The organism is Gilvimarinus xylanilyticus, from assembly GCF_024195295.1.
In the GTDB taxonomy this organism is placed as follows: Bacteria; Pseudomonadota; Gammaproteobacteria; order Pseudomonadales; family Cellvibrionaceae; genus Gilvimarinus; species Gilvimarinus xylanilyticus.
Genome location: NZ_JAMFTH010000003.1, coordinates 238,186 through 292,719, shown reverse-complemented (window position 1 = coordinate 292,719; position 54,534 = coordinate 238,186). Strand labels below are relative to the sequence as shown.

The 54,534-nt window shown below is 55.6% G+C and carries 58 protein-coding genes, 1 other RNA gene and 1 riboswitch (2 of these 60 cut by a window edge); of the genes, 30 read left to right on the top strand and 29 right to left on the bottom strand.

Annotated features, from left to right (window positions below; translation table 11 throughout):
* Window positions 1-919: the 3' portion of an ammonium transporter gene (locus M6D89_RS11850; protein WP_253968285.1), read on the top strand. 350 nt of this gene lie to the left of the window's left edge; the window shows 919 of its 1,269 coding nt (coding positions 351-1,269); its start codon lies beyond the left edge, outside the window; it ends in the stop codon at window positions 917-919.
* 187 nt (window positions 920-1,106) lie between these two features.
* Complete coding sequence (locus M6D89_RS11845) at window positions 1,107-1,445, top strand: P-II family nitrogen regulator (RefSeq protein WP_253968284.1); 339 nt, start codon at window positions 1,107-1,109, stop codon at window positions 1,443-1,445.
* A 64-nt stretch (window positions 1,446-1,509) separates the two neighbouring features.
* Here the strand turns inward: M6D89_RS11845 and M6D89_RS11840 are convergent, their stop codons facing one another.
* Complete coding sequence (locus M6D89_RS11840; protein WP_253968283.1) at window positions 1,510-1,842, bottom strand: hypothetical protein; 333 nt, start codon at window positions 1,840-1,842, stop codon at window positions 1,510-1,512.
* A 267-nt stretch (window positions 1,843-2,109) separates the two neighbouring features.
* On the opposite strand from M6D89_RS11840, the gene M6D89_RS11835 reads away from it, so the two are divergent.
* Window positions 2,110-2,385, top strand: a complete 276-nt coding sequence (locus tag M6D89_RS11835) for a hypothetical protein (protein ID WP_253968282.1) — start codon at window positions 2,110-2,112, stop codon at window positions 2,383-2,385.
* Between the two features lie 5 nt (window positions 2,386-2,390).
* Here M6D89_RS11835 and M6D89_RS11830 read toward each other — a convergent pair whose 3' ends face one another.
* The 3 genes from M6D89_RS11830 to M6D89_RS11820 all read right to left on the bottom strand — a co-directional run bounded on the left by M6D89_RS11830 (window position 2,391) and on the right by M6D89_RS11820 (window position 4,457).
* Entirely contained in the window at window positions 2,391-2,951 is a 561-nt protein-coding gene (locus M6D89_RS11830; protein WP_253968281.1) for an exopolysaccharide biosynthesis protein, read from the bottom strand.
* 20 nt (window positions 2,952-2,971) lie between these two features.
* Window positions 2,972-3,175 (bottom strand): CsbD family protein, encoded by a 204-nt coding sequence (locus M6D89_RS11825; protein ID WP_253968280.1) that lies wholly within the window; start codon window positions 3,173-3,175, stop codon window positions 2,972-2,974.
* 184 nt (window positions 3,176-3,359) lie between these two features.
* On the bottom strand, window positions 3,360-4,457 hold the full coding sequence (locus M6D89_RS11820; protein ID WP_253968279.1) for a GNAT family N-acetyltransferase/peptidase C39 family protein: 1,098 nt from the start codon (window positions 4,455-4,457) through the stop codon (window positions 3,360-3,362).
* A 102-nt stretch (window positions 4,458-4,559) separates the two neighbouring features.
* Between M6D89_RS11820 and M6D89_RS11815 the strand changes: the two genes are divergently transcribed.
* The 5 genes from M6D89_RS11815 to M6D89_RS11795 all read left to right on the top strand — a co-directional run bounded on the left by M6D89_RS11815 (window position 4,560) and on the right by M6D89_RS11795 (window position 9,847).
* A complete protein-coding gene (locus M6D89_RS11815; RefSeq protein WP_253968278.1) occupies window positions 4,560-6,011 on the top strand; it encodes a RimK family protein in 1,452 nt (483 codons plus the stop codon).
* A 150-nt stretch (window positions 6,012-6,161) separates the two neighbouring features.
* Window positions 6,162-7,187, top strand: coding sequence for an outer membrane beta-barrel protein (locus tag M6D89_RS11810; protein ID WP_253968277.1), 1,026 nt, complete (start codon window positions 6,162-6,164; stop codon window positions 7,185-7,187).
* 163 nt (window positions 7,188-7,350) lie between these two features.
* The gene (locus M6D89_RS11805) at window positions 7,351-8,379 is read left to right on the top strand and encodes a LacI family DNA-binding transcriptional regulator (RefSeq protein ID WP_253968276.1); all 1,029 of its coding nucleotides are present in this window, start codon (window positions 7,351-7,353) and stop codon (window positions 8,377-8,379) included.
* Between the two features lie 53 nt (window positions 8,380-8,432).
* Window positions 8,433-9,233, top strand: coding sequence for a DUF1206 domain-containing protein (locus tag M6D89_RS11800; RefSeq protein ID WP_253968275.1), 801 nt, complete (start codon window positions 8,433-8,435; stop codon window positions 9,231-9,233).
* Between the two features lie 5 nt (window positions 9,234-9,238).
* Entirely contained in the window at window positions 9,239-9,847 is a 609-nt protein-coding gene (locus tag M6D89_RS11795; RefSeq protein ID WP_253968274.1) for a YqaA family protein, read from the top strand.
* Window positions 9,848-9,860: 13 nt separating this feature from the next.
* Here M6D89_RS11795 and M6D89_RS11790 read toward each other — a convergent pair whose 3' ends face one another.
* Window positions 9,861-10,727: a YicC/YloC family endoribonuclease gene (locus tag M6D89_RS11790; RefSeq protein WP_253968273.1), complete on the bottom strand. Its 867-nt coding sequence runs from the start codon at window positions 10,725-10,727 to the stop codon at window positions 9,861-9,863.
* Between the two features lie 109 nt (window positions 10,728-10,836).
* Here M6D89_RS11790 and rph point away from each other — a divergent pair, with 109 nt between their 5' ends.
* Entirely contained in the window at window positions 10,837-11,559 is a 723-nt protein-coding gene (gene rph, locus M6D89_RS11785; protein ID WP_253968272.1) for a ribonuclease PH, read from the top strand.
* A 43-nt stretch (window positions 11,560-11,602) separates the two neighbouring features.
* Here rph and M6D89_RS11780 read toward each other — a convergent pair whose 3' ends face one another.
* Window positions 11,603-12,373, bottom strand: a complete 771-nt coding sequence (locus tag M6D89_RS11780) for an exodeoxyribonuclease III (protein WP_253968271.1) — start codon at window positions 12,371-12,373, stop codon at window positions 11,603-11,605.
* Between the two features lie 207 nt (window positions 12,374-12,580).
* Here M6D89_RS11780 and pyrE point away from each other — a divergent pair, with 207 nt between their 5' ends.
* Complete coding sequence (gene pyrE, locus M6D89_RS11775; protein WP_253968270.1) at window positions 12,581-13,222, top strand: orotate phosphoribosyltransferase; 642 nt, start codon at window positions 12,581-12,583, stop codon at window positions 13,220-13,222.
* A 12-nt stretch (window positions 13,223-13,234) separates the two neighbouring features.
* Window positions 13,235-13,852 (top strand): hypothetical protein, encoded by a 618-nt coding sequence (locus tag M6D89_RS11770; protein ID WP_253968269.1) that lies wholly within the window; start codon window positions 13,235-13,237, stop codon window positions 13,850-13,852.
* 18 nt (window positions 13,853-13,870) lie between these two features.
* Here M6D89_RS11770 and slmA read toward each other — a convergent pair whose 3' ends face one another.
* The 4 genes from slmA to coaBC form a co-directional block, all read right to left on the bottom strand.
* Window positions 13,871-14,485, bottom strand: coding sequence for a nucleoid occlusion factor SlmA (slmA, locus tag M6D89_RS11765; protein ID WP_253968268.1), 615 nt, complete (start codon window positions 14,483-14,485; stop codon window positions 13,871-13,873).
* Window positions 14,486-14,560: 75 nt separating this feature from the next.
* The gene (gene argB, locus M6D89_RS11760) at window positions 14,561-15,463 is read right to left on the bottom strand and encodes an acetylglutamate kinase (RefSeq protein WP_253968267.1); all 903 of its coding nucleotides are present in this window, start codon (window positions 15,461-15,463) and stop codon (window positions 14,561-14,563) included.
* 2 nt (window positions 15,464-15,465) lie between these two features.
* Window positions 15,466-18,003, bottom strand: coding sequence for a phosphomannomutase/phosphoglucomutase (locus M6D89_RS11755; RefSeq protein WP_253968266.1), 2,538 nt, complete (start codon window positions 18,001-18,003; stop codon window positions 15,466-15,468).
* Window positions 18,000-19,220 (bottom strand): bifunctional phosphopantothenoylcysteine decarboxylase/phosphopantothenate--cysteine ligase CoaBC, encoded by a 1,221-nt coding sequence (coaBC, locus tag M6D89_RS11750; protein ID WP_253968265.1) that lies wholly within the window; start codon window positions 19,218-19,220, stop codon window positions 18,000-18,002. Before coaBC ends, M6D89_RS11755 begins: the two co-directional genes overlap by 4 nt.
* 207 nt (window positions 19,221-19,427) lie before the next feature.
* Here coaBC and radC point away from each other — a divergent pair, with 207 nt between their 5' ends.
* The 3 genes from radC (at window position 19,428) to rpmG (ending at window position 20,793) form a co-directional block, all read left to right on the top strand.
* Entirely contained in the window at window positions 19,428-20,102 is a 675-nt protein-coding gene (gene radC, locus M6D89_RS11745; RefSeq protein ID WP_253968264.1) for a RadC family protein, read from the top strand.
* 282 nt (window positions 20,103-20,384) lie between these two features.
* Window positions 20,385-20,621, top strand: a complete 237-nt coding sequence (gene rpmB, locus M6D89_RS11740; RefSeq protein WP_253968263.1) for a 50S ribosomal protein L28 — start codon at window positions 20,385-20,387, stop codon at window positions 20,619-20,621.
* Between the two features lie 16 nt (window positions 20,622-20,637).
* The gene (gene rpmG / locus M6D89_RS11735; protein WP_253968262.1) at window positions 20,638-20,793 is read left to right on the top strand and encodes a 50S ribosomal protein L33; all 156 of its coding nucleotides are present in this window, start codon (window positions 20,638-20,640) and stop codon (window positions 20,791-20,793) included.
* 124 nt (window positions 20,794-20,917) lie between these two features.
* On the opposite strand, the gene rpiA is transcribed toward rpmG, so the two are convergent.
* Entirely contained in the window at window positions 20,918-21,592 is a 675-nt protein-coding gene (rpiA, locus tag M6D89_RS11730; protein ID WP_253968261.1) for a ribose-5-phosphate isomerase RpiA, read from the bottom strand.
* Between the two features lie 131 nt (window positions 21,593-21,723).
* On the opposite strand from rpiA, the gene ilvA reads away from it, so the two are divergent.
* The gene (gene ilvA, locus M6D89_RS11725; RefSeq protein WP_253968260.1) at window positions 21,724-23,238 is read left to right on the top strand and encodes a threonine ammonia-lyase, biosynthetic; all 1,515 of its coding nucleotides are present in this window, start codon (window positions 21,724-21,726) and stop codon (window positions 23,236-23,238) included.
* A 123-nt stretch (window positions 23,239-23,361) separates the two neighbouring features.
* Here the strand turns inward: ilvA and M6D89_RS11720 are convergent, their stop codons facing one another.
* From M6D89_RS11720 to M6D89_RS11705, 4 genes are all read right to left on the bottom strand, one after another.
* Window positions 23,362-23,970, bottom strand: a complete 609-nt coding sequence (locus tag M6D89_RS11720; RefSeq protein ID WP_253968259.1) for a 5-formyltetrahydrofolate cyclo-ligase — start codon at window positions 23,968-23,970, stop codon at window positions 23,362-23,364.
* A gap of 12 nt (window positions 23,971-23,982) precedes the next feature.
* Window positions 23,983-24,161: non-coding RNA, 6S RNA (gene ssrS / locus M6D89_RS11715), on the bottom strand.
* Between the two features lie 280 nt (window positions 24,162-24,441).
* A complete protein-coding gene (locus M6D89_RS11710) occupies window positions 24,442-24,750 on the bottom strand; it encodes a cell division protein ZapA (protein ID WP_253968258.1) in 309 nt (102 codons plus the stop codon).
* 12 nt (window positions 24,751-24,762) lie between these two features.
* Window positions 24,763-24,969, bottom strand: a complete 207-nt coding sequence (locus M6D89_RS11705; RefSeq protein WP_253968257.1) for a TIGR02449 family protein — start codon at window positions 24,967-24,969, stop codon at window positions 24,763-24,765.
* A gap of 389 nt (window positions 24,970-25,358) precedes the next feature.
* On the opposite strand from M6D89_RS11705, the gene M6D89_RS11700 reads away from it, so the two are divergent.
* From M6D89_RS11700 to hisF, 11 genes are all read left to right on the top strand, one after another.
* The gene (locus M6D89_RS11700) at window positions 25,359-25,946 is read left to right on the top strand and encodes a UPF0149 family protein (RefSeq protein ID WP_253968256.1); all 588 of its coding nucleotides are present in this window, start codon (window positions 25,359-25,361) and stop codon (window positions 25,944-25,946) included.
* 5 nt (window positions 25,947-25,951) lie between these two features.
* Window positions 25,952-27,286 (top strand): Xaa-Pro aminopeptidase, encoded by a 1,335-nt coding sequence (pepP, locus tag M6D89_RS11695; protein WP_253968255.1) that lies wholly within the window; start codon window positions 25,952-25,954, stop codon window positions 27,284-27,286.
* Entirely contained in the window at window positions 27,279-28,469 is a 1,191-nt protein-coding gene (gene ubiH, locus M6D89_RS11690) for a 2-octaprenyl-6-methoxyphenyl hydroxylase (protein ID WP_253968254.1), read from the top strand. The genes pepP and ubiH overlap by 8 nt, the downstream gene beginning before the upstream one ends.
* Complete coding sequence (locus M6D89_RS11685; protein WP_253968253.1) at window positions 28,462-29,694, top strand: UbiH/UbiF/VisC/COQ6 family ubiquinone biosynthesis hydroxylase; 1,233 nt, start codon at window positions 28,462-28,464, stop codon at window positions 29,692-29,694. The genes ubiH and M6D89_RS11685 overlap by 8 nt, the downstream gene beginning before the upstream one ends.
* 14 nt (window positions 29,695-29,708) lie before the next feature.
* Window positions 29,709-30,053, top strand: coding sequence for a hypothetical protein (locus M6D89_RS11680; RefSeq protein ID WP_253968252.1), 345 nt, complete (start codon window positions 29,709-29,711; stop codon window positions 30,051-30,053).
* Window positions 30,054-30,250: 197 nt separating this feature from the next.
* The gene (locus M6D89_RS11675; RefSeq protein ID WP_272496040.1) at window positions 30,251-30,460 is read left to right on the top strand and encodes a cold-shock protein; all 210 of its coding nucleotides are present in this window, start codon (window positions 30,251-30,253) and stop codon (window positions 30,458-30,460) included.
* Window positions 30,461-30,539: 79 nt separating this feature from the next.
* Entirely contained in the window at window positions 30,540-30,857 is a 318-nt protein-coding gene (locus tag M6D89_RS11670; protein ID WP_253968251.1) for a DUF3301 domain-containing protein, read from the top strand.
* Window positions 30,858-30,971: 114 nt separating this feature from the next.
* Entirely contained in the window at window positions 30,972-31,565 is a 594-nt protein-coding gene (hisB, locus tag M6D89_RS11665; RefSeq protein ID WP_253968250.1) for an imidazoleglycerol-phosphate dehydratase HisB, read from the top strand.
* Window positions 31,566-31,568: 3 nt separating this feature from the next.
* A complete protein-coding gene (hisH, locus tag M6D89_RS11660) occupies window positions 31,569-32,210 on the top strand; it encodes an imidazole glycerol phosphate synthase subunit HisH (RefSeq protein ID WP_253968249.1) in 642 nt (213 codons plus the stop codon).
* Between the two features lie 21 nt (window positions 32,211-32,231).
* The gene (gene hisA / locus M6D89_RS11655; protein WP_253968248.1) at window positions 32,232-32,966 is read left to right on the top strand and encodes a 1-(5-phosphoribosyl)-5-[(5-phosphoribosylamino)methylideneamino]imidazole-4-carboxamide isomerase; all 735 of its coding nucleotides are present in this window, start codon (window positions 32,232-32,234) and stop codon (window positions 32,964-32,966) included.
* Between the two features lie 3 nt (window positions 32,967-32,969).
* The gene (gene hisF, locus M6D89_RS11650; RefSeq protein ID WP_253968247.1) at window positions 32,970-33,743 is read left to right on the top strand and encodes an imidazole glycerol phosphate synthase subunit HisF; all 774 of its coding nucleotides are present in this window, start codon (window positions 32,970-32,972) and stop codon (window positions 33,741-33,743) included.
* Between the two features lie 115 nt (window positions 33,744-33,858).
* On the opposite strand, the gene M6D89_RS11645 is transcribed toward hisF, so the two are convergent.
* The 5 genes from M6D89_RS11645 to M6D89_RS11625 all read right to left on the bottom strand — a co-directional run bounded on the left by M6D89_RS11645 (window position 33,859) and on the right by M6D89_RS11625 (window position 38,543).
* Window positions 33,859-34,704 carry a 3-keto-disaccharide hydrolase gene (locus M6D89_RS11645; protein WP_253968246.1) on the bottom strand — a complete coding sequence of 282 codons (846 nt, stop codon included), beginning with the start codon at window positions 34,702-34,704 and terminating at the stop codon, window positions 33,859-33,861.
* Window positions 34,705-34,799: 95 nt separating this feature from the next.
* The gene (locus tag M6D89_RS11640; protein ID WP_253968245.1) at window positions 34,800-35,567 is read right to left on the bottom strand and encodes a choline/ethanolamine kinase family protein; all 768 of its coding nucleotides are present in this window, start codon (window positions 35,565-35,567) and stop codon (window positions 34,800-34,802) included.
* Window positions 35,560-36,132: a nicotinamide riboside transporter PnuC gene (gene pnuC, locus M6D89_RS11635; protein WP_254722332.1), complete on the bottom strand. Its 573-nt coding sequence runs from the start codon at window positions 36,130-36,132 to the stop codon at window positions 35,560-35,562. Before pnuC ends, M6D89_RS11640 begins: the two co-directional genes overlap by 8 nt.
* A gap of 38 nt (window positions 36,133-36,170) precedes the next feature.
* Window positions 36,171-36,434: a hypothetical protein gene (locus M6D89_RS11630; RefSeq protein WP_253968243.1), complete on the bottom strand. Its 264-nt coding sequence runs from the start codon at window positions 36,432-36,434 to the stop codon at window positions 36,171-36,173.
* Between the two features lie 9 nt (window positions 36,435-36,443).
* Window positions 36,444-38,543 carry a TonB-dependent receptor gene (locus M6D89_RS11625; RefSeq protein WP_253968242.1) on the bottom strand — a complete coding sequence of 700 codons (2,100 nt, stop codon included), beginning with the start codon at window positions 38,541-38,543 and terminating at the stop codon, window positions 36,444-36,446.
* 46 nt (window positions 38,544-38,589) lie between these two features.
* A riboswitch (TPP riboswitch) is annotated at window positions 38,590-38,686 on the bottom strand.
* 113 nt (window positions 38,687-38,799) lie between these two features.
* On the opposite strand from M6D89_RS11625, the gene M6D89_RS11620 reads away from it, so the two are divergent.
* The 3 genes from M6D89_RS11620 (at window position 38,800) to M6D89_RS11610 (ending at window position 40,952) form a co-directional block, all read left to right on the top strand.
* Window positions 38,800-39,966 (top strand): helix-turn-helix domain-containing protein, encoded by a 1,167-nt coding sequence (locus M6D89_RS11620; protein ID WP_253968241.1) that lies wholly within the window; start codon window positions 38,800-38,802, stop codon window positions 39,964-39,966.
* 152 nt (window positions 39,967-40,118) lie between these two features.
* Window positions 40,119-40,550, top strand: a complete 432-nt coding sequence (locus M6D89_RS11615; RefSeq protein ID WP_253968240.1) for a hypothetical protein — start codon at window positions 40,119-40,121, stop codon at window positions 40,548-40,550.
* A gap of 57 nt (window positions 40,551-40,607) precedes the next feature.
* Window positions 40,608-40,952 (top strand): HopJ type III effector protein, encoded by a 345-nt coding sequence (locus M6D89_RS11610; protein WP_253968239.1) that lies wholly within the window; start codon window positions 40,608-40,610, stop codon window positions 40,950-40,952.
* Between the two features lie 109 nt (window positions 40,953-41,061).
* Here M6D89_RS11610 and M6D89_RS11605 read toward each other — a convergent pair whose 3' ends face one another.
* From M6D89_RS11605 to M6D89_RS11565, 9 genes are all read right to left on the bottom strand, one after another.
* Entirely contained in the window at window positions 41,062-46,194 is a 5,133-nt protein-coding gene (locus tag M6D89_RS11605; RefSeq protein WP_253968238.1) for a family 16 glycosylhydrolase, read from the bottom strand.
* A gap of 280 nt (window positions 46,195-46,474) precedes the next feature.
* Window positions 46,475-47,077 (bottom strand): RdgB/HAM1 family non-canonical purine NTP pyrophosphatase, encoded by a 603-nt coding sequence (rdgB, locus tag M6D89_RS11600; RefSeq protein WP_253968237.1) that lies wholly within the window; start codon window positions 47,075-47,077, stop codon window positions 46,475-46,477.
* Entirely contained in the window at window positions 47,077-47,568 is a 492-nt protein-coding gene (locus M6D89_RS11595) for a DUF4426 domain-containing protein (protein WP_253968236.1), read from the bottom strand. The genes rdgB and M6D89_RS11595 overlap by 1 nt, the downstream gene beginning before the upstream one ends.
* Before the next feature lie 20 nt (window positions 47,569-47,588).
* Window positions 47,589-48,176, bottom strand: a complete 588-nt coding sequence (gene metW / locus M6D89_RS11590) for a methionine biosynthesis protein MetW (RefSeq protein WP_253968235.1) — start codon at window positions 48,174-48,176, stop codon at window positions 47,589-47,591.
* 2 nt (window positions 48,177-48,178) lie between these two features.
* Window positions 48,179-49,324: a homoserine O-succinyltransferase MetX gene (metX, locus tag M6D89_RS11585; RefSeq protein WP_253968234.1), complete on the bottom strand. Its 1,146-nt coding sequence runs from the start codon at window positions 49,322-49,324 to the stop codon at window positions 48,179-48,181.
* 96 nt (window positions 49,325-49,420) lie between these two features.
* Complete coding sequence (locus M6D89_RS11580) at window positions 49,421-51,403, bottom strand: dynamin family protein (protein ID WP_253968233.1); 1,983 nt, start codon at window positions 51,401-51,403, stop codon at window positions 49,421-49,423.
* 96 nt (window positions 51,404-51,499) lie between these two features.
* Entirely contained in the window at window positions 51,500-52,087 is a 588-nt protein-coding gene (locus M6D89_RS11575; RefSeq protein WP_253968232.1) for a YggT family protein, read from the bottom strand.
* Between the two features lie 21 nt (window positions 52,088-52,108).
* Window positions 52,109-52,924, bottom strand: coding sequence for a pyrroline-5-carboxylate reductase (gene proC, locus M6D89_RS11570; protein ID WP_253968231.1), 816 nt, complete (start codon window positions 52,922-52,924; stop codon window positions 52,109-52,111).
* Window positions 52,924-53,643 (bottom strand): YggS family pyridoxal phosphate-dependent enzyme, encoded by a 720-nt coding sequence (locus M6D89_RS11565; protein ID WP_253968230.1) that lies wholly within the window; start codon window positions 53,641-53,643, stop codon window positions 52,924-52,926. Before M6D89_RS11565 ends, proC begins: the two co-directional genes overlap by 1 nt.
* An 87-nt stretch (window positions 53,644-53,730) precedes the next feature.
* On the opposite strand from M6D89_RS11565, the gene M6D89_RS11560 reads away from it, so the two are divergent.
* Window positions 53,731-54,534, top strand: the 5' portion of a protein-coding gene (locus M6D89_RS11560; protein ID WP_253968229.1) for a type IV pilus twitching motility protein PilT. Its footprint extends 231 nt past the window's final position; only the first 804 of its 1,035 coding nucleotides appear in the window; it begins with the start codon at window positions 53,731-53,733; the stop codon falls past the right edge of the window.

Genomic DNA, 54,534 nt, shown 5'->3' with positions numbered 1-54,534 from the left:
CGTAGCAACCGCTATGTCAATCGTTTCTGGTGCGGTTGCCGAGCGTATGAAGCTGTGGGCATTCCTGCTGTTCGCGGTGGTTATGACTGGCTTTATCTACCCAGTAGAAGGCGGTTGGACCTGGGGCGGCAATGACGTGCTGGGCCTGTATAACCTGGGCGACCTGGGCTTCTCTGACTTTGCCGGCTCTGGCATTGTGCATATGGCTGGCGCCGCTGCTGCTCTGGCCGGTGTTATCCTGCTGGGTGCACGTAAAGGTAAATACGGTCCCAATGGCGAAATTCACGCGATCACGGGTGCTAACCTGCCGCTGGCGACCCTGGGTACTTTCATCCTGTGGATGGGCTGGTTCGGCTTTAACGGCGGCTCGGTACTGAAGCTGGGCGATATCGCCAACGCCAACTCTGTGGCTATGGTGTTTTTGAACACTAATGCCGCCGCTGCTGGTGGTTTGGTCGCTGCGCTGTTTGTTGCTCGCATCCTGTTCGGCAAGGCCGATCTGACCATGGCGCTGAACGGTGCATTGGCAGGTCTGGTAGCGATTACCGCTGAGCCTTCTACCCCGACTGCACTGGGTGCAACCCTGATCGGTGCTGTGGGTGGCGTGATTGTGGTCTTCTCAATCATCACTCTGGATAAGCTGAAAATCGACGATCCTGTGGGTGCGATCTCGGTACACGGTGTTGTGGGTCTGTTTGGTCTGCTGGTAGTGCCTTTGACCAACGATGGCGCGAGCTTCAGCGGCCAGATCATCGGTGCCCTGACTATCTTCACCTGGGTGTTTGTACTGAGCTTGTTCGTCTGGTTCCTGATCAAACTGGTGATTGGCCTGCGCGTCAGCGAAGAGGAAGAGTACGAGGGTGTGGACCTTGCCGAATGCGGTATGGAAGCCTACCCAGAGTTCACTTCATCTAAGTAAGTCTTAAAATCTGCGGCCCCAAGCGGGTCGCAGATTTTGTTTTCTCTCACGGTTGTGGTGTTAAACGGGGCTTAAGGATGATTTTCCCGCGCACAGCGTGTATCTTTACCTCTAAACCCTCAGCACGGGCACTTGGCTCATCCGCCACTTGCCGCAACGTGAGACCAAGACGAAAAAGGAATCCATAATGAAACTGATTACTGCTGTCGTAAAACCGTTCAAACTTGATGACGTCCGTACTGGATTGTCTGAGGTCGGTGTTCAGGGTATGACGGTGACCGAGGTCAAAGGCTTTGGCCGCCAGAAAGGGCATACCGAGCTGTACCGCGGCGCTGAGTATGTTGTCGATTTTTTGCCCAAGGTTAAAATTGAGTTGGCGGTAGACGACTCTCTGGTTGATCAGGCGGTAGAGGCGATCACCAAGGCGGCTCAAACCGGCAAAATTGGCGACGGTAAGATATTTATTACCCCGCTCGAGGAAATTATTCGCATCCGCACTGGCGAAACAGGGCCGGAGGCGATTTAACAGCCTTGAATGAAACGCAAAAAAAGCGCCTTTGGGGCGCTTTTTTTGTATCTGGGTGATTTTCTTAATCTAAGGCGTTTATCTGCCGGGCGAGCGAACGCCTGATGAGGCGTTGGTAGCGGCGCTGTTGGAGAATAAAAAAGGCGGGCAGAATCACCACTAGCATAACCAGTGCAGCAAGATCCCGCGACAGGGCGAGCGCTGGGGCCAACCAAGCGACAAAGAGCGCTGAGACCGCAAACATAAGCGCAAAGTTCAGGATATTACCCCGCCAGCGCTCGAGCTTTAAGTCGGGGCCAAAGGCATCTTTTTGGGCGGCCTGAAACAACTGCTGCTGTTGCTCGGGGGGGAAGGGGGCCAGCTCGGGAAACTGTTTGAGAATACGCTGAGGCGTCATAGGCGGACTCAAAACCGCAAAGTTTACCCAGAGAATGGTAAGTGTGCAAAGTGAAAATAGCGTAAATAACAAAAATTAAAGTCGGGATTTCGGCTAATAAAAAACTGACCTAAAAAAGTCGAAAAAAGTTGTGACCTAGACCGCCTGATACGCTATAAAGACACAAAAATAAAAGCAAAAATAGCGGGCCACGGGAGACAACATCCCGATGTTTTCGCGTTTAACGCTGGCGAGTTTTGTAGCACACGTTTTAATAGAGGTGTTTATATGGCGAGTCAATATGAGCTTGACGAAACCCGTAATTTGGACCGCGATGAAGAGCTGGACTCTGAAGACAGTGATACTGTTGAGACGGCATCGGAGTCGACCGGCGCTTCTTCTGAAGACTTTAATATAGCCTCGCGAGAGAGGTTGCGCACCGAGCTATCACAGCAAGTCGAGGCGTTTCTGGCGCGCGGTGGTAAAATTAACGAAATCCCTAACCAAAGCGCTAACAATCGGCCCGGTAAGCCCGCCAGTGACTATACCGGCAGTTATTTCTAATCCGGTTATCTGAGCAGAAAGAAAGCGGCGGTAACACTGAGTGTTACGCCGCTTATAATCAGTAAACCATCCTTGGCGACTAATCCCAGCGATATCAATACTAGAATTCCCGAGGGGATGGCGGCGGCAAAAGGGATAGGCCCCAAAACAATCAACGAGCCGGCCAACACCATAATGAGAGCCGCGATCCAGCGGCTGGCTTGTTTGCCCGTTATCCATTGAAATCTGGGTTTAATCACTTTGTCTACGGTGTGCGTAAACCCTTTGGATTTCTCCAGCAGGCGAACGAACTTCTCTCGTTCTACGCTCATGCGAGAAAGCCTTTGAGGTATCCAAGGTTTTTGCTGTCCCACCAATAGTTGTCCCGCCAAAAGTATCATCACGACGCCACAGACGGCGGGTACCCCGGGTATTCCCCCCGTGGGTAAAAACGTGATCAAAGCGGGAATTAGCAACAGTGGCCCGAAACCGCGGCTGGCAAATGTGTCTACCACTTTTCCCAAATGGATTCTGTCTTCACGCTCGGCGTTTTGAATTTGCTCAACCGTTCGGGTTAGCGTCTCCACTGTTGTCTCTCCTGGTAAAATTACTGTTCAAATTTGACCGACCAGACATTCACTTCGTGTTCGGCCGCTTCCTTACTCAGGCCGTAGCGCTCCTGAATTTTACCCACCAGCTTTTCTCGCTCGCCTAGCACTTTGTCGATATCATCGTCCGTTAGTCGGCCCCATTGTTCCAGGGCTTCGCCCTTTAATTGATGCCAGTTGCCTTTAAGTTGTTCAGCGTTCATAGCAAACTCCGGTTGCGAAAATGTGACTGACTGCCAGTGCAGCCAAGCAGTGGCTTTACTGCACTTGGCAGGAGTGCAACTAGCGAGCCAGCCCGACATGCGCATACAAGCGCCGTGTGCGAAGGATTTAACGCGACATTGGCATCGCAATGATCGAGGCGTTTAGAAAAATTACAAAGCCGGGTTATTTATTACCAAAATTGATAGCGGCGCGGTAACCGCGTTTACCGTAGCCAAGAAGCTTATCCAGCATCGTGAGTCGGATCGGGAGGTAGGTGTTATCAATAGCGCTACGGCGGTCATCCGGGTCGCAATCGGGGTCGTTGATATAGGCAAAATTATCGTCCATGGCGACCAACCAAACCCAATGAGGGGCTTTATTGCGGTTGAGCTGATAAGTACTGATAAGGAGAAGAGTTCGGTACCCTTGCTGCAGGGCTTGGCGCAGACGTTCAGTAGTCAGGGCGGTAGTTTCAACGCGGGTGAAGGTATGGGCCAGCTGCTCAACAAAGTAGTGGTGTACGGCTGCAATTAACTGTTTTTTATCTTCGCGGCGCACGCTGTCGATAAAGGGGATGCAATCGCTGGACTGAAGTAGTTCAACCTTAAACCCGCGGTTGCTCAGCGCCAGTGCCAGCCCTTGGGGGGAGCAGCCACCGTGCCCCTGAGTCATAAATACGGTGGTGGCTTCACGCCATAGGTTAATCTCATCGATTTGGGAAAATTGACGTTCCGGTTGCAGGTGCTCCATCGCCATTAGTGCCGCAGCCGGGCCGCAGGTAAATTCAGTCGTTTGGGCATAGAAGGGTAGGCGCGGCGATTGGGTAAGGTGACGCACGAGCCTTTTTTCCAGGCGCAAGCCATCGCCGCCGTCTTCGTAGTAGGCCGGTAATGTATCGATAGAATGGTAACCCAGTGCCGAGTAAAGCGCGCGGGCGGGATGATTATTGGCAGCCACTTCCAGGCGTAAAAACAGAGCCTGATGCTCGTGGGCCCGCTGCTCGGCGGCTTCCATCAATTGCCGTGCCATGCCTCGACCGCGCCAAGCGGGATCAACCGCCAGCGAGTAAATTCTTACCAGCGAAGTACCTCGGCGAAATAAAAGCAGGATGTAGGCCTGCACGGGTTCGCCACACACGAGCAGCTGGTGCTGCCCTGCACTCAGAAAATGTCTTAGGCTCCGCCGGCTAAGTCGGTCGGTGGCAAAGCAGCGTTTTTCCAGCTCGACCAGAGCGTCCAGGTCACTCCCTTGGGCGGTGCGTATGGGGGGGCGGTGAGGCATAACAAGGTGGCTCGTCAAAATTGTATTTTAATCGTTGCTAATTGTGAAAAACTTGCCACACTTGCGCCTTTAGCGTGGGTGTAGCCAGAGGGTGTAAAGCCGATGACCCAATTAAAAATCGTAGTGGATAAACTGTCTGACTGGGAGGGACTTTACCCTTCGGTCGATGTAATGCTGGCTCAGAATTACTTGGTGGAGCAAGCATCCCCGGTGCGGTGTCGGGTGATCAATTTATGCCGCAATTACGATTACTTGTCTAGCGGATATTACTGTTCTCTGTTGGCCGAGGCCCGGGGCGATCAGGTCATCCCTTCGGTTAAAGCGTTGCGTGATCTTTCTGGGCGTCAGTGGCAAGCGGTGCTCGCCCTGGTGCCCGATCTCGACAGCCAATTGCAAACGTTTGCCGGTGAGCAGGACAGATGGTCAATGCTGGTGTGTTTTGGTCGGTCGGCGTATCCCGAATTGACGGATGTGGCGCGGCGTATCTTTGAACAGTTACCCGTTCCAGTTATCCGTCTGCAGTTCGTCAAACGTGGGGGCTGGCGTCTAAGCTCGGTCGAATCGGCCTCGCTCGCGCAATTGAATGAAACCGAGCAGAGCCTGTTTGCGGAGGCTTTGGACGATTACAGCCGTCTGATTTGGCGCAAACCCCGAGCGCGCAAAACCTACAAGTATGATTTGGCGATACTGGTGGATCCTGATGAGGCCATGCCACCTAGCAATCCCCTGGCGATCAAACGTTTTATTCAGGCGGCGGCGCGCCAGGGAATTTGGGCAGAAACCATAGGGCGAAAAGATTTTGCCCGTTTGGTCGAGTATGACGCATTATTCGTGCGTGCCACCACCTCGGTCAATCACTTTACCTATCGGTTTGCCCGCCGCGCCCAGGCCGAAGGTTTAGTGGTGATGGATGATCCAGATTCCATTTTGCGCTGTACTAATAAAGTCTATCTGACGCAGCTGCTTGACACTCACAAGTTACCCATGCCGCCTACGCGTATTTTAACTCGGGCCGATTGTGGCCGCGAGCAGGCGTTGATTGAAGAGTTGGGCCTGCCGGTGGTATTAAAAATACCCGATGGCTCCTTCTCGGTCGGGGTGAAGAAGGCGCAAAGTCTGGAAGAGTTAAAGGTGCTGTTACAGGAAATGTTTCGCCGTAGTGCGCTCTTGCTTGCCCAGGGGTATCTCTACACCGAATTTGATTGGCGCATTGGTGTGCTAAACGGCCAGCCGCTGTACGCCTGTCGTTATTATATGGCGCAAAATCATTGGCAGATCTATAATCACGGCGCCGGTAAGGGGGCCTCGGGCGGGTTCGATGCTATGGCGACCTTCGAAGTGCCCAAACCCGTATTAAAAGCCGCCGTTAATGCTTGTCGTCTTATAGGGGATGGTTTCTACGGCGTGGACCTTAAACAAGACGGTAATAAGGTCTATATTATAGAGGTCAACGACAATCCCTCAGTTGAGTCAGCGGTCGAAGATCACTATTTGGGGGTCGAGCTGTATAATGCTGTAATGGCTGAATTCCGCAGGCGTCTGGAAAAGCGCTAGGGCCCCAAAGAGTTGCTAGCGCATTAAGTATTTATAGGTCATAGTTATCACTGCCGCACCCTGGGGGCAGGGCCACCGTATACTGGTCCTGTGCATGTGATAGCATTAGCAGGTGGAAGTTTCGAATCGTGTATTTTACAGGAGGTACATATGAAAATGAAAAACGGGTTACCCGTAATATTCAGCAGTGTGTTAGCCCTTAGTGGCGTTGTTCAGGCGGATGAGTTTCCTCACGCCAAATCTGGTCTCTATCTTGGTGGTCAGGTTGGGGGAAGCGAGTTTAAATCGGCCTGCCATGATATGGCGATTGAGTGCGAAGACGATGATGAAGCATCAGGTGCTTTTCTGGGTTATCGTTTTAACGATTATTTCGCTATCGAAGGTGGTTATCACGAGCTTGGCGAAGCCACTTCTTGGTACCCACAGGCGCGTCAGGGTAAAAAATCAGAAATTTGGATTGAAGGTTATGATCTGTCGGTTCTGGTTGGTTTGCCATTGTCTGACCGTTGGCTGGCTTATGCCCGCGCCGGTGGTTTCTTTTATGATGCCAATTTAGTAGACGGTGGTGATATCTTTCTGGAAGAGCAGTATGGTTCAGAGGGATGGACCGAAACTGTGGGCGCCGGTATAACCTTCCGCGCCACGGAACGTTTGCAAACCCGTTTGCAGTATCAATATATTAACGAGTTTGGTGACGATTGGGCCAGTCAACCGGATGTTCAGGCTGTAACTTTGGGTGTTTTGTGGCAGTTCGGCAATGTCGAAGGGAAATCGGCTGCGGCTCCCGCGCCGGCTCCTGAGCCGACGCCGGTAGCGGCTCCGGCCCCAGAGCCTGAGCTTCAGACGGAGCCAGTTAATGTGGTCACCGAGTTTGCTTTTGACTCAGCAGTATTGCAGACCCCCGAGGCCCTGGATCATTTGGTAGAAGATCTCAATGCCGAGCCCGAGCTGCAGGTTGAATTGCTGGTAACTGGCTATGCCGATGGCGCAGGCCCCGCCGAATACAACATGAACCTGTCCAAAGAGCGTGCTCAGGTGGTTCATGACTATTTGGTTGATAAAGGCATCTCTTCCAGCCGTATTACCGTGAACTGGAAAGGTGAGACCGAAGCGGCCGGCGACTATCCTAATCCGGAAGATCGCAAAGTGGTTGTGCAAACCGAACTGCCTAAGTAATAACTGAGGCGAAGGGGTAGGGATACCCCCGGTTTTAAAGCCGCTCCCTCGTTGGGGCGGCTTTTTTGTTTTTGGCTCCATAGGGCGTATCGGCCCATCATTCTGCTATCATTGGCACTCGGGTTGATCAACCTGCTGCAAAAACAACAACCGAGAGCAGCCCATGAAAGAGCGTAAACCGACATCTTTTGATATTGCCTACCGCGCGGGTGTATCCCAGGCCACCGTATCGCGCGCCCTGAGCGATAGTCCTCTGGTTAACCAGGAGACCAAGCAACGTATTCAGCAGATTGCGCGCGAACTTAATTATAAGGTCGATAAAAATGCTCGGAATCTCCGCTCGCAAAAGACCAAAACCATTGCATTACTGCTGAACGAAGACCATGGCACGGGGGACTCGTTAATCAACCCGTTTTTCGTCTCCATGGTGGCCAGTATTATTCGCGCCACGGCGAATCAGAGCTATGATCTACTGATATCCTTTCAGCAGTTTAGCGATGACTGGCACGCTGACTATGAAGACGCCAATCGCGCCGATGGCATTATTTTCTTGGGCTACGGTGATTACACCACCTATGTGCAAAAGTTAACCCACCTGGATGAGCAAAATGCTCACTATATTACCTGGGGTCCGGTACTGCCGGGACAGCCGGGGGTTTCTATTGGCTGTGATAACTTTCACGGTGCCAAAAAAGCCGTGCAGCATTTGCTGGGTCTCGGATATCGGAAAATAGCCTTTGTGGGAGATATCTCAGATGGTAGCCCCGAATTCAAACGGCGCTACCAAGGTTATTGTGCGGCGCTGGAAGAGGCCGATATTGCGATGGAGCCAGCATTGCAAATAGCCGCCGAAACCTCCGAGGATTCGGGCTATCGGGCGGCCAATGAGCTGTTTGAGCAGGGTGTGGCCCTCGATGCAGTGTTCGGCGCATCTGACCTGATTGCCATTGGAGCTATGAAGGCCATCGAAGAGCGTGGTCTGGATATTCCGCAAGACCTGGCTGTTATGGGGTTTGATGACATTCCTATTTCGGCCTATACCTATCCCCCCTTGTCGACAGTGCAGCAAAATACCACTTTGGCCGGTGAGCTTTTGGTGGAGAGTTTGTTAAAGCTGATGGAAGGGGAGGAAGTCGAGTCCTTTCTTATTCCCGCCGAGCTTGTCATTCGGGGGTCTTGCGGGGGCAAGTGAGTCGGGAACGTTAATTGCACTCGCCATTTGGTATTTCCAAGTGGATGATCGCTATGTTTAACAGTAGCACGGCAATGAGTGGCTGGGCCCGTGCGGGCTACGCAGCGCGTGGGCTGGTGTATTTGCTAGTGGGGGGGCTTGCTCTGATGGCGTTACTGGGTGCGGGTGGGCGGACCACCGACAGTCGCGGCGCCTTGCAAACTTTAGTCGGCGAACCCTTCGGCCTTGTAACTCTTACCATTGTTGCGCTGAGTCTGGTGGGTTATGCATTGTGGCGCAGTATTCAGGCTTTCGCTGATGCAGACCGCCACGGACGCGATCTAAAGGCCATTGCGATTCGCGCCGGTTTGTTTGCCAGTGCCATTGTTCATCTAACACTGGCCGGATTTGTTATCCAGTTGGTGGTCAGTGCCGGTGGCTCTGACAGTAGCGGTCAGGGGTCACAGGGTGTGGCTCAGTGGTTACTTCAACAACCCTTTGGCAAAACCCTGCTGGGGGCTACAGGGGTGCTCATCATGGTCGTGGGTATAGCCCATGGGGTTAAAGGCTGGCGTGAGCAGTTTGCCAAACACTTACAAATGCGCGAGTCCCTACAGAGCAAACTTTACCCCGTGTGCCGTTTCGGTTTAATCAGTCGCGGCGTGGTCTTGGCGATTATCGGCAGTTTTTTTATCTGGGCGGCCGTACAGGCCGATGCCTCGCAGGCACAGGGGGTAGCAGGGGTAATGGATTTTTTGCGTCAGCAAGTATTCGGTAAAATATTGTTGGGCGCTATGGCGCTGGGGCTTATGGCTTTCGGTTGCTACAGCCTTATCCTTAGTCGTTATCGGCGTTTGGCGATAAAAGGAGTTTAAGGCTGATGGAGCAAAAATTCGCCAGCGCCCGAGCCAAAAAGTGGTTTGACAGAATTAGTCACTCGCCCCATATGTTGTGGTTAATTGGGGTTTTATCTTTTTTAGAGACAATCATCGTGCCTGTGCCTATCGAGCTGGTACTGATCCCGCTTATGGCGGCTAATCGCGATAGAATCTGGCGCATTGCATTTATCACGACCGCCGCGTGTTTGCTGGCATCTTTGGTTGGATATGGCGTGGGCATGGCTTTTTTTGAATCGCTGGGGCGCTGGGTGGTGGAAACTATGGGATGGCAAAAGCCGTTTGAACAGTTTCAGGCGTTTTTCGAGCAGTACGGTTTTGGCGCGATTGTGGTTGTGGGTATTTTACCCATTCCCTTTCAGGTGGCTATGCTCAGTGCGGGTATGACTGGCTACCCAATTTATCTGTTTGTGCTGGCGGCGCTAGTGGCGCGGGGGGTTCGTTACTTTGGCCTGGCTTGGTTGGTGTTTAAGTACGGCGACCGCGTGCAACAAATGTGGCAAGAGCACGCCCTTAAAACCAGTTTGATCGCCGGCGGAGTGGTCGCCGCGCTTTATGCTGTGACGCACTATTTAGCGGCGACTGTGTTTTAGCCACGCGCCGCTATTATTCAATATTTTGCACCTGTTCGCGCATTTGTTCTATCAATACTTTCAGCTCTACCGCGGCCTGAGTCGTTTCGCTAACCACTGATTTAGACGATAGGGTATTGGCTTCGCGGTTGAGCTCCTGCATTAAAAAGTCCAGCCGGCGGCCCAGGGAGTTCTTTTGTTTCAGGGTGCGACGCACTTCCTGAGTATGAGTATCCAACCGATCCAGTTCTTCATCGACATCGGCTTTTTGAGCCATTAAGACAATTTCTTGCTCCAGGCGGTCGGCATCCAGTTCGACCTGGAGGGCGGCTATTTTATTTTGCAGTTTCTCTCGTTGGCCTTTGAGAATATCGGGCAGGCGCTCTCGTAGCTGTACTACCTGAGTGTCAATGGCGTCTAAGCGCTGCTCGATAAAACCGGCCAGCTCGCCCCCTTCGCGGGTGCGGTGTTCAATCAGCTGGTTCAGGGTCTGCTCATACTGCTTGATCGCATTGTCCAGTAAAGCCTCGCGATCTGTGTCGCGGGATATTTGCACACCGGGGTAACGCAGCACTTCCAGCGGGTTAAGCGGTGCACACTGGGGCAGGTGTTCGCCAATACGGTTACAGGCTTCGGCCAGTTGAGCCAGGCGCTCGCTATCCAGCCCGATCTGGCTGTCACGGCTTTCTTCGGCCTGCAGGTGTAGGCTTAACTCTATCTTGCCGCGCTGTAGCTTTTTGCGGGTAATTTCGCGCAGCGAGGTCTCGATTTCACGCAGCTCTTCGGGCAGTCGCAGATACATTTCCAGGTAGCGATGATTGACACTGCGAACCTCCCAAATGAGGGTGTACTCGGGGTGTTTCTGTTCGGTCCGGGCAAAGCCGGTCATACTGCGAGGCATGGAAATTCCTTGACAGGCCGCTGGCCCGCGGCGGTGCATAAACGTTAACATGGGATATTACCACACACGACGGCGAGTAAACGTCGTCTTAACTGACAGGATACGATGTATGCAGCGTCCCAGTGGCCGTGAGAGTAATCAACTTCGCGATATTCGCATTACCCGCCAATTCACTCGCCACGCCGAAGGTTCGGTTTTGGTGGAGTTTGGCGATACCAAAGTAATCTGTACCGCCAGCGTCGTGCCCGGCGTTCCACCGTTTTTGCGCGGACAGGAGCAGGGCTGGTTAACCGCTGAGTACGGCATGTTACCCCGCTCCACCGGTACCCGAATGGGGCGTGAAGCCGCACGGGGCAAGCAGGGCGGACGCACGGTAGAGATTCAGCGTCTGATCGGTCGTTCGCTGCGTGCGGCGGTGGATCTGACCAAGCTGGGTGAGAATACTCTGCATATCGATTGCGACGTGATTCAGGCCGATGGCGGTACCCGCACGGCATCTATTACCGGCGCCTGGGTGGCGGTGGCCGATGCCATGGCGTGGATGAAGGCGCAGGGTAAAGTCAAAGAAAGCCCGCTGTTGCGTGCCATCGCCTCAGTATCTGTGGGTATTTATCAGGGTGAACCCGTATTGGACCTGGATTATCCCGAAGACTCGAACGCCGATACCGATATGAATGTGGTTATGGCCGATGACGGCGGAATTATTGAAATTCAAGGCACAGCTGAAGCCGAACCTTTTACGGAAAACGAGTTTGCTGCAATGCTTAAGTTGGCTAAGCAGGGAATTGCTGAATTGAATAAGCTGCAGCGCGAGGCGCTTGCACAGGGGTAAGGGTCTACGAATAAGGGGCGGTATCCGTTCCCCGTTCCCCGTTCTATAGCTCGATATCGTAATCGACAATTACTGGCAGGTGGCTGGAGAACTGGCTGTTCTTGTAGATCGCGCCGTGCTCCACCCGCTGACCAATGGCGTTGGAGGCTACCTGAAAGTCGGTGCGCCAGCCCGGGCCTGTGCCGATGTTGCCCTCGGGCCACCAGCTGTATTCGTCTGGATCGCGAATGGCGCGGCGAAAAGCGTCCACATAGCCGATCTGGTTAAACAGCTGGCTTAGCCATTGCCGTTCGTGGGGGAGAAAGCCGGACTCGGTTTGCAGGGCATCAGAGTCGGTGACATCCCGGGGCGTATGGGCCATTTGCCAATTGCCGCAAAAGATATACTCGCGTCGTTTGCGGGTAATCTTGTCCATGTGAGCCTGCAGGTCATCAAAGAAATTAATTTTCACCTCTTGCGATTCCAGCTCCGAACTGGCGCTGGGAGCGAGTAGCGAGCCGATGCTCATATGCTCGTAATCGACCTGGAGGTAGCGACCTTCCATATCCACGCCCGAAGAAAAGCCCAGCCCAAAGATTAATGCCTTGGGTTGTTTGCGGGTGTAGATGGCCACGCCGTTGTAGTGCGGCGTTCCGGAATCAAAAAAGTAAGCGAAATAGCCCTCAGGGTGAAAAATATCGTCGTCCAACTCGTATTCGAGTGCACGCAAATCCTGTAGGCAGATAACATCCGCGTCTTGATTATCCAGCCATTCGTATAGGCCTCGTTGTGCCGCCTGGAAGATTCCATCGACACTCAGACTGATAACTCTCATGTTAGCCCCTTAGTTGCGGACTGTGTATGATACCCGAGCCAGACGCGGTTGTGGTATGCGAAGGCAGGGCTCGCGCGGCATAGGCGCAATTTTTTAACAATTTTTTATTTTTTTTGGTTAAAAAATAGACTCTCAGGCAGCTCTGTATGCCGCCCGCGTTTGTTTATAATAGCCTCTTTTGACGAAATCTCTATAGGAACGGCCAAGATGAAAGACTACCAGCGCGACTTTATCGAGCTCGCTATAGCCAAAGAAGCCCTGTTGTTTGGTGAGTTTACCTTAAAGTCGGGCCGGGTAAGCCCCTATTTTTTTAATGCCGGCCGCTTTTTTCAAACCGGCCAGGGCCTGGCGTCGTTGGGACGTTTCTATGCCCAGGCAATTGTCGATGCCGGGGTCGAGTTTGACCTTGTGTTTGGCCCCGCTTACAAGGGTATTCCTCTGGCGAGTGCCACGGCGGTGGCGCTGGCCGAACATCACGGGCTTGATTATCCCTATTGTTTTAATCGCAAAGAGGCCAAAGACCACGGCGAGGGCGGCAGCTTAGTCGGGGCAGCGCTTGAGGGGCGTGCGCTGATCGTCGATGATGTGATTACCGCCGGTACCGCTGTGCGTGAGGTGATGGATATTATTGCAGGGGCCAATGCCAAGCCCGCCGGCGTCGTTATTGGTCTGGATCGCCAGGAGCGGGGCAAGGGCGAGCTGTCGGCCATTGGTGAGGTTGAGCGGGACTACCAGATTCCGGTGGTAAACATTATTACCCTGAACGACATTATCAGCTATCTTGAACAGCAAGGTGGTGTCGAGCACCTTGAGGCGATCAAAGCCTATCGTGCTGCCTATGGGGTATAGCGGAGACTGATCATGAAGAGTATTAATCAGCTGGGCTTGGCAATAGCAATAATGCTCGCGCCGCTCGCGTTGGGCGCAGAAGAGGATGACTTTAGCGATTTGGGAGATGTCCTGTTTCGCTATACCAACGCCCAGGGCAGCTATGTCGTCGAGCAGAGTATCCCCCCGGCCGCGGCCGCTGGGGGTTACGATATTATTACCCGCAATGGGCGCGTACTTAAAACTGTGCCCGCCGCCCCTAAGGGTGAAGATGCGGTTAAGTATGCCGAAAAGCTACGCCGCGAAGCTGCCCAGGCCGAGTGGGATACTCACCTTAAACGCCGTTTCAGCTCCGTTAAAGATATCGAGTCAGCCAAAAAGCGCGCGTTAACCGAGTTGCAGGGAACGCTCAGTATTTTGCGAGCCAATCGTGGTGGCATTACCGCGCAGCTGGAAGATCAGCAGCGCCGAGCGGGGGTTATGGAACGCAATGGTCAACCGGTGTCGGAAACCATTTTGCAAAACATTCAAAGCTTGGAGTCGGAAGCGCGCGAATTGGAAAAGCAAATTGAAGCGCGCAATCAAGAGTTGGATAAAAAAGCGGCCAAATACGATCGCGACATTGAACGCTTCAAAGAGATCAGTTCTTAACGATCCCTGACTGATCCGTTAGCGAGGCACCTGAGGAACTGGGCTTAGTAATGGGTTGGCAATCACCGGCCACTGATCGGCCCAGTACTCGGTGGGGGCGCGGCGAAACTCACTGCGCACAAATTGGGTGATTCGGCCATCGGCAAAACTGATCAGCACATTGGCTGCCGCCGATAGGGGCAGGTTGGGGCGCAGCCCCTGGCGCAATTCCGCTTCGCGCAATATTTGTTTAAGCTGCGTTTCGATGCGCTCAAACAGCTGAGCCACCCGATTGCGCAAACGATCGGTTTCGCCGGTTAACGCATCGCCGGTTAACAGCCGAGTAATGCCGGGGTTGCGCTCGGTAAAGCTCAGCAATAAAAAGAGGATTTTTTCGCAGCGCTCCAGCGCCCCTGGCTCCTCACTCATGATAAGTTTAATCCGCGAAAAAATCGTCTCTTCGATAAACTCAATTAATCCCTCAAACATTTTCGACTTGCTGGGAAAATGGCGGTAGAGCGCCGCCTCGGATACGCCTACCTCTTTGGCCAGGGCCGCGGTGGTAATGCGCGCACCTGGGCTCGCCTCGAGCATTTGCGCCAGAGACTCCAAAATTTGTTGGCGGCGGGATACTTTGGGCTGGTTTTTAGTCATGCTGAACGCTCTTTAAGTCGAACTGCCCGAATCCGCTGCGGGCAGGGGTAATGTTTGCAGTTGTTTACGGCTGTGTTAAAGCGATTTATTGGTAATCAAAGTGCCCACGCCGATATCGGTAAAGATTTCCAACAGTACCGCGTGAGAGACTCGGCCGTCGACAATATGCGCCGAGGTAACACCGCACTTGACCGCGTCCAGAGCGCAACTGATTTTGGGCAGCATGCCGCCGTAAATGGTGCCGTCGGCGATCAGGTCGTCTACCTGGGCGGTGGACAGCCCCGTTAAAATTTCGCCGTCCTTATTCATCAGGCCCGCGACATTGGTCAGTAGCATTAGCTTTTCGGCCTGCAGCACTTCGGCAATTTTGCCCGCGACCAGGTCGGCGTTAATATTGTACGAGGCGCCGTCTTTACCCACACCGATGGGCGCGATCACCGGAATAAAATCGCTGTTTAACAGCATATCGATTACTGATTTGTTAATCGAAGCGACCTCGCCCACATGACCGATATCGATAATTTCCGAGGTGGAAACCTCCGGTGTCTGGGCTTTGACTTCGAGTTTCTTCGCGCGGATTAACTGTCCGTCTTTACCGGTTACACCGATTGCCTCGCCCCCGTTGCGGTTGATGAGGCTGACAATCTGCTTGTTCACCGTGCCGCCCAATACCATTTCCACCACATCCATGGTTTTGCTGTCGGTGACGCGCATGCCGTTTACGAAATTTGAATCTATATTGAGCTTGTTCAATAAATCGCCGATTTGTGGGCCTCCGCCGTGAACCACAATCGGATTCATGCCCACCAGTTTCATCATCACAATATCGCGGGCAAAGCTGTTTTGCAGCTCTTCGTCCACCATGGCGTTGCCGCCAAATTTGACCACAATGGTTTTACCGGTAAAGCGTTGGATGTAGGGCAGTGCCTCGGTTAATACCTGGGCAATGTTCATCGCAGCGTCGCGATTTAAAGACATAGTTAAAAATCCAGTTGCAGGTTTTTGTTCACTTTAAGCAGCTCGCGCTTAAATAGCTTTTGTATTTTGGCGAGGGTTTCCTCGCTGTCGGCCTCAAAGCGCAGAGTGATTTCGGCCCCGGTGTTGGAGGCGCGTACCAGCCCCCAGCCTTTAGAGAAATCCACTCGCAGGCCATCAATGGTGGTGGGCTTGCCGTTTTGGAAATTGCCCTGTTCGATCAGTTGGTCAATGAGCGCAAACTTCTCGGCCTCGGGTACGGCAACGCGAATTTCCGGTGTGTTGGGCAGCATGGGGAAGGCGGCGAAAATATCGTCGATAGCCTGATCCCGCAGGGTGATAATTTCCAGCAGGCGCGCCGCCGCATACAGGCCATCGTCAAAGCCGTACCAGCGTTCTTTAATAAAGATATGGCCGGAGTACTCTCCGCCAATCAATGCGCCGGTTTCCAGCATTTTGTGTTTCATATGCGAGTGGCCGGTTTTCCACATTATGGGGCGGCCCCCGTAGCTGGAGATCAGCTGGTTGAGCTGCTTGGAGCACTTCACATCGAACAGCACGTCCGCGCCCGGGTTGCGCGAGAGAATATCCTTGGCGAACAGCATCAACAGTTGATCGGGCCAGATAATACGCCCGGCGGGGGTAACCACAATCAGCCGATCGCCATCGCCATCAAAAGCCAGACCTAAGTCGGCGCCGGTGTCTTTCACCTTGGCCAGCAAATCTTGCAAATTGGCTTCAATGGTGGGGTCGGGTTGGTGGTTGGGAAAGTTGCCATCCAGTTCGCAGTGCAGCGGGATAACATCGCAGCCCAGCTCTTCAAACAGTTGCGGCGCAACTACACCGGTCACCGCATTGCCCGCATCGATCACAACGCTAATTTGTCCCGCCAAAGCCACATCGGAAAATATCCGGTCGATGTAATCGGGGGTTATTTCCTCGTGGGTTTCTTTGCCTTCGCCTTCCAGATAGTGGCGTCTTTCGATGCGAGAGCGAATGTCTTCAATGGCTTTTTCGCTTAGGGTTTCGCCGTTAATCACCATTTTAAAGCCGTTGTAATCGGCGTTGTTGTGGCTGGCTGTCACCATAACGCCGCTGTTGGTTTCGGGCATCTCGCACACGGCAAAGTGCATAAGCGGAGTGGGAACTACACCAATGTTGATCACATCGCAGCCCGAGGCGCGGATGCCTTCTACCAGCGCCTGGCACAGTTCGGGGCTGTGGATGCGGCCATCGCGAGCCACCACAATGGATGTCTCGCCTTGGTCCTGGGCTTCGCTACCGAGCGCTAGTCCCACCGAGTGGGCCAGCTCGGCAGTAAGGCCGTCGCTGACCTTGCCGCGAATATCGTAGGCGCGGAACAGATGTTTGGGGACTTCCGCGCGGGGTTTGCTTGCCGGTGGCGCCGTGGGCGCTTTTTTGCGGGGCTGGGCGGTATCCAGCCCCAAAATGTCGGCGTCCTCTTCAATCACTTCGATATCCAGAATATCTTTGGATTGATACAGCTGGCCCGCCGCAGCCGGCTCGACTGGTGTTTCCGGGGTATCCTCGGTGCTGCTTTCCCGGCTATCTTTGTACTGCTGTGGCAATACCAGCCCCTCGCCTTCGCTACCGGGCTTGGTGCGTATCAACAGCCGTGACAGGATTAGCGCCAGGGCAAGGCAGAGGGTGACGCTTAGGCTGATGGTCAGAATCCACATGCCCGGCAGCTCGGCGGACTGATCAACCAGCGCAGCCGAGGGGGTAAACCGAACGCTCAGGTACGAGTCGGCAATGTCAACCTCGGCGGCGGGGGCGGCATCGCCCTGTCCAAGGGTCACCAGATTTACCGGCTGATGGCCGGCAAAAGATTGCAGCACCTCGGTGCGACCCAAGTGCTGGGCTTGTTTTTCGAGTGGCGCTTGCAGCGCTTGAGGGCCAAAGGTGGCCAGTAAGCTGCCGGTGGCAATTCGCTCACCTTGCAGGGGAATCGGTCGGGCAATGTGGATCTGCCAAGTCTCTGTTAGAGGGCTGACTTCTGCCAGAGTAGTTTGCCGGCGGGTGCTGCGCCGTACCAAATCCAGCTCGGCGTAGCGCACGGGCGCGCTGTGCTCGCGATCTAAGCTGATCTCGCCCTGAGGGTAGGCCCGCAGGGCCAATAAGTCGGGTTCGGCTTGGCTTAAAGTGGCCAGTAGCGTATCCAGCGCTTGCGAATCGCGATTTTCTAGGGCAGGTTCCAGCTCGGGGTTTGCGGCCCACTGTTCTACCTGTGCGGTTTTCTCTTGCAAGTACTGAGTTATGATCTCTGCGCGCTGCTCGGCTGCTTGCTGGGCGGCCTGTTCGACTCGCAGACGCTGTTTCTCAATGACCATTGAATCGTGCAGCACATAGGCCAGTAAAGCGTTCGCCAGTAAGCTGATGCCCACCAGAATAAACAGTAATTTGTGGCGGCGGGCGTGAAGTTTTTTGCGTGCCTCGCGGGCACGCTTTTCGCCCCGGGTCATTTTGGGCTGCGGATCAACGTGGTTGTCTTCTGAGGTGGGGGTCCCCGGCTTTTCGCTCATGGTGCGATGTCCTTGGTGCTTTTACTTTTTTCCGCGAGCAGGGCTATCAGTTCGCGTGCTAACTGGGTTTTACTGCATTGCGCCAGAGCTAGCTCTTGCTCTGCATCAATCAAGGTAACGGCGTTTTCGTCGCTGTTAAAGCCAATGCCAGCGGCGCTGACGTCATTGGCAATAATGCAGTTTACACCCTTGCGTTCGCGCTTGGCTTTAGCATAGTCCAGAACCCGTTCGGTTTCGGCGGCGAAGGCGACGGTGTATAGGTGCGGATAGCGCTGGGCAACCTCGGCGATAATATCCGGATTGGCTACTAGGGTTAGATGCAGGGCCTGAGCGTCGCCCTGCTTTTTGATTTTTTGCTCACTGACCGCGGCGGGGCGGTAATCGCACACCGCGGCGGCAGCGATAAACAGATCGGCGTCGGCCGCCGAACAGAGGCTGGCTTCTAGCATCTGCTCAGCTGTTTCCACGCGGGTAAGGCTGGCCCGCTCGGGGGGCGCCAGTTGGCAGGGGCCGCTGATTAGAATCACCTTGGCACCGGCCTCAAGGGCCGCCTCGGCCAGGGCATAGCCCATTTTCCCCGAGCTGTGATTGCTGATATAACGCACCGGGTCCAGGGCCTCGCGGGTGGGGCCGGCGGTAATTACCAGCGTCTTACCGCTGAGGGCGCCGCTCTCAAACCGGCCCGCCAGTTGTTCGGCAATGTCTGAAGGCTCGAGCATTCGTCCCGGTCCCACTTCGCCGCAGGCTTGGCTGCCACTGCCCGGGCCGAATATACCCAGCCCGCGGGCGCGCAAGCTTTCCAGGTTAGCTTGGGTGCTGGGGGCATCCCACATGGCTTGATTCATGGCAGGTGCCAGATAGATAGGTGCACGGGTGGCCAGGCAAAGTGTGGTCAGCAGGTCATCGCCCATGCCGTTTTGCAGGCGGGCAATAAAATCGGCACTGGCCGGAGCTATCAGTACCGCATCGGCCCAGCGCGCCAGCTCAATGTGGCCCATGGCCGCTTCGGCCGCCGGATCGAGCAGCGAGGTATGCACGGGGCGGCCCGAAAGCGCCTGCAAGGTGAGCGGGGTAATAAACTCGCAGGCCGCTGGGGTCATAGCAACGCGCACATCGGCCCCCGCCTCGCGCAGGCGACGTATCAATTCGGCGGCTTTGTAGGCGGCAATGCCACCGGTGACGCCGAGCAGAATGCGTTTGTTTTGCAGGGTGCTCATGCCAAGTAAGTGCTCGCTTCAGGTTTAGGCGTCTAAGATAACATTTAGGGCCTTGCAGCACTATTGGGATTGGCCTGCGCAGGGGCGAAAATTGTCATTTATCGATGTTTAACGAGGCATTTGCGCTCTTGCCCGAGGGTAACTTGCAAACCCTTTGCTACTGAGCTTCACTCAGGCTATTAAAGTGACGTGTTACAGGGAGGTTAAATGTCTATTGCACAATGGCCAGTGGGGGAGCGCCCGCGGGAAAAACTGCTAGAGCGCGGCGCCGAGGCACTGTCCGATGCGGAGTTGTTGGCGATATTCTTGCGCACTGGCTGCGCCGGTAAATCGGCGGTCGATCTGGCGCGCGAGCTTTTAAGTGAGTTTGGTGGCCTGCGCCCCTTAATGGAGGCCCCGAGAGAAGACTTTTGTCGCGGTGAGGGGTTGGGTGATGCCAAATACACCCAGCTACAGGCGGTGCTGGAAATGGCTCGGCGGCATCTGCGCGAGTCTTTGCAGTGTGGCGATGCGCTGACCAGCCCGGATTTGGTGCGCCGCTATCTGGTGTCGCAGTTGCGCCACAGCCCCCGGGAAGTTTTCGCCCTTTTGCTCTTGGATAACCAGCACCGCTTAATTCGCTATGAGCCGTTGTTTTACGGCACCTTAGATGGCGCCAGCGTCTACCCTCGCGAGGTAGTTAAACTGGTGCTGGCGAGTAACACCGCGGCGGTCATCTTGGCGCATAACCATCCCTCGGGGGTGGCAGAACCCAGCCAGGCCGATCGCCATATTACCGACAAGCTGGTGGCGGCATTGGAGCTGGTAGGAGTGCGGGTGTTGGATCATATGATTGTGGGCGACGGCGAGGTCACCTCATTTGCCGAGCGCGGGTTGCTGTAGCTAATGCTGTTCAGAGCAAAAAATCGACACTTTCTGGCTAAAAAAGCAACGAAAAGTTGCTATTGGCAGGCTCTTTTGGTATAAAACGCGGCTCTTCGCGGCCGGGTAACCGAGCGGTGGCTGAAAACCAGCCTCCTGAGGGCGAGTCCAGTGTATCGGACCCCGTGTTTCAGGCCGCATTGATACACACAGGCTGCATAATGAATCTTGCTCTGGGCCGCTCTGAACGGGGCGTTCGTGGAAGTGGCGCAGCGCGATTAATTTGGTATAAGAGGCAACACCATGTCTAAGGTATGTCAGGTTACCGGCAAGCGTCCCGTAACTGGAAACAATGTATCTCACGCAAAAAACCACACCAAGCGTCGTTTTTTGCCTAATCTGCACACCCATCGCTTTTGGGTTGAGGCTGAAAAACGTTTTGTTAAGCTGCGCGTCTCTGCAAAGGGTATGCGCGTAATCGATAAGCGTGGCATTGAAGCTGTTCTGGCTGATCTGCGCGCGCGTGGTGAAAAGGTTTAATTGAGGAGAAATAGTCATGCGCGAGAAGATTCGTCTGAACTCTAGTGCCGGCACAGGTCATTTCTACACGACCGACAAGAACAAGCGCAACATGCCCGAGAAAATGGAAATCAAAAAGTTTGATCCCGTTGCTCGCAAGCATGTGATCTACAAAGAAGGCAAAATCAAGTAAGCTGATTTTGACCCGCTACAAAAAAGCCCGGCCAGCAATGGTCGGGCTTTTTTGTGTTTAACGTCTGACGCCGGAGGTTTGATGTCTGACGCTTCTTTGCGTCGGACCTCAGACATCCGACGACTTATTTCGGCTTTATCGTCTCCACCCCATCACTGCGTCCCAGCAACAGTACATCCGCTCCCTTATGGGCAAACAGGCCATTGGCCACCACCCCGGTAATCTGATTGATGCGCAACTCTAAATCTTTAGGGTCGGTAATCGACAGGTTGTGGACGTCCAGAATCACATTGCCATTGTCTGTCATTACGCCCTCGCGATAGACCGGGTCGCCGCCCAGCTTAACCAGTTCGCGTGCGACGTAAGAGCGGGCCATGGGGATCACCTCGACCGGTAAGGGAAACTCGCCCAGCACTTTTACCCACTTGCTTTCATCGGCAATGCAGACAAACTCGCGGGCTACCGCGCGTACGATTTTCTCGCGGGTTAAGGCGGCGCCACCGCCTTTGATCAGTGCCAGCTGGGCGTTGGATTCGTCGGCGCCGTCGACATAAGCCACCAGTTCGCTGACCTCGTTTAGATCCAACACCTCAATACCCAAGCCTTTTAATCGCTCGGCCGAGGCGTCGGAGCTGGCCACCGCTGCGGCGAAATCGTCTTTGAGTTCGCCCAGCATATCGATAAAAAAGTTCGCCGTTGAGCCGGTGCCAATCCCGAGAATACTGTCTTTCTCTAACTTGGGGGCAATGTAGTCAATGGCAGCGCGGGCCACCGCTTGTTTGAGTTGATCCTGATTCATGGCAACCTCGTGGAAAAAGTGTGTCGCCATTATACGGCCTGCCCGCCAATTTCGCAGGTGTCTGTATCGGTTGTGCGGCGATAGCCTGAGGTTTATCATGCGACGACTTATTCACCGGCCTCGATTTGTTTATGACTGACTCCTATATCAAGCGAATTCTCAATGCGCGTATCTACGATCTGGCGGTAGAAACCCCGCTGGAAAATGCGCGTTTGCTTTCTCAGCGCACCGATAACCAGGTGTTGCTCAAGCGCGAAGATCTGCAGCCGGTGTTTAGCTTTAAAATTCGCGGCGCCTATAACAAGCTGTTACAACTGAGCGAAGCCGAGCGAGCCAAGGGCGTTATTGCCGCGTCTGCGGGCAACCATGCTCAGGGCCTTGCGCTTAGCGCCCAGCATTTGGGGGTCAAAGCGATCATTGTGATGCCTCGCACCACGCCCGCGATTAAGGTGGATGCGGTGCGCGCTCGCGGCGCCAAGGTGGTCTTGCACGGCGATAACTTTGACGAAGCGGCCGCGCACACGCAAAAACTGATTGAAGAAAAGGGTTACACCTATGTACACCCCTTTGATGACCCGGATGTGATCGCCGGGCAGGGCACGGTGGCCATGGAAATCTTGCGTCAGTACCCCAAACACATCGACGCTATTTTTGTCGCCGTGGGCGGTGGCGGACTCTGCGCCGGGGTGGCGGCCTACGTTAAATATGTACGCCCCGACGTGAAAGTCTATGCCGTGGAGTCGGAAGAGTCGGCCTGTTTGAAAGCGGCCATGGAGAAAAAGCGCCGGGTGAAGTTGCCGCAAGTAGGTATTTTTGCCGACGGTGTGGCGGTAGCGCAAATCGGCAAAGAAACCTACAAAGTTTTAAAAGACAATATCGACGGCGTGCTTACGGTAAGCACCGACGAAATTTGTGCGGGCATTAAAGATATTTTTGAAGACACCCGCTCCATTGCCGAACCGGCCGGTGCGGTAAGTGTGGCCGGCTTGAAAAAATATGTAGCCGAGCATGGCATTAGCGGTCAGACCTTGGTGGCCATTGACTGTGGCGCCAATATTAATTTTGATCGGCTGCGTTATATTTCCGAGCGCACCGAAATTGGTGAAAAACGTGAGGCCGTGCTGGCGGTGACCATCCCCGAGCGTCCCGGTGCCTACAAAGAATTTTGCCAGACTCTGGGTAAGCGCAGTATCACCGAATTTAACTACCGCTACGCCGATTCCGATAAGGCGCGTATTTTTGTCGGTATTCAGGTCAGTGCCGATCCGGCCGATCGCGATGAATTGGTGGCCGAATTACGCGGTAAAGGTTATGACTTGGTGGATATGACCGATAACGAACTGGCCAAATTGCATATCCGCTACATGGTGGGCGGCCACGCCGCCGAAGTAGAAGACGAAATGGTCTTTCGCTTTGAATTTCCCGAGCGGCCAGGGGCTCTGTTACAGTTCCTTAATTGCGTCGCCGGCCGCTGGAATATCTCGCTGTTTCACTATCGAAACCACGGTTCTGCTTCAGGTCGCGTACTGGTGGGTATGCAAGTGCCGAAAAAAGAGCGCGCCCAGGTGCGCAAGTTTTTGGCCGATATCAATTATCCGTTTTGGGAAGAGACGGATAATGAAGCCTATCAGTATTTTTTGGGGTAGGTGAAAAAGTGTCCGATGTCGGAGGTCTGACGTCGGATGCAAAACACCAAGATCCAGGTTTGGGGTTTGACAGCGGGACGGGAGCGAAATAATTTTTCCGCGTTCCGCGTTCCGCGTTCCGCGTCAGACATCAGACTTCAGGCGTCCGACAATCACTTCCCTTTCCGTCACCACTGCATCCAACGGTATATCCCAGGCTTCCAGCGGCAGCTTCTCCACTTCCTGACACGAGTGCGCCAGGCCGATCAGCTTGGGTTTGCGGTGGCCGGGAGTGCGGCGCTTAAAGGCGAAGGTGGTATCGTAAAAGCCGCCGCCCATGCCCAATCTGCCGCCGGAGCGGTCAAAGCCTACCAGGGGGGTTAACACGAGATCCAAATGCTGTGCCGACAAGGGCGCACTTTGGTGAGCAACGGGTTCGGGAATACCAAAGCGGTTGCGACGAAAGTGGGTTTGGGGAGTGAAGGGCGTAAACCAGAGTTGTCGTTTAAGCCAGGGGTGAAGCACCGGCAAATAACACTTAATACCCGCACGCCACAGCTCTTTAGCAAGGGGGCGGGGGTCCAGTTCGCCGTCGGCTGGCCAGTACAAGGCCACTTTTGCGGCGCGTGTGAGCCAGGGGTGATTACGCAATTGTCGAGTTAGCTGTTGCCCCGCTCGACGCTGGTCATTGGCCGACAGAGTACGACGTCGCTGACGCAGTTGGCGGCGTAAATTTTGACGGGAATTATTCATAGAAAGGAAATTAAAAACCCCAAGATGCCGCTGTCAAGTGGGCCTTGAACCCTAAAGTTCAAGGGGTGGCTCCAGCGATGTTATTAGGCTTTCCGGACGTGCGGACGTGCTCACAAACACCAGCAAGGAGCTACCAGGTACAGCATTATCGGCTCAAGGACATCGTCGACTGGCGTACATCCCAGGGTATGGATTTATTATAACAAAGAATGCCGTTCGCCCCAAAGAACTAGCAGTACTAAAGTTAGAGCCTATTAACACTCATTATCCACAACCCGACTCCGTGCATGTGCCTGAAAGGTTAAAGTAATGCAGGAGCAATCGCCGGGGGCTGGAGCCAGTTTGGCCTCAGCGATGTTGCCGAGACCCAAAGCCCTCGATGCGCCAGCTTGCGCTTATTGGGAATCACTAAAACGCGCCCACTCGCTAACAACACCATTTGTCTGCAGGGCGGGGGCTCCCCAAGCGCGTCTAATTCGTGTGAACAGGCCCTAGTTCATCCAGTTGTGATTCTATTTTCTCTTGCATACGATTGATGACGCTGGAATCAATGGTTTGGGCCGCGCCCGAGGTTTGCGCCAGCAGCAGTTCGTGGCTCAGATTGAGCGCCGCCATTACCGCAATGCGCTCCAGGCCGATCACCCCACCAGAGGATTTTATCTGGCGCATGCGCTGGTCGAGAATCTGTGCCGATTCAATTAGGGCGCTGCGCTCGTCGGCGGGGCAGGCGACCTGATAGTCTTTATCCAGAATTCTTACGTGTATGGTTTCGTTACTCACAGGGGCCTCGTGCTAGTCGGATTCCAGGCTTTTAAGACGGGAAATCATGGCTTCAACCCGCGAGCGGGCCAGTTCGTTTTTCTCGACTAAGCGCACGCGTTCGTGGCGCCAGTCGGATTCGCGCTGTTTGAGTTCGATATTTTCCTGTTGTAGTCGGCTGCATTGGCGCAGCAGCTCGTCCAGTTTAATTTCCAGGGTGTGTAGCTGTTCGTCAGACATGAGCAGATGACCAGTGGGAATTGTGCGGCTACTTAAGCCCGGCAAGTTTAGAAGCGCGGTGTGGACGCAAGCTGCGGCGGACCTTACAACCTTAAAGTGTATTCTAGTTTATGTGCGTATGGCGCGAATATCAAAGATATTTTGCATCGCTTTACAGGGCGCCGTCCGAGTCGTTCGCCGCCTGTGCTAGCATAGCCTTCACAGAGACTCGGTTTATATCGATCAGTTCACCGAAGCGAATGTTTTACCGCAGCCTGCGAAGGCGGTAAAGCCCGAGCTTGAGTTATTTTTACCTGAGAAAAGGACGCACAAGCCGATCGCGCCGCGACCCTGGTGTTGTATGGCTTGAGTGGCTCTTTGCTCATACCCCCGTCGGGAGATTTTTTTGCATGTCTGATATTGAAAAGGTGGTTAATGGTTTCGATGAGTGGGACGAACGCTTCGCCCCACTCGATGCGGTGAACAGTCCCGCCGAGCTGCAGGGAATGCTGTGCGGCCGTCTGTGCGGTACGCCGTTAAACGAGGCCGATTGGCTGCGTTTGGTAAGCGATTTTATGGCGCTGACCGACGAGCCGGATCAGGCCACCACTAATGCGCTGCTGGATTTTCTAAAACAAACCCAGGGACAGCTGGCCGGTGAGGGGTTTAGCTTTGTGCTTTTGTTGCCCGACGATGAGGCGGGTATGGCTGAGCGGGTGGCAACGTTATCCCAGTGGTGCCACGGCTTCTTAAGTGGTTTTGGCGCCTCGGGGGCGGTGGAGCAGGGCGATTTGCCCGATGAAATGGCCGATACCCTGGAAGATTTCGCGGCGATCGTACAGGTTGAGGCGGACGATAATGACGCCGCCAGCGCCGAGAGTGACTTTATTGAAGTGGCTGAGTATGTGCGCATGTCGGCACTCACCATTTACCAGGCGTTTCACGGTACTGATAGCCCCAGCGCCGAGAGTGAAACAACCCCCGGAACCTTACACTGAATCTTATGAGTATTAGCAAAGCCGAATTTGCCCGCCGGCGCAAAGCCTTGATGGCGGTGATGGAACCCAACAGCATTGCCATTGTCCCCGCGGCGCCCGAGCGCACCCGTTCGCGCGATACCGAGTATTTGTATCGCCAGGACAGCGATTTTTATTACCTGAGTGGCTTCACCGAGCCCGAGGCGGTGTTGGTGTTAATACCCGAACGCGAGCACGGCGAGTTTGTCCTGTTTTGTCGCGATCGAGACCCCGAGCGTGAAATTTGGGACGGCTACCGCGCCGGTCCCGATGGTGCCTGCCGGGACTTCGGCGCCGACGATGCCTTCCCCGTGGATGACATTGACGATATTCTGCCCGGCCTACTCGAAGGCCGCGAGCGCGTGTACTACGCCATGGGCAAAGACGCCGGCTTTGATCGCCAGGTGATGGAGTGGGTGAACGCCATCCGCGCCAAGGTGCGTTCGGGCGCGACGCCGCCAGGCGAATTTATGGACTTATCCCACTTTTTGCACGACAACCGTCTGTATAAAAGTGCCGCCGAGTTGCGGTTGATGAAAGAGGCCGGTGAAATTTCGGCCCGTGCCCACTCGCGTGCCATGGCGTACTGCCGCCCAGGGGTAATGGAGTATCAGCTGGAGGCGGAAATTCTGCACGAATTTGCCATGGCCGGTGCCCGTCACCCCGCTTACAGCACGATTGTGGGTGGAGGCAAAAATGGCTGCATTCTGCACTATGTGGAAAACAGTGCGCCCCTAAAAGACGGTGATCTGGTGCTGATTGATGCCGGTTGCGAATACCAATACTACGCCGCCGATATCACCCGCACCTTTCCCGTAAATGGCCGCTTTAGCGAAGCGCAAAAGGCGCTCTACGATATTGTGTTGCAGGCCCAAGAGGCGGCCTTCGCCACCTTAGTTCCCGGTGCTCACTGGAACGAACCCCACGAGGCCTCGGTGCGCGTAATAACCGCCGGATTACTTGAGTTGGGCCTGCTCGAGGGCGAGCTGGATACCCTGATTGAAGAGGGCGCTTACCGCCGTTTTTATATGCATCGCATCGGTCATTGGCTGGGCATGGACGTTCACGATGTGGGCGACTACAAGGTTGGTGGTGAGTGGCGGGTGATGGAGCCGGGCATGGTGATGACCGTTGAACCCGGCATTTATGTAGCCCCGGACGATGAAACCGTGGCCAAAAAATGGCGCGGTATTGGTATTCGTATTGAAGACGATGTGGCCATTACCAAAGAGGGCTACCAGGTATTGACCGACGCGGTGCCCAAAACCACGGCCGATATTGAAGCGTTAATGGCGCGGGCGGCCGCAGAGCGGAGTGACTGACTTGCACGATTACGATCTTGCGATAGTGGGTGGCGGTATGGTGGGGACGGCCTTGGCGTTGCTGTGTCGGCGCGCCAACCCCGCTTGGCGTATTGCCTTGATCGACCCGGAGCCCCCGGTGGCGAGCGCGGCTCCGGCACGTCCCAGCTTTGACAGCCGGGCCACGGCGGTATCGGCGGGTAGCGCCCAGTGCTTTGTCTCGCTGGGCGCGTGGGACCCCCTTAGCGCCAGCGCCGCGCCGATTCATCAAGTGCATATTTCCGATAAAGGGTATTTGCCGGGCCAGCGGATCGACCGCACCGAGCATGGCGTCGAGGCGCTGGGGTATGTGGTCCCCAATCGTTCTATCGGTGCGGCATTGGCCGAGAGGCTGAGCGAGCAAAGCGCGATTGAATCGCTCACCGCGGCGGTTGAGAAGGTGGAGTTTGGCGCCGAAGCCGCACGTCTGACACTCGACTCTGGCGAGTCGGTAACCGCAAAACTGGTGGTTGTGGCCGATGGGGCCCATTCGGCTCTGCGCGATCGCCTGGGGATTGCAGTGCGTGAGCGCCAGTATGGCCAGCGCGCCGTGGTGGCCAATGTGCGGGTGAGCAAAAACCACCACAATAGCGCCTATGAGCGTTTTACCGATCAGGGGCCTTTGGCGCTGTTGCCACTGGCAGACCCGCGCGAGCTGGCGCTGGTATGGACCCGGCCCGAGAATACGCCTGAGCCCAGTGACGACAGCGCTTTTTTGGCCGAGCTGCAGCGACGTTTCGGCTATCGCCTGGGACGCTTTGAGGCGGTGAGCCCTCGTGCGGACTACCCCTTGGCGCTGCGCGAGGCGGCCGAGCAGGTGCGCTCGCGCCTGGCGGTGATGGGCAATGCCGCCCACTCGTTGCACCCGGTAGCGGGCCAGGGGTTTAATCTGGCCCTGCGCGACTGTGTGGTGTTGGCCGAGTGTTTGGCGTCGGCAAAAGATCCGGGCATTTTGGCTTGCTTGCAAGCCTATGAGCGCGCGCGTCTGAGCGATCAGCAATTAACCGCTTATCTCAGCCACAGTATGGTTAAGTTGTTCACCAGTGCTAACCCGGCGGCTGTCACCCTGCGCCACAGCGGCCTGTTGGCGATGGAGCTGCTGGCACCCTTAAAAACCGGTTTTAGTCGTCAGATGATGGGGTTAACGGGGGTTCACTATGCCTAACAGACGCATGGGCGCTGACACCGCGTTTGACCTAATCGTGGTCGGTGCCGGCATTGTGGGCACAACTTTGGCGCTGCGTCTAAGCCAGGGCACTCCCGGCTTAAAGGTGGCGCTGATCAGCCCCAAGCCCTCGGAGCGCGGCGCTCCAGAGGAGACCTTTGACCCGCGGGTGGTGGCTCTCACCGCCGCTTCACGGGAGCTGCTGACTGGGCTCAACATCTGGCCATCGGTCGAGAGGGTACGCGCCTGTCCTTACACCGCCATGCATGTCTGGGACGGTGAGGGCGGCGGAGAAATCGACTTTAGTGCCGCCGAGCTGGGCGTCGAGGCGTTGGGCCACATAGTGGAAAACCGCCTGTTAGTGGCAAGCCTCGAGCGTGAACTTGAAACACAGGGCGTAACCTGGATCTCAGGGCAGGTGACGGCCCTGGAGCACGAGGGCGATGCGGTGGCCGGGGTGCTCTTGGCCGATGGCACCGAGGTGCGCGCCGCCTTAACCCTGGCCGCAGACGGCGCCCGCTCGGCGCTGCGCGATATGGCTGGGCTTGCGGTGCGCGAATGGTCTTACGGCCAGAGCGCCATCGTCACCACGGTTAAAACCACTCAAAGTCACAACTTCACTGCCCGGCAGCGTTTTATGCACACGGGCCCACTGGCCTTTCTGCCTCTGGTGTCCGCGCCCGGCGAGTGCGCGCCGCGCTACAGTTCAATCGTCTGGTCGGCGGATGAGCCCCTGGCGCAATCGCTAATGGCGCTGAGCGACGCCGATTTTGGCAAGCGCTTGGGGCGCGATTTTGAATACCGTTTGGGCGAAATAGAGCAGGTGGCGAAGCGCTATTGCCTGCCGCTGACGCAGCGCCACGCCCGCCGCTACACCTGCCCAGGCTTCGCTCTGGTGGGGGATGCCGCTCACAGTATTCACCCTTTGGCGGGCCAGGGGGTAAACCTGGGGCTGTTGGATGTGGCGGCCCTGGCGGGGGAGATAGAGCGCGCTCGCGAGCGCGGTGTCGCGCTGCAGCACGACTCTATTTTGGCCCGTTACGAGCGCGCCAGAAGGGGCCACAACCTGACCATGATGGCGGCGATGGAGAGCTTTAAGCGCCTGTTTGGGGCGCGGGATTTGCGCCTGCTTTGGTTGCGCAATCGCGCTCTGAGTGCCGCCGACTCCCTGCCGCTGCTTAAAAATACCCTGGCTCGCGAGGCCATGGGCCTGTCTCTGTCATAAAACTGTAGATAAATATGAAGAAAATTACATCACTGGCATACTTTTTCAATGCACTTTTACTATTGTGGCTGTTGGCTGCGGCCGGTTTTTTGGCCGCCGAGCTGAGAATAGAGACCATTTTTGCCGCCGGCCTGACTCTGACGGTTGCCTGGTTTGTGTATAAGCGCCAGCGCTGGGGCTATTTCGCGGCGGCCGCCTGGGGGCTGGCCTGTTATCAGCTGGCCAAAGAGGAGTTGGCACTCGAGCTGGTAAAAAGACCGGCGATGCTGGGGGGATTTGCGGTGGTCGTAGTCGCCCTGTTTTTGCACGAAATTTTTTGTCGGCGCCCCAGTATCGCGCGCGACAATCCGCCATCGTGAGGCCCGTGCTTGAATTGGGCGGGGGCAGATGATTTAATTTTCGCCATTACAGCCACAGGCGAAAGAGCGTAGGTCTGAGTAACGGACGACACAACAATTGGGCTACAGGCCCTAGGCGGTTTAAGTTAGGCCTTACCCGGTTGGGTGAGGGGTTTGCAAGTCGGTACGCCGACATTTTATGGAAGCAAGAGGGCGTTATGTCTGAGTTGGTCAGTGGTGTTGTAAAGTGGTTTAACGATGCGAAGGGTTACGGTTTTATCGAGCGTGAAGGTGGGGCGGATGTATTCGTCCATTTCCGCGCGATTAATGGCACTGGCCGTCGCACTTTACTCGAGGGGCAGAATGTGACCTTCGAGGTGGTGCAGGGGCAAAAAGGCCCTCAGGCGGAAAACGTTACGGCAGTATAAGCTCGCCCTAAACCCTATTTTTTGGAATTTACCGCCCCGGTTGCAAGCGCAGCCCGGGGCGCTTTTGTGTAAAAAAACTATGTCTGATCTCGCCGCTGTTACCTGGTTATTCGCCCTGATTGCTGTGGGCTATTACTGGTGGCGGGCCCTGCAGGCCAAAGATGTCGCCTTTGCCGCCGCTGTGCGACACTGCCGCGAGATGGATGTGCAGATGCTGGATCAGAGCGTGTACCTGCGTCGCCTGTGGTTTAAACGCAACCGCAACGGGGTGTTGAGCCTGTGGCGCGCTTTTTATTTTGAATTTACTTCCACCGGGGAAGACCGCTACACCGGCCGGGTGGTGATGCTGGGGCGGCGGATTGAAGGTGTTCAGCTGGACCCTCACAAGGTGCATTAACCCCCAGGGTGACTGCCACCCCAGCCGAGCCCGCACATGCCCGACTGGCGCACCCTTGCCGCAAACCTTTATAATCCGCCTTTTGCCCTCGGGGCGGTTCAGTCGGAGAAGGTCATGTCAGAGCGCAAAGCGCAGGTTTCCCGCGATACTCTGGAAACGCAAATCAGTGTCGAGCTGGATTTAGACGGCACAGGCTGCGGTAAATTTGATACCGGGGTGCCCTTTTTAGAGCACATGATGGATCAGATTGCCCGCCACGGCATGATTGACCTGGATGTGTACTGCAAAGGCGACATTCACATCGATGATCACCACACCGTGGAAGACATCGGCATTACCATCGGCCAGGCCATTGCGCGTGCGGTGGGGGATAAAAAAGGCATCCGTCGCTACGGCCACGCCTATGTGCCCTTGGACGAAGCCCTGTCGCGCGTGGTGATCGACTTTTCCGGTCGCCCGGGGCTGATTATGAAAGTGCCCTTTACCCAAAAGCGTATTGGCAAGTTCGATACCGAGCTGTTTTCCGAGTTCTTTCACGGCTTTGTCAATCACGCCCAGGTGACCCTGCACATTGATAGCCTGCGCGGCGACAATGCTCACCACCAGATAGAAACTGTGTTTAAAGCTTTCGGCCGCGCCCTGCGCATGGCGCTGGAACCGGACCCGCGTATGGCCGGTATCATGCCCTCTACCAAAGGTAGCTTGTAAACCATGACTGAGTCAGTAGCCGTTATCGACTATGGCATGGGTAATCTGCACTCGGTAGCCAGTGCTTTGGGCAAGGTGTGCAATCACAAGATTCACGTCACCAGCGACCCGGCCGTAGTGGCCGCCGCCGATCGGGTGATTTTCCCCGGGGTGGGCGCCATTGGCGATTGCATGGGTGAAATTCGCCGTTTGGGTTTTGATGCACTGTTGCGCGAGCAAGTGGCCAGCGGCAAGCCCGTGCTGGGTATTTGCGTGGGCATGCAGGCGCTTTTGACTCACAGTCAGGAAAGCGGCGGCACCGAGTGCATTGATTTGTTTCCAGGCGAGGTGAAGTTTTTCGGCCACGATCACAAAAGCCCCGAGGGCGAGCCTTTAAAGGTGCCGCACATGGGCTGGAACCAGGTTGAACAGGTGGATCACCCACTGTGGGCGGATATCCCGCAAAACAGCCGCTTTTATTTTGTGCACAGCTTTTACGTGGAAGACACCGGCAGCGAAGTGACCGGGCGCTGCGAATACGGGGTGCGTTTCGCCGCCGCCCTGGGCCGCAACAACCTGTTTGCGGTGCAATTCCACCCCGAAAAAAGCCACACCGCTGGCCTGCAGTTACTGCATAACTTTGTGCGCTGGAACGGCCAGCGCTGATTGAACTAAGAGATTCTTACCATGCTGATTATTCCCGCCATCGACCTTAAAGACGGCCAGTGCGTGCGCTTGCGTCAGGGGCTGATGGACGACTCCACCGTATTCTCCGACGACCCTGTGGCCATGGCCACCAAATGGGTCGACGCCGGTTGCCGCCGCCTGCACCTGGTGGATTTAAACGGCGCCTTCGCTGGTACCCCGGTTAACGGTGACGTGGTGACCGCCATCGCCAAAGCCTACCCCAAGTTGCCGATTCAAATCGGCGGTGGGATTCGCTCCGCCGAGACCATCGAGCACTATATTAAAGCCGGGGTGGAATACGTGATTATCGGCACTAAAGCGGTTAAAGACCCGGGTTTTGTCACCGACATGTGCCGCGAGTTTCCGGGCCATATTGTTGTCGGCCTGGACGCCAAAGACGGCTGGGTTGCCACAGACGGTTGGGCCGAGGTTTCGGATGTTAAAGCCACCGACCTCGCGCGCCGCTTTGAAGCCGATGGCGTGAGCGCCATTGTCTACACCGACATCGCCCGCGATGGCATGATGCAAGGTGTGAATGTGGACGCCACCGTCGCCATGGGTGAGGCGTCCTCTATTCCGGTGATTGCGTCGGGTGGTATCACCAATATGGACGACATTCGCGCGCTCAAAGCCAAAAGCGCCAGTGGTATTTGCGGTGCGATCACCGGCCGCGCCATTTACGAAGGCACCCTGGATGTCGCCGAGGCGCAGGCCTACTGCGACAGCGCGGAGTAATTTATGGGCCTGGCTAAACGCATAATTCCCTGTCTGGATGTCGACAACGGCCGCGTGGTAAAAGGTGTGCAGTTTGTCGATATCCGCGATGCCGGTGACCCGGTGGAAATTGCCAAACGCTATAACGAGGCGGGCGCCGACGAAATTACCTTTCTGGATATCACCGCCAGCCACGAGGGCCGCGACACCACCGTGCACACGGTCGAGCGCATCGCCAGTGAAGTGTTTATTCCCCTCACCGTGGGCGGTGGTATTCGCACCGTGGAAGACATTCGCAATATGCTGAACGCCGGGGCCGACAAGGTCGGCATTAACTCGGCGGCGGTACACAATCCGGATTTTGTGAAAGCCGCTTCCGACCGCTTCGGCGCTCAGTGCATTGTGGTGGCCATTGATGCCAAGCAAGTCAGCGCTGAGGGCGAGCCCAAACGCTGGGAGATTTTTACCCACGGCGGTCGCAAACCCACCGGCATAGATGCGGTGGAGTGGGCGAAAAAAATGTGCGCCAACGGCGCCGGTGAAATTCTGTTAACCAGCATGGACCGCGACGGCACCAAAAACGGTTTTGATTTAGAGCTGACGCGAGCCATCAGCGACGCCGTGCCCATTCCCGTTATCGCCTCGGGCGGCGTGGGTAGCCTGCAACACCTGGCCGATGGCGTTACCGAAGGCCGCGCCGATGCGGTTCTGGCGGCGAGCATTTTTCACTTTGGTGAGTACACCGTGGGCGAGGCCAAAGAATTTATGGCCGAGCGCGGCATTGAAGTGCGGCTGTGAAAGAGCGCTGATATTAGCTGCTGACAAAAAAGCCCCGCTCGAACCGAGCGGGGCTTTTTTTATTGCTGGAGACTATTGATTACCGCTACGGGCAGTCGTTAGCGCGTTTAAATTCTTAGTACTCGCAAGCCTCAGGATCATTGGCGACAAAATAAGATTTATAGTTGCTCGCCTCTGGGTCCATACAGCCTTTTAAGTTCAGCAGTTTGACTGAACGAAATTCAATGGGCGCACTTTCGGCCTGCAACGCAATATAGCCCTCGGTCAGCGGTGTGCCGTCATCCAGTTGCATGCCGCTGTAGCGAATAACTTCTTCGCCTTCTACCCGATGAATGGCGAGCTCGTCGCCGTGGACCTCAACTTCTGCGCTTACCCATTGGTCACCGTGATAGGTTTTACTGGTGCTTTCAATAATGTGATCTTCGCGCAGCTCGCCGTTGTAAACCGAGTGGGAGCCTGGCGTGACCAGGTTGGAGGTATGGCGCTCATCGGTGCCATTGCCGCCCAGTAACTGCACTTCCATACAGGCGGGGTAGCCCTGTTCCAGGGCCATGCTCTCGGGGGATTGAGCGTGATACATAATACCGTTGTTGCGCCAGGCCCAATCGGGGGCGCCCGCAGCCTGCTCGCCTACAAAGCGATACTCGATTTTTATGCGGTAGTGAGAGAAGGGCTGGTTATAAAAGATATGGCCATTGCGCCCCTTAAATTCGTCGTACTGGTCGTAGCTCACGACCAGTTTACCGTCTTGTACCCGGAAGGTATCCAGCGCATTGTCGTTTAATGGGTAGCCGGCGATTTTAATGGTCCAATCGGTTAAGTCGCTGCCATTGAAGAGGGTTTGCCACTGCTCGGTTTCGGGTTGTGAGGCGTTTGGGAGCGGCTCGCTGGTGGAGTGACTGCAGCCTGCTAACAGTGCAGCACAGTATATGCCGAGGGGTAAGAATTTGATCTGGGGCATGATGTGGTCCTGTTGACTATTGTTATCGGTGGACAGAGTTTAGCGGATAGTGGCGTTAGGAGCACCTATCGGCAAAAAGTATGGGTTAAGGAGCGTTAACCTTTGCTGTTTTGACTTTTTAATAAGCGCAACACAGCTTCCCACAGGTCGTTGGTCCACTGCGCCAGCTCGTGAATAAAAGGTTCTGTCACCAGTTGTGGATCAATGCACCAACGGTCGATATCGGCGTGGCCCAGAGCGGCATATTCCCAGTCAATTAAATACAGCTGGCTTCCGGTGTCCAAAATATTCTCGGCAATTAAATCGTGGTGAGTGAGTTCGGCGGGCCAGTCTCCTTGGTCAAAAGCCTCGAGACGGGGCAGAAAATGATGCCAGCGGTCGCGCAGTTGCGCGTCAATAGCGGCGCTGGATTCCAACTGAGTCCAATATTGTTGCAGGTATCGCAAATAGCTCCGCCTGCCGGTAGCGGGGGAAAGGCGGCGCACCCTCTGCAGCAGCGCCAGCAGTCGCTTGCGCTGCTCGGGGTTGGCCATATCCGCGGGGTTCCAGGTGCGGGCTTGCACGTAGGGCAAGAGCGCGAAGCGGTGTGCCGGATCGCGGTAGATAGGTTCGGGAGTAATGCCGGCCAGCGCCGCGGTGTGAACAATTTGCGCTTCATCGTCGCGATCAATACCCAGGTGTCGTCCGCGCGGGTTATTGATACGCAGAATGATCGAACGGGTCGAGCCTGGAACCTGCAGCTGAATATTGCGATTGGTACGACCGCCGGGAATTGGCCCCAATACTTTCGGTGGGGCGTCGAGTGGCAGCGGCCAATCGCGCCAGCCCGCGAGTATGGCTTGAAGAATATTCTGCTCAGCCATAGGCGGCTTGTCGGCGATAATCCCTTTGCCAGTTGATTAGGCCAAATACCGAGATTATTAAATAGCACACCAGCAAGAGCGCGGTTAAATACATTCCGCGGTCGATAAATAAAAATATCGAAGTGCTGTTAATAACCATCCAGTAAAGCCAGTTTTCTAAAATTTTGCGGGCTACCATAAAGGTGGTAATCACGCTGGCCCAGGTGGTAAAAGAATCCACGTAGGGCCAAGCCGCTTCAGTATAGCGGCTTAATAAGGTGCCGGATACTAAGGTGAGCGCTGCAATGGCAGCCAGAGTGAGGCTGTGCTGCTTTAGCTTCCAGCGTTGTACCGGCAGCTGTGTGTCGTTGCTACCGCCGTGGCGCCATTGCCACCAACCGTAAACCGCCATTGCCATATAGTAAACATTAAGCGCTGATTCCATTAGCAGCTGAACATCCCAAAACAGGGCGGTGTAAATCGCTGTGCTGGCAAAGGCGCAGTACCAGCACCAACTGTTTTGTTTGACCGCCAGAAGCAGATAAGCAATCGCAAGAATGACTGCCGTTATTTCCCAGCCGGACATCTGCGCCCAGGCTTGGGCGATGACTTCACTGACTTCGCTCACGCATCGGCCTCGGGTAGGGCCTCAAAGCCAGGCAAAAATTTACTCACAAACACGGCTTTACCCCAGGTTTCAACGCTGTAGCGCATGCCTTCGCCCAGCACATGCATTACCCGTTCATAGTCGCCGGTAATAATCGTGCAGGTGGGCTTGGTGGATACCAGCAAGCCCTCTTGCTGATTTAGCCAGTCAATAAAGCCTTTAATGGGCGGAATATATTCCTCGTTAAACGGGTACATACTCAGTTCGGCGGTCAGTTTCATAAGTTTTCCTTAAAAGCGGTAAGTGCCGGACAAACCCACGACGCGCGGTTCGCCAAATTGATAATAGGGCTCGGTGTCGTAACCTTTGCGCGGGTCGTTGCCGAAGGCGCCAAAGCCTCGGGTTTGAGTGTCTTCATCGGTCAGATTGCGGCCCCAAAGCGCCAGCTCCCAGTGCTCGGTGGCATAGCCTAGACGGGCGTTAAACAGCTCATAAGAGTCGGCCTGGGCTTCGTGACGGCTGGAGAAATAAAAGCTGTCTTTGCCCTCTATCTCTAACCGTGCAAACCAGTGATCGGTAAAAAAGTATTCGCCACCGGCGGTAAATTGATAGTGGGGTGCGTGGGGTAAATCGTGGCCGGATAAATCGTAAGCCTCGCCCTCGCCGGGGTTGGCTCCAGCGTGAACATAGCTTTGAAAATTATCAAATTCCGAACGCAGCAACCCCAGGCTTGCGAATAGGCGCAAGGCCTCGCTTGCCTGCCAATTAATGTCTACTTCTAAGCCGTAGCTGTGGCCAGCGGCGGCATTGGTGGTGTAATCCTCAAAGCTGCAGGGGCAGGTGTCGCCATCAATTTGTTGCAGCAGCGATTGCTTGGTTTGCACGTCGTCGCGATCTTGGTAGAACACGGCGATATTGCTGGTGATGCGATTATCGTTGGAGGCAAACTTGGCGCCCACTTCGTAGTTCCACAAAAATTCCGGCTGATATTCCCGCGAGCTTTCGGGCAGGGCGGTGTTGCTGTTAAAGCCGCCCGCTTTGTAACCGCGCGAGATTAAACCGTAATACAAGGTGGAATCGGTGTGGTATTCCAGTGCCAGCTTGCCGCCCAGCATATCGTCTTCAGGGGTGAAGCTTACGTCGTCACTGTCGCGGTAGTCGGCGCTGCGCTCTTCGTAGCGCAGGCCGGTGACGAGTTTAAGCGCTGCGCTTAGGGGGATATCCAACTGGCCGTACAGGGCGGTGTTTTCGGCGCTGAAATCGCTGGTAAAGTCCCCGCTTGCATAAGTGTACTGGCGCAGTAAGCTCTCGTTCTGGTCGCGGTAATACACACCGGCCACCCAACCGAATTCGTGGCGTTCGTTGTTGGACACCAGGCGTAAATCGGCGGTGGTGTTGTCGATATCGCGCAGGTAATTATCGGTTGAGCTGTAGCCGTCATAAATACAAGTGAAGTCACTGCAAATATCCGCGTAGGTCCAGTCTTCATCAAAACCGTACTCGGTATCCGATTGCGCGTGGCTGCCCAGCGCCACCAGTGAGACCGCATCGTTTAAGCGCCACTGCAGGCGCGCCGAGCCAGCTGAGGTTTCGGCGCGGTCGTGGCCGGGGTTATCCGACAAGGTGGTGCGGGTGTTGTCCAAAGAGAAGGCGTCGTAGCCGTTATCGACATTGACGTACAGGCCGGTCACATCCAATTGCAGCGCATCGCTGGGCTGCCAGCGCAGTTTGGCGCGGGCGGTTTGTTCGTCGATGTTCTGGTTGTCGTCAATATTTAAGTAGTCGTTATCCTGGTAGCCGTCGGAGCTGTGTTGCTCCAGTGCGACGCGGGCGCTCAGGGTATCGGTGAGCCCGCCGCTAATGGCTCCGCTTAAGGTTTGAATATTGTAGTCGCCCAGGGTGGCGTTCACTTCGCCGCTGAACTCTTGAGTGGGGGCGGCTGATACCATATTGATTAAGCCTGCCAGGGCGTTGGCACCATAGAGTGTGCCCTGCGGGCCGCGCAAAATTTCCACCTGGGCAATGTCCAGCGTGGTTGCTGCGCCGCCAATGCCGGTTAAGTCTATGCCATCGACCAGCAGGCCAACGGACGGGTTAACCGGCTCAATAAATTGGCTGCGCTCACCGATACCGCGAATTTGAAAAAAGCGGCCGCGCGATGCGCCGGTGGAAAAATTCACATTGGGGGCGGTGTTTAAAATTTGCGCTAGGTGCTCGGCGCCACGGGCGTTGATGGCGTCGGCATTAATGACCGTGGCGCTGGTGGCCAGCTCGCTCAAGTTGGTTGCGCGAAAGTCGGCGGTTACCAGAATCTCTTCAATCGAGTCGGTTTGCGCCTGGGCGGCAACGGCCAAGGGTAGAGCGGCTAAAACAAAGTAAGTGGGTTTCATAGAGTCTCCAACAGCAACAGGAGACCCGGCATGCGAAATAAGCGCGGATATGAGGAGTGTCCTATCCCTACGCCGGCATTAACCGGATCAGGTTCAACGGGTCTTTCTCAGGCCTAAGGTGCGGGCCACCCCGAGGATTGTGAGGCGGTATTTTACGCCTATTGCCGCGCTCTGCCAAACCACTGACGTGGGGCGCTATTCGGATGGGGCAAATACCGGTAGGATAAGCGACGACAACAACGCGACTCGGTCAATAATGCTCCAGTTTTATAAAAAAATGCTCGCTCTGCTGCTTGGCCTTTTACTGTTCAGTGCATTGGTCAGTGTGTGGTGTATCCGCAACACCTTCTCTTCGCGGGTGTTGCTGCCGGCCGCTGACAGTGAATTCGCCTGGCATCTAAGCCCCGAAACTGACCAGTATCAGGGGGGGCGCTCGGGTGTGCAGGTGCACGATGATCGCTACAGTCTGGACTATTCGTTTAGCTTATCCGATGTTGCCGAATACCCTTACGCCGGAGTTTTGCTCAACTTTGTCGATGCCGCGGGCGAGGCGACCCTGTTGGATTTGACCGGCTATCACACCCTTAGCTTTAACGTAAAATGCGCCCCCGCCAATGTTCTGGCCTTTGCCGCGCACACATTTGAAGAGGGTATTACCCGCGAGGGGGATATGCTGAGCTACCGCTCTCCGGCGACTTACTTTTCCTGTGACCAACATTGGTCCAGCGTTGAGCTGGACTTGACCCGCCTGGAAACGCCGCAATGGTGGCTGGATAAGTTCGAGCTAAAGTTGTCGATGCTTGATTACCAGCTTAACCGGGTGCCTCGTCTGGTGTTTGGCTCGACCCATCAAAGCCCCATGGTGGATTCGGCACGGGTGCAAATTAACGCGCTGGAGTTGCGCGGACGGGACTGGCGTTATCTCTATTTACTCGCCGGTATATTGGGGCTGGTCTGGTTGCTGGCTATTATTTGGCTATTCCGTGCACACACGCGGGCGCTTACCGAAGCCCTTAAATTGAAATTGCAAAAAGACCGGCCCCTGGTGGCGTATCAGCAGCTGTCGGTAGAGCCACGTCAGGATCGCGATAAAGAAGCGATATTACGTTATCTGGCCACCGAGTACCCGAACAGCGAGCTGAACCTCGATGGAATTGCCTCGGCAACGGGAGTGGGACGCGGCAAAATCAACTCGATTCTCAAGGCGGAGCTGGGCTATACCTTTACGGGATATTTAAACAAGGTCCGCCTGACTGAGGCGGCCCGACTCTTGTCGGACGGCGCCGACCCCAGCATTGCCGAAATTGCTTATTCGGTGGGTTACAAGAATGTCTCGTATTTCAACAAATTGTTTAAAGATGAGTATGGTTGTACCCCTAAAGCCTTTAGGGGGATTTATAAGGGCGAAAGAGGTGATAGTTAAAGTTCATCAGAAATAAGAAAATCGGTCCTAAATCTTCAACTTTTGCACTTCTCGCAGTGAAAATCCCAATAGCATTAGTCCTTAACCTCTGTTTTTTCTAGTCTTAGAGCCGAGAGACGCAAAATAACCAAAAACAAAATACAGAGGTTGCTATGTCATTACCCATGCCCACAGAAATCAACACTCACGCCTATACACCCAACCAATGGGTGGAGTCTCACCCGGCCAGTGCGTTTTTTGCCATTCAGGCCAGTTATTTTCCCGGTGTCTCGGCGGTTTTGGATGTTGCGACAAAGCCCGGACTAAACTGCTCCCCCTCACTGTTAAAGAGTGTGCTGCCCAGCTTGGTCGATTGTGCCGCTCAGTTAGCGTGCCCTGAAAGCTTGGGCGAGTGCGACATTAGTGAGCTGGAAATCAATCATTTACGCGCTTGGCGGGGCGAGCCTTTGCACGTAATCGTCAGCATCGAAGGGGCTCAGCATCGCTGCGCGGTGTTCAGTGCGCAGTTAAGTTTGGCTCATGACGCCACAGAGATCTCCAGCGCTCAGGGAACCCTAAGCAGTCGCTTTAGCGACGACGGCTGATTGTTCCCGGCGGGCCGTAGCTCTAAAATAGCGGTTTAACGTTATACGAGGTACGCCATGACGCTGGAAATGTTTATCCACAAATTGACCGAAGAGCCGCTCAATGTCGAGTTTAGCGAGACAATGGCGGTGATTGACGCCTATTACCAACATCAGGCTACGGCGTTTCGCAACGGTGATTTGAGCAACAGTGCGGATGAGAATCAGGGATCGTGCAAGATACTGGCATTTGGCCAGCTGCACGGCCTGACCGAGGCGCAAACTCTGGCCTGTTTTGGCAAGTTCTACCGCGAGGATGTATTGCAGCACCCCGAGGGCACAGACCACGGTAATATTCGCAATTTTATTCAGCACGGCTGGGACGGCGTTCACTTTGAGGGCGAACCCCTTACCTTGAAATAGCTGCAAGTCGCAGCCCGAGAAAAGGGCCCGCAAACTCGGTTTGCGGGCCCTTTTTGTATCAGTTGAGCCAACCTCCCTGTTGGCATTAAAAGGTCTTATGCCCCGGTTATCAGTCGGGCAGTTCCCAGCGCAGATTCGCGATTTGGAAAGTGACCTGTTGTTGCCCGAATACGGGCCACATGGAAAAGGGCGTATTGACCTTTTCCAAATCAAAGGCCCCGTTAGCCAGTTCGGTAAAAGGCACGCTTATCGTGGTCCAGTCGTTGCCCGCAGGCAGGGGGACCGGGACTTCATTGCTTGAGTTGCCCCCGGTTGACTCTACCTTGACCAAAAAGCCGTCGCTATTGCCACTGTTACTCACGACTTTGAGGTCAAACACCAGGTTGCCGTTAGCAAAGGCGCTTAAGTCTTTGGCCGCAGCATCCTGAATGTAGAAGGTGCCCATATTATTTTGGGTAAACTCCGCTTGCAGCACGGTGCCTTTATCGGCATCGGTTACTGTGGCGTCAAGGTTGATTATTTGCCCCTCTGCCTGCCAAACACCGAATCCTGGATTACCCCAATCGGCCGCTAAGCCGTTGACGAATACGTCCATGTCGTCAGTGATGGTTACCGGTGCCAACTTGGGTTCAATGGCGCAATCCTCCAAGCAGGCGATGCGAATATTATCCAGCTGGATATGGGCGGCGCCGCCCAGAAGCTCTAACTCGATGGGGCGCATTACTGACGACCAGTCGACTTGCGACCACGAGCCTTCGGCCTGGCGCAGGCTGTAAAAGCGCACCGAAACGGGTGTCCACTTGCCCACCATATCCGCCGTGAGGTCGACGTCTTCGATACTAAGGTCGGGAAAGCCTGAGCCCAGCTTAACAACCAGTTTGCTGCCGATATTAGCCGCTTCAACCCAAATATCAAACTTAAACTCACCCAGGTTGCGGGGCCGGTTATGCAAAGGATCACTGCCAAAGTTAAAGCCTGCCTCTACCCCTGGATAACTGCTCATAGCGTCCGACGCTAACCAAGCAACAGCAGCACCTGTATTATTGAACTGCAAGTCCCACACGGTAGTGCTGCCCGAGCCATCATCAATTGGGGCAGCGCTGGGGTTCGAGGCGAGCGCACCACTGTCATTCCATTCGGCGTATTGCAGAGGGTTTTGCACCGTGGTTCCGTTTACGTCGAAGCTCAGGGTCTGAATGCCACCGTCGGCGCCGCTGTAAAGCACCAGCTCATCGCGCGCATCCGCAGGCGGTAGATGGCCGACAATGTTGGTGACGTCTCTGTCATCTGCTGCGCTTTCACAGCCTTTGCCAGTCACCGGGTCGTGGGCGCACTCGTATACACGCACATAGTCTACGGTCATGGTGCGGGTATCGGTAAACGTTGGCAGATCAATGTATTCGCCGTTGCCCAGCGCTACATTCAAAAGCATATGAAAGGCTTGATCGAACGGCTGTGCGTCTTCACCGACTTGATAGCCTACCTCTTGGCCGCCCCAGTAGTAGATAAACCAGTTGCCAGTGTTGCGGGCAAACAGTACGTCGTCTACATACCAGCGGATCTCGCCCTCTTCCCACTCTACGGCGTAGGTGTAAAAGTCATCCCAGATGTTTGTGGGTGGCTCGTAGCCGGCGCCACTGTACTGGTTCCAAGGCCAGGCGAACCCATAGTGCAAGGTGCCGTGCATCTCGTTGGCGGCACCGGTAGGGGCAGGGCCTGAAACGCCAGGTTGGAATGCCTCAAAGATATCGATTTCGCCACTGTGTGGCCATGCACCGTAAATGTTGTCGCTGGGTAGCATCCACAGAGCGGGCCATACGCCCACGCCTTGCGGCATTTTTGCGCGGATCTCCATACGGCCGTACTGCCAATCGGCTTTGCCTCGGGTGCGTAGGCGGGCCGATGAGTAGTCTTTACAGACCGATGTATCGGCTGGATTGTAGTTGGGGTCCTCTTGGTTAGTCGCCGGGCCACATACTTGTCCGGGTTCATAGATCGCGGCGATGTGCAGCAGGCTGTCTTCGACATAGCTGTTCGCTGAGTCATCGGTGTAGCACTGGGCTTCGTTGTTGCCGCCGCCCCAGCAGTTAACTTCGTGCTCCCACTTCGTGCCGTCGATGTCGGTGCCGTTAAACTCATCGTTCCACACTAATTCCCAACCTGAGTCGAGGGTCTCAGGCACGGTGCTATCGGTGCTGGATGAGCTGCTAGAGCTGGAGCTTGGGCCTTCCGAGCTAGTACTGGACGAGCTAGAAATAGAACTGAAGCTTTCTGAGCTAGAGCTGGACGAACCGGTGCCCGCACTGCTTGATGAGCTGCTTGAGGATGAACTCGTCGATGTTTCGAACACCCAGCGCACGTTATCAAGCTGCAATTGCACGCCGGCCTGATCGCCCCATACCGGCAAGATAGTAAAGGGAGTGTTCATCGCGCTGATATCGAAGTCGCCGTGAGTGCCTGTATGGCCTAGCAAGTCGGCAATATCGATGGTGTACTCGGTCCAGACACCGGCAATGGGGGTGTGGATAACATAGTCGCCAGTACCTACCCCGGGGCCGCTCTCCAGTTTAACCACCAAGCCTTGAGTGTTGCTTCCAAAGTCGAGCACTTTTAAGTCGAACACTAACTGCCCATCACTGGCGAAGGCGCTCAGATCTTTCGCCTGGGTTGACTGGACAAACGCCAAGCCGTTGTTACCACTGTCGCTAAAGTCCAGTTGCAGTACATTGCCTCGCGCGCTATCGGCTACCGTACTGATACCGACGTGGCCGGTGTCGTTGTCCCATTTACCCACGCCAAAGTCCCACTCGGGGCCTGGTGCGCCTTGGTCGTAAACCGTAAAGGGGGCCTCTAAGGCGTCAATGCTAGGCTCGGCAGAGCCGCTGCCGTCAATCCACTCGATGTTATCGACGCGCAAATGCACACCGCCCTGATCGTTCCAAGCAGGTAAAATCACAAACGGTGTATTAAAGGCGTCGATATTAAAGCCACTGCCACCAGGGGCGGCCAGTAGGTCGGCGATATCAATGGTGAGTGTGGTCCAAACATCCTCAGGTACACGTTCGATCACGTAATCGCCCGTGCTAACACCCGGGCCGCTTTCAGCTTTAACCACAATGCCGCCGGTGTTGGTGCCGTAATCAAGCACCTTAATGTCAAAACGCAGCTTGCCATTGCTGGCAAAGGCGCGGGCGTTTTTGGTGGTGGTGGATTGAATAAATGCCAAGCCGTTTTCGCCGGTTTCGGCAAAGTTAATATCCAGAACATCGCCACGGTCTACGTCGTTAACCACTTCGGTGCTAACGCGGCCAGAGTTGTTATCCCAGGTGCCCACGCCAAAGTCCCAGTTGGCGCCGGGCATGCCATTGGCAAAAATGTCGAACTGCTCGGTCAGAGTATCGCTTACCGACGCCAGGACAGGGTCCACCCCACAGGGGCTTAAGCAGTTCAGCTGAATGTCGGCCAGTTGCACATGGGCGGTACCGCCCGAGGCTTCTAGCACAAACGCGTTAACCAGTTGGCCCAGGTTTGCTTCTCCGGACTCGATGTTGTTGGGCGCTAGCTGGTTGATGGCTACCGAGACCTGAGTCCACTCGCCCACGGTGGGCACGTCGATAGCATGGAAGCTAACGTTGGGCCAAACACTGTCGAGCTTAACCTGCAGTTCGGTGGTTGGGTCAATGGCCTGAACCAACATACTGAAGCGCAGTTCGCCATAGTCGGCGACGTTGGTGAACTTTAAGCCGTCGTTGACCTCGTAGTGAGCGCTCATGTCACCGCTTGATAAAAACACATTGCCCGGGCCGTTAAACTCAACGTCCCATACAGTATTGCCCTGGGCGTCCGTGGCATCCGGGGTGCTGATGACGTTGCCGGTTCCATTGTCGTAAAAACCGGGCACCAAAGTGTTGGTGACCTCACCGTCAACAGTGTTGAAGGTGAAGCTGGCGGGGCCTGCGTTGTATAAATCCACACTGACGGGCGTGGGCGCAGCCGCACCGGTAACATCTTTAGCCCCTGGATCCACGGTGGCGCAACCTTTACCGGTGACTGGGTCGGCCGAGCATTCGTAGACGCGCACGTAGTCGACTTCCATGGCCTGCGGGAAACTGGCGGTACCATCTGGGGCACCCGGCCAGTTGCCGCCCACTGCAACGTTTAACAGCAAGTGAAAGTTTTGATCAAAAGGAGCGTCCTCGGCGCCTAATTGGAAGCCATGTTCCTGGCCGCCCCAGTAATAGGTAAACCAATCGTCCTGAGTCTGGGTGGCAAAGTGAACGTCGTCGACGTACCAACGGATTTCGCCTTGCTCCCACTCAATGGCGTAGGTATGAAACTCCTCCCAGACATTGGCCGGTGGCGTATAGGCACTGCCAGTGTTTAAGTTGCCGGGCCACACTTGGCCGTAATGTAGGGTGCCGTGGGTGATATTACCGCCACCGGCATTGGGGTTAACCGCTTCCATAATGTCGATTTCACCGCTCAGGGGCCAGCCGCCGTATTCAGAGTCAGTGGGCAGCATCCAGATAGCGGGCCATAGGCCGTCGCCCTGGGGCAACTTGGCGTTGATTTCCATGCGGCCGTAGGTCCAATCGGCTTTGTTGCGGGTACGTAAGCGAGCCGAGGTGAAGGGCATAGTGGCCGAGGTGTCGCTGGGGTCGTAATCGGGGTTTTCGTTATTAACCGCCGGACCGCTAAAGGTTTCCTGGCGAGCGACAATATGCAGTTTGCCGTCTTGCACATAGCTGTTGTCGGCGCGATCGGTGTAACACTGTTGCTCGTTGTTGCCTCCGCCCCAGCAGTTAACCTCGTGTTCCCACTTTGTGGTGTCGATACTGGCACCTTCAAATTCGTCTTGCCACACCAGGTTCCAGGCCGTCGTGGGTGTTGACGAGGAGCTGGAAGACTGAACCGAACTACTGGAGCTATCTTCGTTGGAGCTAGACGACTGGGCGCTGGATGTCGAGCTGACCGAGCTACTGCTGACGGCCGAGCTTACTGAGCTGCTGCTGTCCGAAGAGCTAAGAGTGACCGACGATACGCTGCTGGATACACTTGAAGAGCTGACCGAAGATTCGCTTGAGTTGTCTACCGAGGACGAGCTGTTTTCGCCCGCGCTGGAAGAAACGACCGAACTGGCTATAGAGGAGCTGTTCTCATCGCCCTCCGAATTGCCGCCGCAGGCCGTTAGGGTGAGCGTTAGTGCGCCCACCGCAAAGGGTAAACCGAGATTTGCTTTCATTGTGACCTCTTTATTATTGTTCAAAGTCCGCCGGTATAGAGATAGACCGGCCGCTGTTTTATCCCGCTCCAGTCGAGTCGATACGGAGCGTGGTAGCGTTACTATGAATACCCAGTGGTCAAGGGTCGTCCCAGGTTGGGTCGGAGCGAGAAGGTGGCAAGTGGCCCTTTTACAGGCAATACAGTGACGGGTGTCAGTTTGTGCAAAAGCGGTAGGAAATTAGTGGGCGCCCCTTTGTGTGTTGGTTAAACGGCACGCCCAACGGTGATTACGGGAAAGTCTAAGAAGAGGTTTCGCTCAGGTTTTGCAGCAGGGCTTGCAGCGCTTTCGCCCGATGGCTGATACGGCCTTTTTCGTCTTTGCTAAGCTCGGCGGCTGCACACTCGTGGCTGGGTACGTAAAAGAGCGGATCGTAACCGAATCCGCCATCGCCCTGGGGGGCCTCCAAAATCCTGCCCTCCCAGCTGCCCTGGCAGATAATGGGGGTGGGGTCGTTGGCGTGACGCATATACACCAGGACACACTGGTAGCGGGCGGTGCGTGCGGCTGGAGCAACGCCTTGCAGTTGTTCGAGTAATTTGGCGTTATTGCTCTCATTGGTGGCGCCGGGGCCGGCAAAGCGCGCCGAGTAGATGCCGGGGCGTCCCTCCAGGGCGTCTACTTCTATGCCGGAGTCATCGGCCAGCGCGGGCAAACCGGTTGCCACGCAGGCGTTGCGCGCTTTGATAATGGCGTTTTCCACAAAGCTCAAGCCGGTTTCTTCGGCATCCGTGACATCGAATTGTCCCTGGGGCAATACATCAAAACCGACATCGGCCAGCAGTTGCTGAAACTCTTTAAGCTTGCCGGGGTTAGAGCTGGCCAGTACCACTTGCTGCGGCATTATTCGCCTCCCTGGAGATACAGTTTGCGGGAAAATTTAACGTTCAGTGGGGTGTCAGTGCCCTCGGGAGTGACGCTAATGGCAAAGTTAAATACTTCTTCATTGGTGTGTTTTAAATCCGCCAGGTAGTAGGTGGCGTCGCCTTCGCTGATGGTCTGAAAATCCAAGGTGCGCATTTGCTGCAGCAAATTACTGGCGGTGCCGGTTACCTCGGCGGGCAGTCCCAGGCTGGTTTTTCCGTCGTCCTCGCGAGTCACACTGATATTGATCAGGGCGCGATTAGAGGCGCGGTTAATCTGGTAAATTTCGGCGATATCGGGCGGCACAAAAGCGCTGTTAAACACGCTAAAGTGTATGGTATAGGCGCCGAATTGCGCGCTTCGCTCGGAGTCGACAATCTCCCGGGCCTGGGGAATTTCCTGGGCACTGGTGCCCAGGCTGGCAAGTGCCAGGAGGGTCAGTGCGAGCCATCGGGTAGGGGATGAAAACATAGCTAACTCCAAGACGTGGGTTACTTGCTTAAGTGGTAAATGGCCGTTTCACCAAATAGATTAGGGGCCAAGTCACCCAGCCACTGCACCGACTGTTCATTGACCACCTGCCGATGCAGAACGGTAATGTTCTTTTGCCGACACAGCACCTCAAAATCGGTAAAGGTACAAAAGTGAATGTTGGGGGTGTCGTACCACTCGTAGGGCAGCAAGTCCGACACCGGCATACGGCCGCGAATGGCCAAATGATAACGGGCTTTCCAGTGGCCGAAATTGGGGAAGGTAATAATACATTCCTTGCCTACCCGCAGCATTTCATCCAGCACAATATGCGGGTAGCGCATGGTCTGCAGCGCCTGGGTCATCAGCACGGTATCAAAACTGTCGGTTTCAAAGTTTTCCAGACCCCGGTCTAAATTTTGATTGAGAACATTAACCCCCCGGCTGATGCAGGTTTCGATTTGTTTGGGGTCAATTTCCAGGCCGTAACCGTGCACCTGTTTTTGCTCGCGCAGAAGCTTTAACAGGCTGCCGTCGCCACAGGCCAAATCCAGCACCCGGCTTTGCGGGGCGATCCAGGTCAGTAACTGATTAAAATCGAAGCGCATGGTTACTCCGTGATAATGCCGGCCATATAGCGGCCAAAGGCGGCGCGATAGTGCTCATTGGGCAGCAAGAAGGCGTCGTGGCCGTAGGGGGATTCTATTTCCGTGTAGCTCACGTTTTTCTGCGCGGCAATCAGTGCGTCGACAATTTCCCGCGAGCGCTCTACCGGAAACCGCCAGTCGGTGGTAAACGAGGCGACATAAAAGTCGCATTGAGCGCGGCGAAAGGCGGTGGCCGGGTCGTCGTTGTACTCGCGCGCCAGATCAAAATAATCCAGGGCGCGGGTCATTAGCATGTAAGTATTGGCGTCGAAGCGGTCGGAGAAAGTATCGCCCTGGTAGCGCAGATAGCTCTCTACCTGAAATTCCACCGCTTCATCCAGACCCTGAGTAAAGCTGCCGCTGCGCAGTTCGCGGCCAAATTTCTCGCCCATGACGTGGTCGGATAAATAGGTGATATGGCCGATCATACGCGCCACCGCCAGCCCGCTTTTGGGGTAGGTGTGGTGGTTAAAATAATCACCGCCGTGAAATTCCGGGTCGGCCATAATGGCCTGGCGGGCGGTTTCGTTAAAGGCAATATTCTGCGCGCTCAGCTTCATCGCCGAGGCGATGACAACACAGTGACGCAGGCGCGAGGGATACTCCAGCGCCCAGCGCATCGCCTGCATGCCTCCTAGGCTACCGCCCACCACGGCTGCCCACTGGCTAATGCCCAGCCGGTCCGCCAGGCGCGCCTGGGAGTGCACCCAGTCGCGCACCCTGAGTTTGGGAAAGTCTGCGCCCCATACTTTGCCGGTCTCGGGGTTGACCGAGCCCGGGCCGGTGGAGCCGCTGCAGCCCCCCAAATTGTTCAGCGACACGACAAAAAACTTGTCGGTATCAATGGGTTTACCCGGTCCGATATAGCCGTTCCACCAGCCGGGTTTACGGTCTTCGCTGGAGTGATAGCCCGCCGCGTGATGATCCCCGGACAGTGCGTGACAGATGAGCACCGCATTGGACTTATCGGCGTTGAGTTCGCCGTAAGTTTCCACGACTAGATCAAACTGCTCGAGGGTGCGGCCGCAGGCGAGTGTGAAAGGCTCGGTAAAACTGTAGGTTTGGGGGGCAACCAAACCTATGGAGTCCGCAGGAAAAGCTTGTGTCATTCGAAACCGGCCACTGTATGACAGAGAAAAGACGCAAGTCTAAGGGGGCGCCTAAGCCCCTGCAAGTACTGGCGTCATTTCGCGAGGCGAAGCCAGTTATCCAGCAGCCTGTCGCGCCGCGTGCAGTGAGACGACCTTAGCACTATTGCCCGGGGCGGGTTCAGGGCTGCGGCTGACCTCGGCAAACAGCGGGGTTAATCCCTTGCGCGCAAGGCGCAGCTCTCTCAGGTCGGCTTCCAAAGCCCGCAGCTTTTCACTGTGACTGACACCTTGTTCGCGCAGTTGGCCCAGGCGCATCATCTGATGCTCCAACAATTGTTTTTGGTGCTGGTTGTGGTGCACCAGAGGCGTCAGGGCATCTTCCAGCCAGTCGCAGGTGGACGTCTGCAAAGAGCCAAACAGCGCTTTAACTTCTTTTACCAAGGTGGCGATAAAGCGGTTAATTAACGTCTTTTTGGGCGCGATAACGCTGTTGAGCGAGTGGCGCAGGCGTTCGGCATTGGCTTCCAGATTGCGCAGTTGACGCCGCTCGGCGGTGAAGTTTAGCTGGTGCTTGCGCGCCATGGACTCGTCCAGGCCGTGTTCGGGGCGCTGATAAATACTGGTAAGAACCTTATTGGCCCGGTCGACCTCGCGCAGCAGTTGGTTCATGCAGCTGTCGACATCGTCAAAGAAATCGCCGATGGCACGGGTGAGTCCCACCGTGGTCCAGCTGTCGGCCATTTTTTGGTAGGCCTCGTCGATCATACGCTCAAGCTTGGCCTCGGCAATCGGCGCCTCAAGCGAGGCTTTTTGGTGGCTCAGCAGTTTTTTGCTGGTGCGCAGTGACAGGGATTGCTTGTGATGGCGATGGTGGGCTGCGCGCACTTTCTCGCGCTGGCGGGCGACTTCTTCTTCGGCTTGGGTGTCGCGGCTATCGCGCAACTGGCCCAATTGAGATTCGGCCTCGTCAATACGCCGGGTCAGGCTTGTGTAGGTGTTGCTAATCATCGCGTGGCTGTTGCTAACCAGGCGATGACTCACGATTTGCTGCTGCGAGCGCATAATACATTCAGCCAGCCTCTCTTCCAGCATGGGGAAATTGCTGCGTTGCAGAGTTTCACTGCGCTGGCGAGTTTTGGCCAGCAGCGCCTGCCGGGCAGACAGCGGCAGAACCTGTTCCGGCGCCAGCTGTAGCAGGTGGGCTGTTTCGATACGCACGCGCTCGACGTTGGCGGCGGTTTCGGCCGCCGGGGTTAGGTCATCCCAGAGGGTGTCTATTTTGTTAAGCAGGGCCAAAATGGCGGTGCCATTACTGTCGCGCAGATGGGCGATGTGGTCGCGCCAAATCGTCATATCACTGGCGCTGACGCCGCTGTCGGCCGCCAGCAGAAACAAAATAGCTTGCGCATCGGGCAGGGTTTTCAGGGTCAGCTCGGGTTCGTTGCCCAGTGCATTGAGCCCCGGGGTGTCGACAATACGCAGGCCCTCGCGCAGCAGGGGGTGATCCAGGTTAATCAGGGCGTGGCGCCAGATGGGCACCTCGACCATGCCGCTGGCTTTGTCTTGCGTCAGGGTGGCCACATCAAAGCCCAGGCGCTGGGCCTCGGCGCGGGTCACTCGCTTATTAGCCGATACCTGGCCAATAGCATCGGCAATGGATTCGTGCTCGGCCGGGTTGAATTCAATGGTGAACCAGTTTTGCGGAATGCGCTTAAAGTTTTGCATGCTGGTCGCGCTGCGCCGGGTTTCAATGGGCAGTAGGCGCACACAGTTGCGCGGCTGAGCCGGATCCCAGAAAATTTCGGTCGGGCACATGGTGGTGCGCCCCGGCTGCGAGGGCAGCAAACGCCCGGTGGTTTGGCTGTAAAGCAGGGCGTTAATGAGTTCTGTCTTGCCGCGCGAGAACTCGCCCACACAGGCGACGGTGAAGGATTCGGCACTTAACAGTTTACGCGCGCGCTGCAAATATCGCTGGGCGTCATCGGTGACCAGTTGGTGGGTTTTGCACCACTCGCCGAACGCTTGCAGGCGTCCGTCGAGCTGGGTCTTCCAAGTATTGTATTGCGCCATTTGGCGGTGCAGGTTTTTTATATCCATGGTCTGCGGTAAGGTCCTGTCTAATTGTTGCTCAATCTCCCATTAAAGCGCATAACCTGTGCTAATGCCAGCTTTGGGCCCTGCGGGGCCCAAAGCTTAAAACCCGAGCAAAATTCCCTGGGCGCCCAACGCCTGAGCGATGGCCGGAATCAGAAACTGATTGCACAGGTTGAGGAATAAGAACAAGAAAATAGGGGATAGATCAATCGGGCCGAGCGGTGGAATCACCTTGCGGATGGGGGCCATCACCGGCTCAATTAACTGGCGCAGCAACACCAAAGCCGGGTTGTGGCTGAACGGGGCCACCCAGCTGGCAATAATGTAGATAATCATGCCGATAAAGTAGATCTGCACCAGCATTTTCAAAATGCCCACCACACCCATGGGGAGGATAATAAGGGGGTTGAGCAGTCCGCCACCGGCAACCAGGTAAATTAACTGACCGGCCACCCATTGCAGCAGCAGTGCCAGTACCAGCGAGGCGAGGTCAATGCCGTAAAATCCGGGAATTACCCGGCGCAGCGGCAGCAGTAAGGGGTTGGTTGCCTTGCTGATGCCCTGGGAAATCGGGTTGTAGAAGTCGGCGCGCACCAGCTGCAGCAAAAAGCGCAACAGAATAATGAGCATATACAGCGAGCCCAGGGTGCGGATCAGGTAAATTAGCATTTCTTGCATCGCGTTCATCGTGGCTCCTTTTAGCCTGACTTATTGGGTGAGCTCGCGGCCCAGTGATTCGGAACGGGCGGCGCATTCGCGCATGGCTTTTTCCACCAGTTCGCGTAACTCGCCCTGTTCAAACGTGTGTATTGCCCGCTCGGTGGTGCCGCCGGGGGACATCACGTTGCGCTTAAGTTGATCCACCGGGGTATCGACGCCCGCGGCAAGGCTGGCGGCACCCAGAGCGGTTTGCAGGGTGAGGGTGCGGGCGCTTTCGGCATCCAGCCCCAGTTTTTGCGCCGCTTCAATCATCGCTTCCATAAACAGAAAGTAATAAGCCGGACCGGAACCCGATACCGCCGTGACGGCGTGAATCAATGCTTCATCCTCTACCCAGGCGCACAGTCCCGTGGCTTCGGCCACTTGTTGGGCAAAGGCCCGATCGCTATCGGAGGCCTTGGGGTTGGCAAATAATCCACTGGCGCCTACGCCCACCTGGGAGGGGGTATTGGGCATGCTGCGGATAATGGCCAGGTCATCCCCCAGCCATTGGGCTAGGGCGCGGGTATCAATGCCGGCCGCTACCGAGAGAATCAGCTGCTGGTTTAAATCGGGCGCCAAGGCCTCGCAGGTGTCTTTTAGCATCTGTGGTTTGACCGCCAACACGACCACCTCGGCCCAGCGGACGGTCTCGGCGTTATCGGTGCCCACGGTAATGCCCAGTTTATCCGCAGCCTGTTGCGCCGACTCCGCGCTGCGAGTGGTGGCGCGTATACGCTCGGCGGGGTAATCGCCTGCGATCAAACCTTTAATAATGGCGCCGGCCATATTGCCGGCGCCGATAAACGCAATATTTCTGACCATTATGAAAAATCCTTTGAGGGTGTCTGAGGCGTGCGGGCACCGAAAAGGTCGGTGCCAATGCGCACCATGGTGGCGCCGCTGGCAATGGCCGCTTCCAAATCCCCCGACATTCCCATCGACAGGGTGTCCAAAGGCACATCGGGGAGCTGGGTGCGCAGCTGTTGCAGAGCGTTGCGCACCTCGGTAAACGCCCGGCATTGGGTGTCGTAGTTGTCGGATTTGGCCGGAATGGCCATAAGTCCACGCAGGTTAAGACCGGGCAGAGCCGCTACCTCGGCGGCCAATACGGGCAACTCGTCTAGGCTGACACCGGCCTTGCTAGATTCAGCGTCCACATTCACCTGCAGGCAAATGTTGAGCGCGGGTAACCCCTCTGGGCGCTGTTCGGCCAGGCGGCGGGCTACCTTTAAGCGGTCAACGCTGTGAACCCAGTTAAAGTGCTCGGCAATGGCGCGGGTTTTGTTGGACTGGATCGGCCCGATAAAATGCCATTCAATGTCGGATAGCTCGGACAGCTGGGTTTGTTTGTCCAACGCCTCTTGCAGGTAGTTTTCCCCGAAGCTGCGCAGGCCGCAGGCATAAGCTTCACGTATTTTTTCCGCGCCCTGCATTTTACTGACCGCAATCAGGGTAATATCTTCGCTATTGCGGTGCACCGATTGCGCGGCGCGGCGCAATCGGGCGGTGACATTGGCGAGCTTCTCGTCTATCTTGTGCATCTGACTTCCGAAAATTGCCCTGCGTGCGCCAACTTCAGTGGCTCACAGCAATGACAAAAAACTGACAAAGAGTAAGGGTTTAGCTGTATGGATATCACGGAGCTCCTCGCCTTTAGCGCCAAACAGGGCGCTTCGGACTTGCACCTTTCGGCCGGTCTCCCGCCCATGATTCGGGTGGATGGGGATGTGCGGCGTATTAACCTGCCCCCCATGGACCACAAGCAGGTGCATAGTTTGATCTACGAGATCATGAATGACAAGCAGCGCAAAGATTACGAAGAGTTCCTGGAAACCGACTTCTCGTTTGAAGTGCCGGGGGTGGCGCGTTTCCGGGTAAACGCCTTTAACCAAAACCGCGGTGCCGGTGCGGTGTTCCGTACCATTCCCTCTAAAGTACTCACCATGGAAGAGCTGGGCATGGGCCAGGTGTTTCGCGATATCTGCGCAGTACCCCGAGGCCTGGTGCTGGTGACCGGCCCCACGGGTTCGGGTAAATCCACCACCCTCGCCGCCATGATGGACTACATCAACGACAACAAATACGAACACGTTTTAACCATTGAAGACCCCATCGAATTCGTTCACGAATCGAAAAAGTGTCTGGTGAACCAGCGTGAAGTGCACCGCGATACGCACGGCTTCGCCGAAGCCCTGCGCTCGGCGCTGCGGGAAGACCCGGATATTATCCTGGTGGGTGAGATGCGGGATTTGGAAACCATTCGTTTGGCCCTTACCGCTGCCGAAACCGGCCACTTGGTGTTCGGCACCTTGCACACTACCAGCGCCGCCAAAACCATTGACCGGGTAGTGGACGTATTCCCCGCCAACGAAAAAGCCATGGTGCGTTCCATGCTGTCGGAATCGCTACAGGCGGTTATTTCGCAAACACTG

What these genes read in the sequence shown, in the direction of transcription:
- M6D89_RS11805 (WP_253968276.1), top strand. Translation starts at nt 7,351, where the DNA reads ATGAAAGAGCGTAAACCGACATCTTTTGATATTGCCTACCGCGCGGGT.
- M6D89_RS11645 (WP_253968246.1), bottom strand. Translation starts at nt 34,704, where the DNA reads ATGCCCCAGATCAAATTCTTACCCCTCGGCATATACTGTGCTGCACTG.
- M6D89_RS11700 (WP_253968256.1), top strand. Translation starts at nt 25,359, where the DNA reads ATGTCTGATATTGAAAAGGTGGTTAATGGTTTCGATGAGTGGGACGAA.
- M6D89_RS11605 (WP_253968238.1), bottom strand. Translation starts at nt 46,194, where the DNA reads ATGAAAGCAAATCTCGGTTTACCCTTTGCGGTGGGCGCACTAACGCTC.
- M6D89_RS11670 (WP_253968251.1), top strand. Translation starts at nt 30,540, where the DNA reads ATGTCTGATCTCGCCGCTGTTACCTGGTTATTCGCCCTGATTGCTGTG.
- M6D89_RS11770 (WP_253968269.1), top strand. Translation starts at nt 13,235, where the DNA reads ATGAAGAGTATTAATCAGCTGGGCTTGGCAATAGCAATAATGCTCGCG.
- M6D89_RS11790 (WP_253968273.1), bottom strand. Translation starts at nt 10,727, where the DNA reads ATGCCTCGCAGTATGACCGGCTTTGCCCGGACCGAACAGAAACACCCC.
- M6D89_RS11720 (WP_253968259.1), bottom strand. Translation starts at nt 23,970, where the DNA reads ATGAATAATTCCCGTCAAAATTTACGCCGCCAACTGCGTCAGCGACGT.
- rph (WP_253968272.1), top strand. Translation starts at nt 10,837, where the DNA reads ATGCAGCGTCCCAGTGGCCGTGAGAGTAATCAACTTCGCGATATTCGC.
- M6D89_RS11615 (WP_253968240.1), top strand. Translation starts at nt 40,119, where the DNA reads ATGTCATTACCCATGCCCACAGAAATCAACACTCACGCCTATACACCC.
- M6D89_RS11685 (WP_253968253.1), top strand. Translation starts at nt 28,462, where the DNA reads ATGCCTAACAGACGCATGGGCGCTGACACCGCGTTTGACCTAATCGTG.
- pepP (WP_253968255.1), top strand. Translation starts at nt 25,952, where the DNA reads ATGAGTATTAGCAAAGCCGAATTTGCCCGCCGGCGCAAAGCCTTGATG.
- hisB (WP_253968250.1), top strand. Translation starts at nt 30,972, where the DNA reads ATGTCAGAGCGCAAAGCGCAGGTTTCCCGCGATACTCTGGAAACGCAA.
- pnuC (WP_254722332.1), bottom strand. Translation starts at nt 36,132, where the DNA reads ATGTCCGGCTGGGAAATAACGGCAGTCATTCTTGCGATTGCTTATCTG.
- M6D89_RS11630 (WP_253968243.1), bottom strand. Translation starts at nt 36,434, where the DNA reads ATGAAACTGACCGCCGAACTGAGTATGTACCCGTTTAACGAGGAATAT.
- ilvA (WP_253968260.1), top strand. Translation starts at nt 21,724, where the DNA reads ATGACTGACTCCTATATCAAGCGAATTCTCAATGCGCGTATCTACGAT.
- rdgB (WP_253968237.1), bottom strand. Translation starts at nt 47,077, where the DNA reads ATGCCGCAGCAAGTGGTACTGGCCAGCTCTAACCCCGGCAAGCTTAAA.
- M6D89_RS11810 (WP_253968277.1), top strand. Translation starts at nt 6,162, where the DNA reads ATGAAAATGAAAAACGGGTTACCCGTAATATTCAGCAGTGTGTTAGCC.
- M6D89_RS11800 (WP_253968275.1), top strand. Translation starts at nt 8,433, where the DNA reads ATGTTTAACAGTAGCACGGCAATGAGTGGCTGGGCCCGTGCGGGCTAC.
- M6D89_RS11625 (WP_253968242.1), bottom strand. Translation starts at nt 38,543, where the DNA reads ATGAAACCCACTTACTTTGTTTTAGCCGCTCTACCCTTGGCCGTTGCC.
- hisH (WP_253968249.1), top strand. Translation starts at nt 31,569, where the DNA reads ATGACTGAGTCAGTAGCCGTTATCGACTATGGCATGGGTAATCTGCAC.
- M6D89_RS11840 (WP_253968283.1), bottom strand. Translation starts at nt 1,842, where the DNA reads ATGACGCCTCAGCGTATTCTCAAACAGTTTCCCGAGCTGGCCCCCTTC.
- hisF (WP_253968247.1), top strand. Translation starts at nt 32,970, where the DNA reads ATGGGCCTGGCTAAACGCATAATTCCCTGTCTGGATGTCGACAACGGC.
- M6D89_RS11705 (WP_253968257.1), bottom strand. Translation starts at nt 24,969, where the DNA reads ATGTCTGACGAACAGCTACACACCCTGGAAATTAAACTGGACGAGCTG.
- argB (WP_253968267.1), bottom strand. Translation starts at nt 15,463, where the DNA reads ATGTCTTTAAATCGCGACGCTGCGATGAACATTGCCCAGGTATTAACC.
- hisA (WP_253968248.1), top strand. Translation starts at nt 32,232, where the DNA reads ATGCTGATTATTCCCGCCATCGACCTTAAAGACGGCCAGTGCGTGCGC.
- M6D89_RS11780 (WP_253968271.1), bottom strand. Translation starts at nt 12,373, where the DNA reads ATGAGAGTTATCAGTCTGAGTGTCGATGGAATCTTCCAGGCGGCACAA.
- M6D89_RS11845 (WP_253968284.1), top strand. Translation starts at nt 1,107, where the DNA reads ATGAAACTGATTACTGCTGTCGTAAAACCGTTCAAACTTGATGACGTC.
- M6D89_RS11610 (WP_253968239.1), top strand. Translation starts at nt 40,608, where the DNA reads ATGACGCTGGAAATGTTTATCCACAAATTGACCGAAGAGCCGCTCAAT.
- M6D89_RS11755 (WP_253968266.1), bottom strand. Translation starts at nt 18,003, where the DNA reads ATGAGCGAAAAGCCGGGGACCCCCACCTCAGAAGACAACCACGTTGAT.
- M6D89_RS11640 (WP_253968245.1), bottom strand. Translation starts at nt 35,567, where the DNA reads ATGGCTGAGCAGAATATTCTTCAAGCCATACTCGCGGGCTGGCGCGAT.
- M6D89_RS11820 (WP_253968279.1), bottom strand. Translation starts at nt 4,457, where the DNA reads ATGCCTCACCGCCCCCCCATACGCACCGCCCAAGGGAGTGACCTGGAC.
- M6D89_RS11580 (WP_253968233.1), bottom strand. Translation starts at nt 51,403, where the DNA reads ATGGATATAAAAAACCTGCACCGCCAAATGGCGCAATACAATACTTGG.
- rpmG (WP_253968262.1), top strand. Translation starts at nt 20,638, where the DNA reads ATGCGCGAGAAGATTCGTCTGAACTCTAGTGCCGGCACAGGTCATTTC.
- M6D89_RS11680 (WP_253968252.1), top strand. Translation starts at nt 29,709, where the DNA reads ATGAAGAAAATTACATCACTGGCATACTTTTTCAATGCACTTTTACTA.
- M6D89_RS11565 (WP_253968230.1), bottom strand. Translation starts at nt 53,643, where the DNA reads ATGCACAAGATAGACGAGAAGCTCGCCAATGTCACCGCCCGATTGCGC.
- M6D89_RS11595 (WP_253968236.1), bottom strand. Translation starts at nt 47,568, where the DNA reads ATGTTTTCATCCCCTACCCGATGGCTCGCACTGACCCTCCTGGCACTT.
- slmA (WP_253968268.1), bottom strand. Translation starts at nt 14,485, where the DNA reads ATGACTAAAAACCAGCCCAAAGTATCCCGCCGCCAACAAATTTTGGAG.
- metW (WP_253968235.1), bottom strand. Translation starts at nt 48,176, where the DNA reads ATGCGCTTCGATTTTAATCAGTTACTGACCTGGATCGCCCCGCAAAGC.
- M6D89_RS11795 (WP_253968274.1), top strand. Translation starts at nt 9,239, where the DNA reads ATGGAGCAAAAATTCGCCAGCGCCCGAGCCAAAAAGTGGTTTGACAGA.
- rpiA (WP_253968261.1), bottom strand. Translation starts at nt 21,592, where the DNA reads ATGAATCAGGATCAACTCAAACAAGCGGTGGCCCGCGCTGCCATTGAC.
- coaBC (WP_253968265.1), bottom strand. Translation starts at nt 19,220, where the DNA reads ATGAGCACCCTGCAAAACAAACGCATTCTGCTCGGCGTCACCGGTGGC.
- M6D89_RS11815 (WP_253968278.1), top strand. Translation starts at nt 4,560, where the DNA reads ATGACCCAATTAAAAATCGTAGTGGATAAACTGTCTGACTGGGAGGGA.
- M6D89_RS11620 (WP_253968241.1), top strand. Translation starts at nt 38,800, where the DNA reads ATGCTCCAGTTTTATAAAAAAATGCTCGCTCTGCTGCTTGGCCTTTTA.
- rpmB (WP_253968263.1), top strand. Translation starts at nt 20,385, where the DNA reads ATGTCTAAGGTATGTCAGGTTACCGGCAAGCGTCCCGTAACTGGAAAC.
- M6D89_RS11835 (WP_253968282.1), top strand. Translation starts at nt 2,110, where the DNA reads ATGGCGAGTCAATATGAGCTTGACGAAACCCGTAATTTGGACCGCGAT.
- M6D89_RS11825 (WP_253968280.1), bottom strand. Translation starts at nt 3,175, where the DNA reads ATGAACGCTGAACAACTTAAAGGCAACTGGCATCAATTAAAGGGCGAA.
- M6D89_RS11575 (WP_253968232.1), bottom strand. Translation starts at nt 52,087, where the DNA reads ATGAACGCGATGCAAGAAATGCTAATTTACCTGATCCGCACCCTGGGC.
- radC (WP_253968264.1), top strand. Translation starts at nt 19,428, where the DNA reads ATGTCTATTGCACAATGGCCAGTGGGGGAGCGCCCGCGGGAAAAACTG.
- proC (WP_253968231.1), bottom strand. Translation starts at nt 52,924, where the DNA reads ATGGTCAGAAATATTGCGTTTATCGGCGCCGGCAATATGGCCGGCGCC.
- metX (WP_253968234.1), bottom strand. Translation starts at nt 49,324, where the DNA reads ATGACACAAGCTTTTCCTGCGGACTCCATAGGTTTGGTTGCCCCCCAA.
- pyrE (WP_253968270.1), top strand. Translation starts at nt 12,581, where the DNA reads ATGAAAGACTACCAGCGCGACTTTATCGAGCTCGCTATAGCCAAAGAA.
- M6D89_RS11675 (WP_272496040.1), top strand. Translation starts at nt 30,251, where the DNA reads ATGTCTGAGTTGGTCAGTGGTGTTGTAAAGTGGTTTAACGATGCGAAG.